Here is a 43,765-nt window from a genome sequence, read left to right as displayed (position 1 = left end):
CCCGCACACCACCCCCCCAGCGCGCGCGGCCGGGCGGCGAGGCCCGCCACCCGGGCCGGGGGGGGCTGGGGTGGGTGGCGATGTGGGCGTGGGTTCGGGTTGAGGATGGTCTTGAGGGTTCTCCCGAACCGGATCAGGATCATCTTCAAACACTGGCTCACCATCCCGCAGCAGCCAGTCCAGCAGTGGATCTGGGCCGGCCTCCCGCTCATCGGTGTCAGAGGGCAAAGGAACAGCAGGCGGTCTCTCAATGTCTGTACCCGGATTCAAAAGCAGACGCAGGCCCCAAAAAGTGCTCCCGGCAATGGCGGCAAAAAGAGCTATCCCTCCCCAGAGGGGGATCTGCCTGTCCCTGGAGTCCGGCTGGGCGCCTTCCCAATCATCGATGGCTGCCAGGGTGCGCTCGGAAAACGGCGAGGTTGTTGGAGGGGGCGTGAGGGAAGATCCGGCGCTGTTGTGGGATTGCAGGGATCTCTCCAATTGGTCGCTGAGGAGCCTCATGGTCTGGGGCCGCTGGCCGGGGTCTTTGGCCAGACAAGCAAGCACCACTTCCTCCAGCGCCGGCGGGATCTCATGAGGCAACTGGGAGCGGTCGAAGGGCCGAGGCTGTTGGTAATTGTGGGCCTCGTACCAACCGGGAAAAGAATCGGTCTTGGGCTGTAGGGGGTGTTGCCCGGTCAGCATGCGGTAGAGCACCACGCCGAATGAGTAGATGTCGGAGCGGGGATCCAATTCCTCGCCGCGCACCTGCTCGGGAGAGGCGTAGCGCACCGTCCCCAAAAAGCCGGTGGTTTGGGTGCCGAGGGCCAAAGAAACGTCGCTCAGCAACTTGGCGATGCCAAAATCCAGGATCTTGACCGTCTCTCCCAGGGTCTCATCTTTCAAAACAAAGAGATTGCTGGGCTTGATGTCGCGATGGATCACTCCTTTGATGAGGTGGCCATCTTGCTCGGTCTCCAAATTGTGGGCATAGTAGAGACCGGCACACACTTGGCGGGCGATCTTCACCACCTGCTGAGGGGGCAGCAGCGGGTGCTTGAGCATCAGTTCTCCCAAGCTGCGCCCCGTCAGGTATTCCATCACCAAATAAGGTTGGTTGTTCTCCAGACCGTAATCCAGCACCTTGACAATGGCCGGGTGCTCCCCCAGCAGGGTACTGATGCGAATTTCCTGCTGAAAGCGCTTGAGCAAGTGACGGCAGGTGTTTTCATCGCCTGCCAAGTTTTGGTGCAACAGCTTCACCGCCACCGGACGATTGAACAGGCGGGTATCCACAGCCTTGAACACCTGCCCCATGCCCCCTGCCGCAATGTTCTGAACCAGTTGATAGCGCTGACCGATCACTTTTCCAGGAGCAAGCTGGTTCATAAGCGGCCCAAGAGCATGTACCCTCCGATTTTAATGTGTGTTTCTCGAAAGTTTCTCTCGCCTCTTTGCGGGCGCCACCGCCAGGCTGTCTTCATTCCCAGCGTGTTCTTGATATATCTTGATATATTTTGAATGCTTGTTAAACGCCCTGGCGGAGATTGAAGACTGGACGAAGGCTGTGGGCCATGGAGAGCTATCTGGATCTGGATGAATCTGATAAACTCAGGCGGGCGCTTTGCCGAGTCTGCGGGTTGCTGTCTGTCGGGTATCTATGCTGGCTAACTGGCTGCCAATTTCAGGGATCCCTCTGGCCATGCTCGGCCCGGTGAAAAACCCGGTTCTGGTGTTCCTGATCATCCTGACGATCATGCTGGTGGCGCCGTTGCTGTTTGAGCGGCTGCGCCTGCCGGGGATCATCGGCCTGATCCTGGCCGGCTTGGTGGTGGGGCCCTACGGCTTGGGCATCTTGCAGCGGGATGAGACCATCGTCCTGCTGGGCACCGTGGGGCTGCTGTTTCTCATGTTCATGGCCGGGCTGGAGACCAGCCTGGAGGATCTGAAGCTGAATGCCTGGAAGGCCAGCGTCTTTGGGGTGCTCACCTTTCTATTGCCAATGGTGATCGGCACGACGGCCATGCTGGCTTTGGGGTATGGCTTTCTGGCGGCGGTGCTGGTGGCTTCGTGTTTTGCCTCCCATACCCTCATTGCCCTGCCGATCGTCTCCAAGTTGGGCCTGATGCGCCTGCAGACGGTGACAGCCACCCTGGGGGCGACGCTAATTACCAATGTCTTGGCGTTGTTGGTGCTGGCGGTGGTGGTGCGCGCCCACCAAGGCGGGCTGACGCTGCAATTTTGGCTGACGCTGATCCCCTCGATTGCCCTCTACACCTTTGCCACCCTCTGGGGGGTGCCCAAGCTGGGCGGTTGGTTTTTCCGGCGCTTCGGCCACGACGAGGGGGCAGAGTTTACTTTTGTGATCGCTACCCTGTTTGTGGTGGCCTACGGAGCGGGGTTGATCGGCATTGAGCCGGTGGTGGGCGCCTTTTTGGCCGGGACGGCCATCACCCCCCTCATTCCCCAGCTTAGCCCCCTCATGAACCGGATTCAGTTTATCGGCAACACGTTGTTTGTGCCGTTTTTCTTGATCTCGGTGGGAATGCTGATCAACCCCAGCATTCTCTTGGGCGAGCCGCGCACGCTGCTGGTGGGCGGGGTGATGATCGCAGCGGAGGTGGTGAGCAAGTTTTTGGCGGCTTGGATCCCGGCCCAACTGTTCGGCTGGCGCTTGGCCAGCGCCATGGTCATGTTCGGCCTGTCGGTGGCCCAGGCGGCGGCTACTTTGGCGGCGATCACGGTGGCCTTTAACGTGGAGTTGGTGGATGAGCTGACGGTAAACGGCACCATCGCCATGATCCTGATCACCTGCATTGCCTCGCCTTGGATCGTGGCCCGCTGGGGCGAGCGACTCCAGCCTGCAGAGGTGGCGGCAGAAGCCGGCGACTTGCCCAAACCAGCCTGGGGATCCCGCGTCTTGGTGCCGGTCGCCAACCCCGATACCGAAAGCAACCTGCTGCAGTTGGCTTTGATTTTGGTCAAAAAAGAAGGGGGGACGCTGCTGCCGCTGCACGTTTTGTCTGACCGGGCTGGGATCTCGCCCGCGGCCCTTTCTCGGCAGGAACAGTTGCTGTCCTTTGCCGAAGCTTTGGCCCACAGCGCCGTGGCCCGAGTGGAGCCGATTCGCCGGGTGGATGATTCGGTGGAAAAAGGGATCGTTCGCTCGGCAGCGGAACGGCAGGCTACCTTGGTAATCCTGGGCTGGAAGGGCTACTCCACCTATGCGGAGAATTTCTTCGGCAGTGTCATCGACGCAGTGGTGCGGCAGGTGGGGATCCCGGTGTTGATTACGCGGTTTCCTGTCCCGATTGAGACGACGCGGCGCATCCTTTTGGCAGCCCCAGAGTTGGAAGTGTCTTCTGGATCCCTGCAGCAAACCATCGGGCTGGCGCAGACGCTGGCCGAGGAGTTGAAGGCGGCGCTGCAGATTCTTTTGGTGCAAACCCGACCGCCGCGGGAGCGCTCCCCGGCCCTGGTGGCGGAAAGCTACGCCCATCTGCCGCTCCAACGGGTGCAAGGAGGGCTGGTGGCCGAGGTGCTCAAAGCGCTGCAGCCGGGAGATGTGTTGATGTTGATCCCCAGCGAAGCCCGCAGCCGCTCCCGTCTGAGCCGAGAGCCGGAGACCATTGCCCGCAACCGGCCTAGCCTTTCCATCCTTGTGGTGCATCTGCCTGCTGCCTCCCCGGCACGTCCGCAGGAGGGCGTTCTGGCAGCAGGGGATCCCACTTGGTACTGATGGCGGGTTAGAGCGCTTGTGTGAACGCCGCCCCGGCTCCCCTGATAAACTGGGATCCCCAGGGGGGATGTCGCTAAGAGCATAGGGGTATGGTTGCCTATTTGCTAGAAGTCGGCTGTGAGGAGCTGCCGGCCAGTTTTGTGGATTCAGCCCTAGAGCAATGGAAAACCGGGATCCCGGCCTCTTTGGCAGAAGCCCATCTGCAGGCCGAGGAGATGCAGCTTTTCGGCACGCCACGCCGCCTGGCGGTTCTGTTGCAGGGGTTGCCCACCCAGCAGCCGGATCGCGTCCTAGAGGTGAAGGGGCCGCCGGCTCAGGTGGCCTACCAAGACGGCCGGCTCACCCCGGCAGGGGAAAAGTTTGCCCAAAAACAAGGGGTGGATCCCGGTAGCCTGGAAATCCGGCAGGTGGGCAAGGGATCCTTTGTCTTTGCCGTGCAGCGGGTGCGGGGTCGACCGACAGCAGCGGTGCTCCAGGAATTGGCGCCCACTTGGATCACCAGCTTGAGCGGCGAACGGCTGATGCGCTGGGGCTATGGAGACTTGAAGTTTCCGCGCCCCATCCGCTGGCTGGTTTCCCTTTGGGATGATCAGGTGCTGCCTTTGCTGCTGCCGACCCATGAGGGCAATTCCATGTCGGGCTTGGTGGCCGGGCGGGTGAGTCGGGGGCACCGCATTTTGGGATCCCAGCGGCTTGTTTTGGAGCGGGCCGAGAGCTATGTCCGGCAAATGCAAGAGGTCGGGGTCAGTCCCGATCCGGCAACACGGGCGGCCCATATCCAGGCGGAGGTGACCAAGCTGGCCAAGCAGGTGAGCGGCCGCGCCCAGATCCCCCCTTCTCTGCTGCAAGAGGTGGTGCAGTTGGTGGAGTGGCCAACAGCAGTTCTGGGGCGCTTTGAGCCGGAGTTTTTGCGATTGCCCCCTGCGGTGATCGAGACGGTGATGATCACCCACCAGCGCTACTTCCCGGTACGGGATGGCCGGGATCCCCAGAAATTGCTGCCCTATTTCATCACCATTTCCAATGGTGATCCTGAGCAGTCGGAGCGGATCGCGGCGGGCAACAGCCGGGTGGTGCGGGCACGCTTGGCCGATGCCCGCTTTTTCTACGAAGAGGATCGGCGGATCCCCTTGGCGGAGCGGGTGGAGCGGCTGCAGGCAGTCGCCTTTGCCGAGGGGCTGGGATCGATGCGGGATAAGGTGGAGCGCATCCGCCACATCAGCCGTCTCATCGCCGCTGCCTTGAATTTGGATCCCCAGGAGCAGGCGCTGGTGGATCGCACGGCCCAACTGTGCAAGGCGGATCTGGTGACCCAGATGGTGTACGAGTTCCCGGAGCTGCAGGGGATCATGGGGGCCGACTACGCCCGGCAGGATGGGGAACCGGAGGCGGTGGCTGAGGGGATCGAGCAACACTACTGGCCTCTGGGGGCGGGGGAGGCTCTGCCCACCTCTTTAACCGGGCGGGTGGTGGGCTGGGCAGATCGCCTGGACACTCTGGTGGGCATGTTTCGCTTGGGGCGGATCCCCAGTGGTTCTTCGGATCGCTTTGCCCTGCGGCGGGCCGCCAACAGCCTGGTGCTGGTTGCCTGGGAGGCCGGCTGGAGCTTTGACTTCAACTCCCTGTTGCAAAGGGTGGTGCAGGACTACGCAGCGGGAGATGAAAAGACCTTAAAAGCGTTGCAGGAGTTTCTCGCCCAGCGGCTGCAAACCCTTTTGCAGGAAGAAAAGCGAATCGACTATGACTTGGTCAGAGCCGTGGTCGGGGATCCTGAATCCGTGCAGACAGAGGATCCGCAGAAATCGGAACTGACCTTGCGGGCCCTGAGCAACCTGCCTTTGACCTTGCTGCGGGCCGAGTATCTGCAACATTTGCGGGCTACCGGGGAATTGGCGGATCTCTATCCCACCCTCAATCGCTGTGCCCGCCTGGCAGCCCAAGGGGACTTAGACTACGCCGTGGTGGATCCGGCAGCCGCTGTGGATCCCGGCCAGTTGCAGGAGGCAGCAGAACGGGAGCTGTACGAAGCCTGCCAGAGGGTTTACCACCTAGGGGTGGAGCCGGCCTTGCGGGGAGACCTCGTCCCCTTGGTGGAAGCTCTGCAAGCGGCTGCTCCGCAGGTAGCGCGGTTTTTTGAGGCGGTCTTGGTGATGGATCCGGATCCCCTGCGGCGGGCCAACCGGCTTAACTTGCTGGGGCTATTGCGCAACCAGTCGCGCCTGCTGGGGGACATGGGAGCGGTGGTCGTGGTAGGGGAATCGGCGCCGGAGAAAACCCATTAGCAACTTCCTTTCTCTCTCCGTTTGGGAGAGGAGCCGGGGGATCGGTGGGATTCTGGTCAACGCTACAAGGGATCCCAAGTATCCTGCCGCCGCAGGGTCGCTTGCCGCAGCCGGGCCAAGTTGGCGGATCCGGTGCAGAAGGCTGCGATCCTCAGCTCCTCGATCACGGCGCGAAAGGTATCCACCACTGCCTGCGCTTGTCCTTGGGAGACGGCGTGTAAAGCGGGGGCGGCCATGCCCACCACATCGGCCCCCAGGCGGATGGCTTTGGCCACGTCGATGCCGTTGCGGATGCCGCCGCTGGCCACCAGGGGTAAATCCGGCAGCAAGCGACGAATTTCCAGCAGGGCCAACGCAGTTGGGATCCCCCAATCCCTGAAGCTGTGGGCAATGCGTTTCTTGAAGGCCTCTGTTTGGCGATGGGCCTCCACCTCGCTCCAACTGGTGCCGCCCGCCCCCGCCACATCCAGGGCTGCCACGCCGCAGTCGGCCAGCCGCTGGGCCACCTTGGCACTGAGGCCATTGCCCACTTCCTTGACCAGCACCGGCACCGGCAGTTGGGCCACCAAGCGTTCGATGCGGCCGTACAACCCGCGCCAGTCGGGATCCCCCTGGGGCTGAACCGCCTCTTGGAGAGGATTGAGGTGCAAAATCAGCGCATCCGCCTCGATCATCTCCACCGCCCGTCGCGCCTGCTCCAGCCCATAGCCATAGTTGAGCTGAACAGCACCCAGGTTGGCCAGCAGCAGAATATCCGGGGCCACTTGGCGCACCTGGTAAGTCCGGGCCAGCTCCGGGTGTTCCAAAGCGGCCCGCTGGGATCCCACCCCCATGGCAATGCCCAATTCTTGAGCGGCACTGGCCAGTTGCAGGTTGAGCTCGCGGGCTGTGTCCGTTCCCCCGGTCATGCTGCTGATGAGCAGGGGAGCCTGCAGGCGTTTTCCCAGAAACCGGCAACTGAGATCGATCTCCGGCAACAGCAGCTCCGGCAAAGCTACATGCTCGAAGAAAAAGCGCTCAAAGCCGGTGCGGATCCCTTTGGCGGCTACGTCCTGCTGCAGAACAATGTCCAGGTGATCCTGCTTACGTTCGGAGATGGGAGGTGGGGAAGCGACCATGGTCTGGGTGGAAGATTGTCCAATCTATATACCCTACATGCCAGAACAGCATTGCCCGAAGACGACCCGCGGTTGTCTATGATGTGGGCGGGATCCCAACCGGACAGCCATGCAACCCTTGCACATCTTGCTGGCAGAAGGCAACCCCCATCTGCGCAGCTTGCTGGGTTGGCACTTGCAACAGGCGGGGCACCCAGTTTGGCAAGCAGAGACCATCCGCCAGGCTAAAACCCTGCTGCAGCAGCAGCCCATCCACCTGCTGATTTTGGATGCAGAGCTGTCCAACCGCGGCGGCCTGCAATTGTGCCGCTGGGCCCATCGCCAGTGCGATCTGCTGATTTTGCTGCTCTCCCAGCGGGGATCCGAAGCCGACATCATCACCGGGCTGGAAGCCGGGGCCGACGCTTACCTCACCAAGCCCCTCAGCCTGCCCCTGTTAGACGCCCATATTCAGGCCCTGACCCGCCGGCTGCGTCGCCGTATCCCTCCCACTTTTCTGCAGTATGGGGATCTCAAAATCGACCTGGTGCAACGGCGCGTCACCTTGGCCGGGGAAGGGATCGACCTCACGCCTCAGGAGTTCAGCCTGCTGATGGTGCTGGTGCAGGCAGACGGGGATCCCGTCTCTCGGCTGGAACTGCTGGAGCGAGCGTGGCCGGATTCCACCGATAACCCCCGCACCGTTGATACCCACATCCTCTCGTTGCGCAAAAAGCTGGAACGGGATCCGCGCCAGCCCAGCTTGATCCAGACAGTGCGCAATGTCGGCTACTGCTTTGGCCTCAATCCCCCCCTGCTACAGGAGCAGAAAACCCGGCCAGCCGCTGTCGGGGGTTCCGGAGCTGGCCCCTACGTCCGAGGAGAGCCAGGATCCCCGTCTGGATCGCTCAGTCGCGGCAAAGACCGGCGCACCCGCTGCTCCAAAGCCAGATTGCGACGTTGACGGCTGAGCTGCAGGGCCGCCTGCAAATCAAAGAGAGCTGTCTCTCTATCCCCCATGTTCCAGTAGGCCAGCCCCCGTTCGTACAGGCCGTACTCGTCGGAGCGGTCGATGCAGTTTATGTCCGCTTCCCGGCGAAAAGCCCGCTCGTAGTCGTCCAAAGCCGCTTTGATCTCCCCCAGCGCATAGAGAAGGTTGCCCCTGCTGTAAAGGGCGTTGGGCTGCTGCGGTTCTATTTCTAGGCTGCGGCTGAGGTCGGCAACGGCCTCGCCATAGCGATCGGCCCAAGCATAGGCAACGCCCCGCCGATAGTAATGGGCCGGAGAGGGATCCCAGCGGATGGCCTGCGACCAATCGGACAAAGCCGCCTCCCATTCGCCCAGGTAGCCGTACACCGTAGCGCGGCAGGCATAGGCGGGCGCCGAGGTGGGATCCCGACGAATGGCCTCGTCCAGGTGAGTTAGAGCTGAAGACAGGGATCCCTGTTGCATAAGCAGGTTGGCCAAGCGGAGGTGGTGGGGGGCGTTGGGGTGTAGGCGCACCAGCTCGGTCAACTCCGCCGTTGCCCCCTGCAGATCCCCTTGCGACTGGCGAATCAGGCCGCGGTAAAGGTAAGGTTCTGGCCGGCGCGGGGCCAACCGGGTGGCCTGGTCGAAGTCCGCCAGCGCCTGGGGAAGCTGGCCGAGTTCGAGGTAAGCTTGGCCCCGCAGGAGGTGGGCGTTGGTCAAATGGGGATCCTGTTGCAGCGCCAGGTTGAGCTGCTCGACGGCCCCTATCAGATCCCGGTTCAGCCACCGCTCGCGACCGCGGTTGTAGGCCAAGATGGCGGGGCGGGTAAAGGCAGAAATGGCCGCTGCACCGGCTAGCCCCATCACCGCCAAGAGGCGATCCTGCCGCCAACTGGCCAAGCCCCCCAGCAGCAGGGCAGCCACGACCAACAGGCGCAAACCGGCAGAGTCGTGGGCTTTGAGCATGGCATCAACCCGGAGCCGTTTGAATCTGTTTTTCTGATTCTGACTGATTGGGCAGCGACAAACACCAATCCTCACGAATCTGGAGCATCTCTCTTCGTTCAAGCTGGATCGGGATAGGAAGGGGCTGTTCCCCTCCCGTCTCCCTTGTGGGTGGAATGGGAATTCTAGGCCCAGAGCATCAGCCGCAGCTCATAGGGATCGTGCATATCGGGGTGAAAGGGCAACAAGCGGATGGCCAGCCCCTGTAGGCCGCTGGCCTCGTAGCGAATCTGGCCGGAGAAGATGGCGCGATCCTCCATCGTCTCCACATGGGGCAAAGAGGTCGCCTGGCCGTTCTGGATCTGGCCGTTGTCGTCCACCGGCCCCTGGTAGGCCTGGACGATCACGTCCTGCGGCTGCAGGGATCCCAGCCGCACCTCGACAGTCACCGTAAGGGGATCCCGGGCCATCACCACTTGGTCATCTTGCGCCGAGGGGAGGCCGGCGGCGGAAGCTTTCTTCGGGGTTTCAATCTGGACATTGAGGACCCGAATGTTGTACCAGTTCTCCTGCAAATGATTGCGCCAGCGGGTGAACTGGCGAGCCGACTCGAAATTGTCGCGGCGCATGCGGTCAAAGTAGTTGCTGAGGGGGATGTAGGCCCGCTCGGCATACTCCAGCACCATGCGCTGCGTGCTGAAGCGGGGGCAGTTGAGCCGAATCGCCTGCTTCATGCGCTGAATCCAGGCGTGGGGCAGGCCATCGCTGCCGCGCTGGTAAAAGAGAGGGGCAACCTCTTGTTCCAGCAGGTCGTAGAGGGCATTCGACTCCACCTCATCTTGGTAGGTGCGATCCTCGTATTCCTCGCCGCGGCCAATGGGCCAGCCGGTCTGGTAGTAATCGGCCTCATCCCACCAGCCATCCAAAATGCTCAGGTTCTGTCCACCGTTGGCCGCCGCCTTCATGCCGCTGGTGCCGCTGGCCTCGCGAGGGCGCAAGGGGTTGTTCAGCCACACATCCACGCCGGCCACCATCAGGCTGGTGATGTACATGTCGTAGTCCTCGATGAAAACTAAGTGCTGGCGAAACTCCGGCTGGCGCGACACCTGCACGATCTGGCGGATCAACTCTTTGCCGGCTGTATCGCGGGGGTGGGCCTTGCCGGCAAAGATAAACTGCATCGGGTACTGGGGATGGTTGAGCAAGGCCTTGAGCCGTTCCAGGTTGTGGAGCAAGAGGGTGGCCCGCTTGTAGGTGGCAAAGCGGCGGGCAAAGCCAATGGTGAGCACCTCTGGGTTGAGGGCCTCGGAGGCTCGCTGAATCTCCACTGCCGAGGCGGCCCGCTTTTGCAGTTGTTCCACCAGGCGCTCGCGGGTGAAGGTGATCAAGCGGGAGCGGCTGCGCTCGTGGGCCCGCCACAGTTCCCCATCCGGGATCCGATCCACCTTTTGCCAAAGAGGATCGGTGGGGGGAGCCTCCGCCCAATCCGGCCCCAGGTAGCGATCGTAGAGGGCTTGGTTCTCTTCCCCCACCCAGGTGCGGACATGCACCCCGTTGGTGATGGAGGTAATCGGCACCTCCTCCAGCGGGATCCCGGGCCATAGCCGGCTGAACATCTTGCGCGAGACCGCCCCGTGCAGCTTGCTGACGCCGTTGACAAACGAGGCCATGTTGATGGCCAGCACCGCCATGCTGAAGGGGGACTGGAAGTCGCCGGTGTTTTCGCGGCCCAGGGCCAAAAAGCGCTCCCGGCTCAGGCCCATCTGGCTGTAGTAGAAGCCGAGGTAGTAGTCGATTTTGTCCGGCGGGAAGAGGTCGATCCCGGCGGGTACCGGCGTGTGGGTGGTAAACATCTGGCTGGACTTGGCCACCTGCCAAGCCTCTTCAAAGCTCAGCCCCTGCTCCAGCATCAACAGGCGGATGCGCTCCACGGCCAAAAAAGCCGAGTGCCCCTCGTTCATGTGGTAGACGGTGGGATGGATGCCAAGGGCGCGCAAAGCCCGCACGCCGCCGATGCCCAGCATGATCTCCTGGTGGATGCGCACGTCCTGGTCGCCGCCGTAAAGCTCATCGGTGATGTCTTGGTCGTACTGGCTGTTGGGCTCGATGTTGGTGTCCAAAAGATACAGAGGCACCCGCCCCACCATCGCCTTCCAGATGCGGGCAAACACCTTGCGCTTGGGGTAGTCCACCTCAATGCGAATCTCGCGGCCCTCCACATCCCTTTGCAGCTCCAGGGGCATGTTGAAGAAATCGTTCACAGGGTAGCGCTCCTGCTGCCAGCCGTCGGGGTTGAGGTACTGGCGAAAATATCCCTTTTGGTAGAGCAGGCCCACCCCCACCAGCGGCAGGCCCAGGTCGCTGGCCGCCTTGAGGTGATCCCCGGCCAAAACCCCCAGGCCCCCTGAGTAGATGGGCAGACAATCGGCCAGCCCAAACTCGGCTGAAAAATAGGCGTAGCACTCCCCTTCCACCGCTTGGGCCGAGCGATACTTGCGGTACCAGGTGTCTTCCTGCAGGTAGCTCTGGAGCTGTTGGCTGGCCCGTTCCAACTGGGCCAAAAAGCCGGGATCCTCCGCCAGCTCGTCCAGCCGCTCCTGCCGCATCTGCCCCAGCAAAGCCACCGGGTTGTGGCCACAGGCATCCCAGAGATCCGGATCCATGCGCTGGAACAGGCTGCGGGTTTCCACGTTCCAACTAAAATGCAGGTTATAGGCCAGCAAGCGCAGACTTTCCAGAGCAGCCGGCAGGTAGGGAGTAACCTTAAACGTGCGTAACGGCTTCATAGTTAGGACGCGTGCAGGTCGCCACTGCCAAGCTACCCTGACCTCGGCGGGAGAGCACAGTTTTTTACAGCTTCTTTCGAGTTGAAGGCCGGGATCCTGCCTAGGTACCACCTGCCGCTTCCAGGGAACCAAGGCATAGCGCATTCCTTGTTACACATGGATCTAACTGCACCCCTGGCCGACACCATTGCTGCCATTGCCACCGCTGTGGTGCCCGAGCAGGGCAGCATTGGCATTGTACGCCTTTCCGGCTCGCGGGCTTTGGCCATTGCCCAGGCCATCTTTACCCCCGCCCGCCGCAACGCCACCTGGGAGAGCCATCGCCTCCTCTACGGCTGGATCCACGATGAGAAGGGCCAGCGGTTGGACGAGGCCCTAGCCGTCTGGATGCAGGCCCCCCGCTCCTACACCCATGAGGACGTGGTGGAGCTGCACTGCCACGGCGGCATCATGGTGGTTCAGGCCACGCTGCAGCAGTGCCTGCGCCAGGGGGCACGGCTGGCGCAGCCGGGGGAGTTCAGCCTGCGGGCTTTCTTGAATGGACGCATCGACCTCACCCAGGCCGAAAGTGTGGTCGATCTGGTGGCGGCTCGCTCCCCGCAGGCAGCCCAGATGGCGCTGGCGGGGCTGCAGGGCAAATTGGGACAGTCCATCCGCGCCCTGCGCCAGGAGCTGCTGGGCTTATTGGCCGAGATCGAGGCGCGCATCGACTTTGAAGAGGATCTGCCCCCTCTGGATGTTCCCGCTTGGCAGGCCCGGCTGCAAGCCATCCAGGCCCAGATGCAGGCCCTGCTGGCCACCGCCGAGCGGGGGCAACTGCTGCGCACCGGGGTGAAAGTGGCCATCGTCGGACGGCCCAATGTCGGCAAGTCCAGCCTGCTCAACGCCTGGTCGGGCCAGGATCGCGCCATCGTCACCGACCTGCCCGGCACCACCCGCGACGTGGTGGAATCCCAGTTGGTGGTGAGAGGGATCCCCGTCCAGCTTTTGGATACTGCCGGCATTCGCGCCACCGACGATCCCGTGGAACGTCTGGGGGTGGAGCGCTCCCAACGGCTGGCCCAGGCTGCCGATGTGCTGCTGCTGGTCATCGACGCCCAGGCCGGCTGGACGGATGCCGACGCCGCCATCTACGAGTCCATTCGCCACCGCCCTCTCATCTTGGTCATCAACAAAACCGACCTCGCCCCCCCTGACGGGATCCCCCTCCCCGCCGAGATTACCCACCGCGTCCCCGCCGTCGCCGCCCAAGGCCAAGGGATCCCGGAGCTGGAAGAGGCCCTGGAGCAGCTTGTCACCCAGGGACGGCCCCAGCCCAACCTGGAGGTGAGCCTTAACCAGCGCCAGGCCGCCGCCCTCCGCCAGGCCCAAGCCAGCCTGGAACAGGTAGTTCAGGCTATGCAGGCGCAGCTCCCCCTCGATTTCTGGAGCATCGACCTGCGCGACGCCCTGCACGCCCTTGGCCAGATCACCGGCGAGGAGATCTCCGAAGCGGTGCTGGATCAGATCTTCAGCCGCTTCTGCATCGGCAAGTAAGTGCTCACTAACTCATACTCATTCTGAGTTTGTGTTAGTATGGGCTGAGTTGGGGATCCTCACAGCGGATCCCGGATAATGGAGACACAACTTAGGAGGTTGGCTATGGTTACCGCCGCAAAAACCCGTCTCTACCCCACCCAGATCGACTTGCCGGCCGAGGCCCGCGCGCAACTGGTGGAGTTGCTCAACCAGTCCTTGGCGGACACGCTGGATCTGAAAACCCAGGTGAAGCAGGCCCATTGGAACGTCAAAGGCATGAACTTCATCGCCCTGCACGAGATGTTTGACACCTTTGCCGGCACCCTGGAAAACTACGTAGACATGCTGGCGGAGCGGGTTACGGCTCTGGGGGGCATTGCCCGCGGTACCGCTCGCATCGTCGCCCAAACCTCGAACTTGCCCGAATACGACCTGACGGCTGAGGAGGGGCGGACTCACCTGCAGGCTTTGGCGGCCCGCTACGGCCAGTATGCGGCTGCTGTCCGCCGCAACATCGACCGCACCACCGAACTGGGGGATGCCGACACCGCCGACCTGTTTACCGAGATCTCCCGCCAGATCGACAAAGATCTTTGGTTCATCGAGGCTCACCTGCAGGCGTAACGTCGGCAAGCCAAATCTGGATAGGCAAGTGGAGTAGGCAAAAATGGGCGTCAACGCTCCCCTCCTGTACCTGGTGGCTTTGGCTGGTATCCTCAGCGTGGCAGGCTACTTCGTCCTGCGTGAGGTGCTGCGGGTGCGGGCCCAGGAAAAAGTCATCCGGCAGCTCCAGCCTCGCCTGAGCAAAGGCAAGGGATCCCCGCAGGAGCACTACGAGTTGGGCAGCGTCTATCTGCAAAAGCGTCTCTACGACCAGGCCATCGTCCAGCTTAAAAAAGCTCTAGAGGTGGCTGGGGAGAACATTCCCCCCGTCTGCAACGCCCTCGGTTTTGCCTACTTCAGCCAGGGGCAATACGACCTGGCCATCCGCTACTACAAAGATGCAGTGGCAGCGGATCCCGGCTATGTGACCGCTTGGAACAACCTGGCCCATGCCTATGAGAAGAAAAATCTCTATGGCCCAAGCCTGGAAGCTTACGAAACTGCCCTGAAGTTGGATCCCCAGAATGCCATTGCCAAGCGCCGCTCGGATTCTCTGCGCAAACGCTTGTAGCCCAGCTCCTGGGGATTCCCTCTGCAATTCCATGCGCAGAAATACTCTTGACTGAGGCACAGTTGTTCAGATGGGTTGGGATTAAAGGCTCATCATGCTTTTATAAGCCTCTCGTTATTCTCTCAAAAGGAGATTGAAATATAGAAATCTTGAGCACACATGTAAGATCCGGTATCGTGTTGCCGGGGCTGGTATTATGTCTTAAAAACGAGAGGCCATTTCATGGATTCGCAATCGGTAGCACCTGTGGTTCTGGTAATCCTGGACGGCTGGGGTTATCGGGACGCTCTCGATGGCAACGCGGTGCTGGCTGCCCAAACCCCTGTCCTGGATAGCCTTTGGGCTGCCTATCCCCATGCTCTGCTGCAAGCCTCAGGTCGAGCTGTGGGCCTGCCGGCAGGACAGATGGGCAACTCTGAAGTCGGGCATCTGACGTTGGGGGCAGGGCGGGTGGTACCGCAAGAATTGGTGCGTATCAGCGACGCCATCGAGACGGGATCCCTCTTCCAGGAGCCCCTCTTGCTGGAGGTGTGTTGCCAACTCAAAGAGCGAGGGGGCCGTTTTCATTTCATCGGCCTCTGCTCCGAAGGCGGGGTTCACTCCCACATCGACCATCTCTATGGCTTGCTTAAGTTGGCGGCCCAGGCTGGGATCCCGGCCTATGTCCACGCCATCACCGATGGCCGCGATACCTTGCCTCGCGACGGGGCCAGGGTTCTGGCCGCCCTGGAAAAAGAGCTGCAATGGCTGGGCAATGGCGTCATCGCCACCCTGAGTGGCCGCTACTACGCCATGGATCGGGACCGCCGTTGGGAGCGCACCCAGAAGGCCTACGAGATCCTGACGGAAGACGGCCCTGGCTGTGGCCGCAGCGCTGCTGAGGTCATGGAAGACTTTTACGCCCAGGATGTTACCGACGAGTTCATTCCCCCCACTCGCTTGGCTCCGGGGGCGGTGCAGCCGGGAGATGCAGTCATCTTCTTCAACTTCCGACCGGATCGCGCCCGCCAGCTCACCCAAGCCTTCGTCTGCCCCGACTTTTCCGGTTTCCAGCGCCGTCTGATTCCGGATCTCACCTTCATCACCATGACGCAGTACGATCCAACCTTGCCGGTGCAGGTGCTCTTTAAGCCCCAGAACCTGGATCACCTGCTGGGCCAAGTGGTGAGCGAGGCCGGCCTCAAGCAGTTGCGCATTGCCGAGACGGAAAAGTACGCCCACGTCACCTACTTCTTCAACGGCGGTATCGAGCAGCCCTTTCCCGGCGAAGATCGCATCTTGGTGCCAAGCCCGCTGGTGGCCACCTATGACCAAGCGCCGGAGATGTCGGCGGTGGAGGTGACCGACAAGGCTATCGAAGCTATCGCCCGCCGCGAATACAGCCTGGTGGTGCTCAACTATGCCAATCCCGACATGGTGGGCCACACCGGCAACTTCGAGGCCACAGTGCGGGCGCTGGAGACGGTGGATCGCTGCCTGGGCCGTCTGCTGGCGGCGGTGGTGGATGCGGGGGGTACCACCTTAATCTTGGCGGATCACGGCAACGCCGAGCTGATGTGGGACGAGCAGGGCAACCCTTGGACCGCCCACACCACCAACCCCGTCCCCTGCATCCTGGTGGAGGGGGAAAAGCGCAAAATCCCCAGTCGCGGCGGCAACGTCAAGCTGCGCTCCGACGGCACCCTGGCCGACGTGGCCCCCACCCTTCTGGAGATCTTAGGTCTGCCTCAACCTGCCGAGATGACAGGGCGCTCGCTCTTGCAGCCGGCAGAATACACCATCCTGCAGCGGCAACCCAGCCCAGTGGGGCGTTGAACCGGGAATTGCTCACTCGGCCACTGGGATCCCAGCCTGGGCCAGCCAAGCTCTCAGCTCTTCCCAGTTGCGGTAGAGGGCCAAAACCTGCGAGCGCTCAGGGTGATAGGGGGCGCTCAGGCGCTCCAACTGCAAAAAGCGAGCCTGGGGAGGGATCACCGCCACTTCCGGATCGGGGGGTGTGGGCCGGCGCAGGGAGCTGCTGTAGCCGCGGTAGATCAGCACCAAATCAACTTCCCCCTCGCTTTCTACCTCCACCCGCAGCACCTCCTGGGGGTGAGCCTGGCTGTAGCGCTCCAAGGCCAGCGGCCAGGGCAAAGCACTCATGCCAGCTCCCCCTTGTCTGCACCGGGCCGCAGCCGCCAGACAAAGTAAACGCTATAGAGCAGGTAGGCCACCAAGCCCCACGCCCCCACGCTCCCCAGCAGCTCCGGCGGCACATTGGGATGGAAAATCTCTCGAAACCCCAGCGGCGGCTCAAGCCAAGCTCGACACTCCGCCGATAGAGAAGCCCGGAAGGCGCAGGGCACGAAGGCCCCCGAAAAGAGGATCCCGGCCCCCATGTAACCGGTTACAGCCCACCGCCAGAGCAAAAAAGCTCGTGCCGCCCAGCTTCTCGACTGCCTGAGAGCAGTGCTCCAATCTCGCCAGAACCACAGGCAGACCGGGATCAAGAGCCGCGCCATCGCCCCGCTCAAGAAGCTGATGGGCAGGCCACCAATCATCAAATACACCGTCACCGCCAAGAGGCTGGACACCCGCCAGTAAACGATCAAGAGCTGAATCAGAGGACGTAACCCCACCGCAAAAGCCCAAATTAGGAGAGCCAACGGCAGCACCACCGTCAGCGCCACGGCCAAGCTGTAGTCCACCCAGATCGCCTTGACCAGCCAACTCACGGGGATCGTCCTCGCCCTTTCTTCTCACTGCCCCATAGTATATAGAGCGGCAGGGTCGGCGGGATCCACCTCAAAACAACAGGAGGTAACAGAATATTGCAGCTTCTCGGCCACCTTAGGCAAAACTTTACATCCGAGGGCTTTCAGAAAGTTTTCCATTTTTGCCGTTGCCGATCCGCGAAGGTGGTAGATTCTTAGAGGAACATCTCCGTCTGTCGAAGGGCTAGTCGTCTTTCGAGGCGATGATTGTAAGGTTCCATCCCGTCCTGGCCCGGCCCAACTCGTTAAGTATTGTTACTTAGTCGTGTTATTTTGGGTTAAGGCCAGATCCTCAGAGGTGGTGACCTCATTCCCATGGCACGTTCTTCCCGACTTCTCTCCCACAGTCCTGCCCGTTGGAAGGCGACCCCGTGGAAGCCCAAGCCTTTGCCTCCCCTAGAGGAGGCGCCGCCTCCGTCCCAGCAGGAGGAGGATTTAGGCTGCCAGAGTGCGTCGCAGCCGTCGCTTGCTCCGGGCGAAGCGGGTTCGGGGGAGAAGGCGACAATGGCTGGCAGGAGCTATGAAGCGCTGCAGCTATGGCTGGTGGTGGTTACCTTGGGCGTGAGTCTGGCCATCGCTGTGGGAGTGGCCCTGGTCTACTCCCCAGGGGTGGCGGCCAACTACTTGCTCGGAGCAATCGTTGGCGTAGTCTATCTGCGCATGCTGGGCCGTGGTGTTGCGGAGCTGGGCAAAAGTCGCAGCCGGCTGGGAGTGACGCGCTTGGCTCTGTTTGTCGGGCTGATCGTCCTGGCCACTCAGGTGAAGTCTTTACAGATTTTGCCTATTTTTTTGGGGTTCATGACCTACAAGGTCGCCCTGCTCATTCATCTTGTCCAGACGCTGACTCGTTTATCCTCTTCTGCGTGATGCCCATGAACCTGTTCTTCTCCTCTCCTCCTCTTCTAGCAGAACTTGAGGTCGGCCATCACCTCTATTGGCACCTGGGCAAATTCACCGTTCACGGGCAGGTTTTGATTGCCAGTTGGATCGCCATCGCCCTGATCTTGGCCGTGGTGCTGTTGGGGACTCGTCAACTGCAGCGGGAGCCGGCTGGCCTGCAAAACTTCGTTGAGTATGCCCTGGAATTTGTGCAAAGCATTGCCCGCGCCCAGATTGGCGAGCGCAACTTCCGGCCCTGGGTGCCCTATGTTGGCACCTTGTTCTTGTTCATCTTTGTCTCCAACTGGATGGGCAACCTCTTCCCTTGGAAGCTAATTCCCCTGCCGGAAGGAGAGCTGGCCTCTCCCACCAACGACATCAACACCACCGCCGGCTTGGCGCTGCTCACCAGCGTCATGTATTTTGTAGCCGGTATTAGCAAGCGAGGGCTGTCCTACTTTAAAAAGTACATCGAGCCCACGCCGGTTCTGTTGCCCATCAACGTCCTGGAAGATTTCACCAAACCTCTCTCGCTGAGCTTCCGTCTGTTCGGCAACATCTTGGCAGAGGAGCTGGTGATCGCGGTGTTGGTGTTGCTGGTGCCGTTGTTGATCCCGGTGCCGGTGATGATCCTGTTCCTGTTTACAGGGGCCATTCAGGCTTTGATCTTCGCGACGCTCTCGGCAGCTTACATTGGAGAGGCGCTGGAAGGTCATGGGGGTGGGGATCACCACGATTGACCCAGGAGTTGGGCCAACCGCCGAGTTCAGGGCCCAGCTCTCAAAACCTCTCCAATGGGTCGTCGCAAGGGATCCCTTCTCTGGTAAGGTTTGTTGGGGCCGAGAGGCCGCCGACAAAGAGGCGATCGGTTAAATATCAAGCCAGATCACCTCGACGCTCAAAGCGCTGTTGCGTTCGTGTCAACCCTCTGTTTTGTACTGACAAGGAGCATCTCACTATGGATCCGTTAACCTCTGCTGCTTCTGTGTTGTCTGCTGCTCTGGCAATTGGCCTGGGATCCCTGGGCCCGGGGCTGGGCCAGGGGAATGCTGCCGCCGCCGCTATGGAAGGGCTGGCCCGTCAGCCGGAAGCAGAAGATAAAATCCGCGGCAACCTGCTGGTCAGCCTGGCCTTCATGGAAGCGTTGACCATCTACGGCTTGGTGGTGGCACTGGTACTTTTGTTTGCCAACCCCTTCGCCTAATGCCTCTGGGGGCGGCCCAGGCCGAGAGCTGGGGTCTTGCCCCCCTTCCCTGCTCGATCTCAGATCCTGTTTCTGTTGGTGCGGCCTCATGATTTGTTCAACTTTGTTGGCCGTCGAAGCTGCCGAGAAAAATGGCCTCTTCGATCTGGATGCCACCTTGCCCATCATTGCCGTCCAATTTCTGCTGCTGGTGGCCGTGCTCAACTCCCTTTTCTACGAGCCGGTTACTCGGGTCATCGACAGCCGCAACGACTACATCCGCGCCACCCAGGCGGAGGCCCAGGAGCGGTTGGACAAGGCGATGGCTCTGACCCGCCAGTACGAGGCTGAGATCGGCAAGGCCCGCCTACAGGCGCAGCAGGTGATCGCCGAGGCGGAAGCGGCTGCAGCCCGCATCCGTGCGGAGAAGCTGGCGGCAGCCCAGACGGAGATCCAAGCCAAGCTGGAGGCGGCGCGGCGGCAAGTTGAGCAGGAAAAGCAGACGGCGCTCGAACAACTGCAGCAGCAAGTGGATGCCATTGCCGCCCAGATCACCGAGAAGCTGTTGGGCAGCGCCCGTTAAGTGGCCGGTTGAACATTCCTTGGGAGTAGCGCGTGATGCTGGTGTGGAGCCTGATGCCCGCTTGGCTTTTGGCCATGGCCGAGCCGGTGGCAGAAGCCGCGGAAGTATCCCCAGAAAAGGGGCTCTTGGATGCGATTCTGGAAAGCAACTTAATCAACATCGCCATCATCCTCACCTTGCTGTACATTTTGGGGCGCCGGGTGGTGGGGGAAGCTCTGGCCAAGCGGCGAGAAGGCATCCTCGAGGAGCTGCGCCAGGCGGAGCAGCGCAAGCAGGAGGCGATCGAGAGGCTGGCGGAAGAACAACAAAAGCTGGCGCAGGCCCAGCAGGCGGCGGAGCGCATTCGCAAACAGGCGGAGGCCAATGCGGAAGCCCGCCGGCAGGAGCTGTTGCAGCAGGCGGAGCGGGAGATCGAGCGGCTGCGCGCCAACGCCGAAAGGGATCTCTCTGCTGAACAAGAGCAAATTGTCCAGGAGCTGCGCCGCCAGATCGTGCGCCAAGCCCTGCGCAAGGTGGAGCAGGAGCTGCCGCAGCACCTCAGCGAGCAGGTTCACCAGCGCCTGATCGAACAAGGGATCCAGATGATTGCCCGCTAAGGAGGAGGAAGGGAAAAGCATGATCAGCCGCACCATGGCCGCCAAGGTGGTCGATCCCTACGCCGAAGCCCTGGTTTCTCTTGCCTCTGCTCAGGGGCTAATGGATACCTTTGAGGCCGACATCCGTTTTATGGCCGCGGTTCTGCAGGCCACGCCGGAGCTGGGCCAATTCCTCGCCAGCCCCCTGATCAAGGCGGAAGCCAAGAAAAACCTGCTGCAGCAGGTGTTTGCCGACCAGATCCACCCCCTGCTGCTGAATGCTCTTAAGCTGTTGTGCGACCGTCGCCGTATCATGTTCCTCGAGGCCGTCTGCCGGCGGTTCTTGGAGCTGCAGCGGAAGCTGCAAGATATCGTCCTGGCCGAGGTGACCACGGCGGTACCTCTGACGGAGGCGCAACAGCAGTCGATCCGCGAGCGGGTAAGAGACTTCACGCAGGCCAGGGGTGTGGAGCTCCAGATTGCCCAAGATCCCACGTTGCTGGGTGGGGTGATCATCAAGATCGGATCCCAGGTGATCGACCTCAGCTTGCGCGGCCAGTTGCGCCGGCTGGCGCTGCAGTTGGCCTAAATTGGCCCAGAGTTTTCCTTAATAATTTTGGATCCCTTCCTATTCCGTTGAGAGGACTGCTATGCCTACGATTCGCCCAGACGAGATCAGTACCATCATCAAGCAGCAGATCGAACAGTATAACCAGGAGATGCAGATCTCCAATGTCGGTACCGTCCTGCAGGTGGGAGACGGCATTGCCCGCATCTACGGCCTGGAGAAGGTGATGGCCAGCGAACTGTTGGAATTTGAGGATGGCACCACCGGTATTGCCCTTAACCTAGAAGAAGACAACGTCGGCGCAGTGTTGATCGGCTCCGGGCGGAACATCCAAGAAGGATCCACCGTCAAAGCCACGGGCAGAATTGCCAGCATCCCTGTAGGGGAAGCCCTGCTGGGCCGCGTAGTGGATCCCCTGTGCAATCCCATCGACGGCAAAGGGCCGATTCACTGCACCGAGACGCGCCTCATTGAGTCCCCGGCCCCCGGCATTATCGATCGCCGCTCCGTGTACGAGCCTCTGCAAACCGGCATCACCGCCATTGACGCTCTAATCCCCATCGGGCGGGGGCAGCGGGAGCTGATCATCGGCGACCGCCAAACCGGCAAGACCACCGTTGCCGTGGACACGATCCTGAACCAGAAAGGGCAGGATGTGATCTGCATCTACGTAGCCATTGGCCAGAAGCAGAGCACCATCGCCCAGGTGGTGGGCGTTCTAACCGAGCGAGGGGCAATGGACTACAGCATTGTGGTGGCTGCCGGCGCTGACAGCCCGGCCCCGCTGCAGTGGTTGGCCCCCTATTGTGGCGCCACCATTGCCGAGTACTTTATGTACCAGGGTAAGCACACTTTGGTGGTCTACGACGACCTCTCCAAGCAGGCGGTGGCCTACCGGCAGATGTCGCTGCTGTTGCGGCGTCCGCCCGGTCGGGAAGCCTACCCAGGGGATGTATTCTATCTGCACTCGCGGCTGCTGGAGCGGGCGGCCAAGCTGAACAGCCGGCTGGGCGAGGGATCTATGACGGCGCTGCCGATTGTGGAAACCCAGGCCAACGACGTGTCGGCCTATATTCCCACCAACGTTATCTCCATCACCGATGGGCAGATTTTCTTGGAGTCGGATCTGTTCAACGCCGGTATTCGCCCCGCCATCAACGTTGGCATCTCTGTCAGCCGCGTCGGCTCGGCGGCCCAGACCAAGGCGATGAAGAAAGTGGCCGGCTCGATCAAGGTGGAACTGGCGCAATTTCGCGATCTAGAAGCCTTTGCCCAATTTGCCTCTGATCTGGACGAGGCCACCCAGAAGCAATTGGCCCGTGGCCAACGGCTGCAGGAGATCCTCAAGCAGCCGCAATATTCGCCCCTGTCTTTGGATCAGCAGGTGGCGATTATCTACGCCGGGACGCGGGGGTATTTGGACGACATTCCGGTGGAGAAAGTCTCCAGCTTCAAGCAGGGCCTGCTGTCCTACTTGGGCACCACCCATCCCAAGTATGGGGAGATCGTCCTCTCCACCAAGCAACTCACTGAAGAGGCGGAAGAGATCTTGAAAACCGCCATCACGGAGTTCAAACAGAGCTTCCTGGCCAAGGCGGCTTAGTTGCCGGGGATCCCTGCTTTGGGGATCCCCATCCAGTAACCACAGCAGAGGGGATCGGTTATGGCAAACCTAAAGCGGATTCGCGATCGCATCAAGGCGGTGAAAAATACCCGCAAGATTACAGAGGCCATGCGCCTGGTGGCAGCAGCGCGGGTGCGACGGGCCCAGGAGCAGGTGATGGCCACCCGTCCCTTTGCCGACCGCCTAGCCCAGGTTTTCTATCGGCTGCAAACGCGGTTGCGGCTGGAAAATGTCGAGTTGCCTCTGCTGAAGCAGCGGCCCATTGAAACGGTGGGCCTGTTGGTGGTGGCTGGGGATCGGGGCCTGTGCGGTGCTTACAATGCCAACGTTATCAAGCGCACCGAGGAGCGGGTGCGCGAGCTGCAGGAGACGGGGCTGCAGGTGCAGCTTTACCTGGTGGGCCGCAAGGTGGTGCAGTATTTTCAGCGCCGCTCCGCTCCCATTGCCAAGACCTACGTGAACTTGTCGCAGATTCCTACGGCGGCGGAAGCTGCGCAAATAGGGGATCAGCTCCTCTCCGCTTTCCTGTCCGAGAAAGTAGACAAGGTGGAGCTGATCTACACCCGCTTTGTCTCGCTGATTAGCTCCCGTCCGGTGGTGCAATCGCTGCTACCTCTGGATCCCACGCGCCTGGCTGCCCGCGACGACGAGATTTTTAACCTGCTGGTGCGGGGGGGAGAGTTCACGGTCGAGCGCAGCAAGATCGTTGCTCCTGTCTCAGCCCCGCCGCCAGACATGATCTTCGAGCAGGATCCGGTGCAGATTTTGGACGCGCTGCTGCCGCTGTACTTGAACAACCAGTTGTTGCGGGCTTTGCAGGAAGCAGCGGCCAGCGAGTTGGCGGCCCGCATGACGGCCATGAACAATGCCAGCGACAACGCCAGCGAACTCATCCGCACACTGGGCCTTGCCTACAACAAAGCTCGGCAGGCGGCTATCACCCAGGAGATCCTGGAGGTCGTTGCCGGAGCTGAGGCCCTATGAACTTCTCTCCCACCCTCACCCCCAACCCCTCTCCCTCTGGGAGAGGGGAGTTAGGGAAGGACGTAGGGAGACGTTTTATTTGAGGAGCCTAGATTGCGTCGCTGGGCTATCTGGGCGTTGAGCAGGATCACCGGCAAAATCCCCACCAGGACAATCGCCAAGGCGGGGGCGCCGGCCTCGGCCAGGCGTTCGTCGGCAGCCATGCGGTAGGTGTGGACGGCCAAGGTATCGAAGTTAAAGGGCCGCAACACCATCGTGGCCGGCAGCTCCTTCATCACATCTACAAACACCAGCAGCATCGCTCCCAGGATCCCGCCCCCCATCAGGGGCAGGTGCACCCGCCACAGGGTGCCCAGGGATCCCTGCCCCAAGCTGCGGGCTGCCTCGTCCAGGCTGGGAGGAATGCGCGCTAGCGTCGCCTCGACGGTGGACAGAGCCACCGCCAAAAAGCGCACCAGATAGCCAAACACCAACGCCACAATAGTGCCGCTGATCACCAGACCGGGCGGCTGTTGAAAGAGCGCCTGCCGCAAGTAGCTCAGCAGTTGATCCAGTTGCCCCAGGGGAATCAGAACTCCTACTGCAATCACCACGCCCGGTAGCGCGTAGCCCAGGGAAGATAGCCGCACCGCCAGCCGCAGGCCCCAGGCCCGCTGCAGCCGCAAACCGTACAGCACCGCCACTGCCACCAAGACGGCGATCACCGCCGTGATCGTCGAGAGGAGAAAGCTGTTCTGGGCGTAGCTCCAAAAGCGGCGGCCCAACTCCCCCTGGCGCAGGGTCATATGGAGCAGGATCAGGGCAGGGATAACGAAGCCCAGCCCAATCGGGATCCCACAGGCCAGCCACGCCCCCACCCCCCGGATCCCGTGCAAGGGATAACGACTTGGGTTTGGCTTGAATCCTTGGCGATAGTAGCGCGCCCGCCGGCGGGAAAATTGCTCCAGGGCCATCAGTAGCAACACCAACAGCAACAGCAGCGCTGAAAGCTGAGCTGCTGCCACCGGATTGCCCAGAGCTGTCCAGGTGCGGTAGATGCCGGTAGTAAAGGTATCGACCCCAAAATAGCTGACGGTGCCGAAATCGTTCAGGGTCTCCATCAAAGCCAGCAGACAGCCGGCCACGATCCCCGGCCGGGCCAAGGGCAAGGCCACCCGGAAAAAGCTAGCCCACGGCCCGTAGCCCAAGGAGCGGCTCACCTCCAAACAGACCACCGACTGTTCCTGGAAGGCCAGCCGCGCCGAGAGATACACATAGGGGTAGAGGGTGAGGACGAGCAGCAGGATCGCCCCCCACAAGGAGCGAATGTTGGGGAACCAGTAGTCGCCGATCCCCCAGCCGGTAACCCGCCGCAGCCAGGTCTGGAAGCCGCCGGTTACTTGCAAAAAATCGGTGTAAGCGTAGGCCAACACATAAGTAGGAGCCGCCAGGGGCAACACCAGCATCCACTCCAGCCAGGCCCGCCCCCAGAATTCGCACATTGTCACCAGCCAGGCAGTGCCGCTGCCCACCAGGATGACTCCCAGCGCCACCCCCACCATCATCAGCAGGCTGTTGCGCACGTACAGCCCCAAGACCGTGTCGGCCAGGTGCTCCCAAACCTGCCGCTCGTCGGCAAAGAGGCTGAGGAGAACCGTCAGAGTGGGAATCAAAATTAAGCCCGTCAGGGCTAAGGTCAGCAACGTCCAACCGCTGAACCAGCGCGTCCAAGCTCTCTTGAGAGAATGGTCAAAGCGTTTACCCAGATTTAGCCAAGTTAACTTTTCCATCAATTGCAGCTGAAATCCCTGAGAGCTGGCAAAAACTTTTTCTTCACCGTACTGTTTCCCAATTGTCAGGCAAATCTTAGGAAAAAACAAAGAAGCTAAGTCTCAAGACTCAAACTTGGGACTTGATCCTGCTTTGGGGCTGCACTGCGACCCCTACCGGGGAGCCAAGAAGAAAGCTCTTGGCAGCCCCGGCGCTTTTCATCGCCAACCGGCCCGATCCATCACTTTCAGGGCATCGGGGGTAACGCGGCCAATGCTGGCGGCGTTGATCGTGTCTTCCTTGAAGGTGCCAAAGCTGGCCACCACCGAGTCGATCTCCGCCCCCGGCAGCACCGGGTATTCGTTGTTGCTCTGGGCGAAGATGGCCTGCGCCTCCGGGCCGGAGAGGAACTCCAGAAACTGGATGGCGGCCTCTTTGTTGGGAGCTGTTTTCAGAATGCCGGCGCCGCTGATGTTGACGTGGGTGCCACGATCCTCTTGGTTGGGGAAGAAGGCGCCGATTTTCTCCGCTACGGCGCGATCTTCGGGATTGTCGGATTTGATCAAACGCGCCAGGTAGTAGGTGTTGGCTAGGGCCACATCCCCCACGCCAGCGGCCACGGCTTTGATTTGATCAATGTCTCCCCCTTCCGGCGGGCGGGCAAAGTTGGCCACCAAGCCCCGCGCCCACTGTTCGGTTTCTGGGATCCCGTGCGCCAAGATGATCGAGGCCGTCAGAGATTGGCTATACACATTGCTGGAAGAGCGGGTGAGCACCTTGCCCCGCCACTTGGGGTTGGCCAGATCTTCGTAGGTGGAGAGCTCCTTGGGATCCACCTTGTCTTTGTTGTACATGATCACCCTGGCCCGCTTGGTTAGGCCAAACCAGTAGCCTTCCGGATCCCGCAGCGATTCCGGGATGTTCTTAGAGAGCGTCTCGGACTGGATGGGCTGAAACAGGCCTTCGTTCTGGGCGCGCCACAGCCGGGCAATATCTACGGTCATAAAGATATCGGCAGGGCTGTTGGATCCCTCGCTGCGGATGCGCTGGGCAATCTCGTCGGCGTTGCCCTGCACCCAGTTCACAGTAATGCCCGTTTTCTCCTTGAAGAGGTCGTACAATTTTTCATCGGTGCCGTAGTGCCGAGAGGTGTAGAGGTTCACCTCCCGGTTGGCGCCGCGGGCCGGACGCCCCAGCAAGCCTGCCGCCAAGGCTACAGAGCCCAGCGCGGCTCCGCTGACCAGTTGCCGTCGCGATAAGCGCATACCCAACTCCTAAACTCAAAAACATTTCAAGAAAGGCTGCTGCATTGACCCAGTCAGCAATGCCTTTACCCGAGAAAGCACTTGAAAACCCCCTCCCTGAATCAGGGCAGTTCCCTCAAATGCCGGCCTTTTGACCCTTCTCTAGGCCAAGCTTATTGAGATTTTTATTCAAGAACTTTGCTCTGGGGCAATGATAGAGGATCCTGAGTACCGAGTCAAGCTGTTGGGAGTCGTTCTCATCTTTGAACCGTTTGGCCCAAGATCCGCCAACTCTCGCTGGAAACAAGAGCCAAGGTCGCTTCTCATCGCGGCTGGCCGGGCAAGGGAATCCCTTACCGGAATATTTTGGGTAGGGCGGGGTTCTAGACCTGCCTTGGGTATAAAGGGAGCAGGGTAGGTGGTGGAGTATGGTGGGATCCCTTTCTCATCAATGGCTGGATGAGCAACTGCAGGACAATGGCCGGGATCCGGGTGTTTTCATCCTGGTCTGTGGCTACAACGACTTGGCAGCGTTGACGCTGCAGATTCTGGAAGACTTTGGACAGCGCGCGGTGGTGGTGGCTCCCGGCCCGCGGCCTTCTTTATTAAAAGAGCAGTGGCAATACCTAGAGGGGGATCCCCATCAGCCGGAGGTGTTGCGCCGGGCTGGGATCGAGCGGATCAAGGTGGCATTGCTTGTGGAGGACAACGACCAAGCCAACTTCGAGCTGGCTCTCTTGATTCGGGATCTCAACCCGCAGGTGCGCATTGTCTCTCGTCTGTTTAACACCGGCCTTGCCCGCTACCTGGACTCGATTTTGCCGCAGCATTTTTCCCTGTCGGTGGCTGCCTTGGCTGCGCCGGCCTTTGCTCTGAAAGCTGTCTCGGACGAATTTGTCGGCTACTTCGAGTTGCCCCAGTTAGAGGCTCAGCCGGCCACGCTGCCGCCGGAGCTGGCGAATCCGCTTTATTTTGGCGCTCCCCAAGAGACCACCCTCTGGAACGTGGTGGAGCTGACCATCGGCTACAACTCCCGTCTGCTGCACATGCCCCTCTCGGAACTGGAGGAAACCTTTCGGGCGCGGGTGCTGTTTCACTACCCGGTGGACGGGCTGTCCGACTTTTCCGAGTCTCGGGTTTTCGACGATTTCGACCACGAGGCAGAGCTGCTGGAGGGGGATCGCATTTTGGTGATCTGCGACCCCAGATCCTATCTGCACCTGTTGGAGCGCAACGGGCGGCGCGGCTCTTCGCGGGCACAACGCTGGGCCAGCGGACAGGTGCAAGACAAACGACAACAACAGCGAGGCAACTCGTTCAGGCAGCTCCTATCTTGGCTGCGCAGAAGCCTGCAGGGACTGCTGCAGGTCAAGCCCATCGTGCGCACCCTCACCTTCACCTTGGGAGCCATGCTGGTGCTGGGGATCCTTAACTTTAGAGCTATCGGCAAATCCGTGGTTGACGGGCTGTTGCTGACCATCGTGGTGTTGACGGGGGGGTATGGGGACATCGAGGCTTTTCAGCAGGCGGAGACCCCTCTAGGGGTGAAGGTGGTGGCGGTGGTTATGACCTTGGTGGGGGCTGCCCTGGTGGGGTTGATCTACGGATTGGTGACTGACAAGTTGGTGAGCAGCCGCTTTGGCTTGGGCCGGGCCGCCCGTATGCCCAAAGCGGATCACGTGGTGATCGCGGGGTTGGGACGGCTGAGCTACTTGGTGCTGCAGTTGTTGCAGCAAATGGGCTATGAGGTGGTGGTTGTGGAGCCCGACAGCGACAATCCCCTGCTGGCGGCGACGGAACGGGAGGGGGCGGTGGTGATCCGGGGCAACTACGCCTTGGCCAGCACGCTGCAACAGGCTCGCATCCAAAGCAGCCGCTCTTTGATCTGCACGACGCCTGACGATCTCACCAACCTCGAGACCGCCCTGACCGCCCACAGCCTGCAACCTGGGATCCGCACCATTTTGCGGGTCACGGATCCTGAGCTGGCGGCGCGGATGCAGCGGCATCTGCAGACGCTGGGAACCAGCTACAGCACCACGGCCCTGGGGGCGCGGGCTTTTGCTACGGCAGCGTTGGTGGGATCCGTTTACGGCACCTTGACTTGGGACGGGGAAACGCTGCTGGTGACGCTGCTGGAGGTCTCGGCCCATGACCCTTACCTGGGGCTATCCCTACGGCAACTGGCCCAGGATTACGACCTGGCGATCTTGCTGCATCACTCCCGACCGGGCCGGCCCTGTGTTTTTCCCAAGATCTGGCAGAAAGAGGGCGAGACCCTGTTGAAGCGGGGGGATCGTCTATACGTGATGGGGACGGTGGGATCCCTGATTCGCCTGGCCCAGGGACGCCCCCTGCCGCCGGAACTCTATCAAGTGCGGCTTTTGGAATACCGCAACCCCTACTTTGAAGACGAGATCCTCTCCACCTTGGCGTTTTATGCGCGGCTGCCCAAGACGGCCCTGAAGCCGCTGTTGCGCTGCCTGCCGGCGGTGGTGAGCCCCCCTCTCCCCCGCGACAAGGCCATTAAGTTGGCCCGCCAACTGCGCAAAATGAGCACCGAGGTGCAGGTGTTTGCCCAGGTGCAGGCCGAGCGGCGGATCCCTGAAGTCCTCTAGGGCTTTTCCGCCACAAGGCGCACAAAGCGATTTTGCCCGTAGAGCTCTTGCGCCACCACTCTCAAGCCAACCTTCTCCAACAGCCAGGCCAAGTCCTCAGCGCTGAAGCGGTTGTGCTCGTAGAAGTGGGTAAACTGATCCACCAAGGTGTCTAGGGATGTTTCCATCTGAAACAGTTGGGCTTCTGTGGCCGCATCGAAGTAGAGGCTAAGTGGGGCGCGCACCCAGTCCACCAGCAAAAACCGCCCCCCTGGCTTGAGCAGACGCCGCACCGCTTGCAACAGGCGCACCGGCTGCACCATCTCGTGGATCACCACCACCGCCTGAGCCGCGTCAACGCTGCAATCTGGCAGGGGCAAATGGGGATCGTGGAGATCGGCCTGCAGCAGTTGAAGGCCAGGGACGCCTTTCAAGTCTGCCGCTGCCCGCTCCAACATGTAGGGCATTAGATCTACGCCAATGAAATGTCCGCCGGGGTAGCGCTGGGCCCACTGCCGGAGGACATACCCCGGCCCCGTTCCCAGATCCAGCAGGCAGGGCGCAGCGGGCAAGCAGGGCTCAACATGCTGCTGCCAAAACTGCCAAAAGGTCTCATTGAAGCGGCCAGGAGCAGTAGCCAGCATGCGCTCGCAAAAGCTGGGGCCACGGTGGTGCTGGTAAAGGAGCTGAAAGGTATCGAGGCCAGCTTGGGTCATGGCTGAGCATCCTCAACGGATCCTGGGAACAAAGTCAGAGGCGTAGGCAGGGCATCGCAGCAACTCAAAATGTCGGCCTAGCGAGCAGAGGAAGCGGTGGAGAAGTTGGCGATGGCCGTCTCCAGGTCGTCAAAACAGGTCAAGACCTTCTCCATCGAGGTGAGGCTGAGGACGAGGGCGACGCTTTCCGGAACGCAACAGAGGCTGAGGTTGCCGCCGGCAGTCCGGCACTTGCGCAGGGACGAGATCAGAACCCCCAGGCCGGAGCTGTCCATAAAAGTAACCGCCGACATGTCGATCAACAGGTTGTGGTAACCAAAATCCAAAACCTGCTGCAGCAACTGCCGCACTTCGGAAGCGACCTTGGCGTCAAAGCGACCTTCCAACGGCACAATCGCCAGTTGTTGCCCTTGCGGAGTTTCGGCGGTACGGATGCGCAGCTTAAAATCCATTGCTTCCAGTCAAGACCTCATGCCCCACCTTAGCACCATCGGTTGCTGCTATGACCCCCTCGGCAGAAAATCCCTCTTCTGCAGACAGAGAGGGTATCCTTCTTTGCCATGGCAACTTCCCACTGGTTGAGATTGTCTGCCGGATCTAGGCGCGCTGTGCCGTTGAGGCAGCTACCCTCCCTTCCTCTTCAGCCAGGGAGCAGTCCCTCACCCCCGGCCCCTCTCCCAAAAGGAGAGGGGAGCTAACTGCTCCGCCTGCAGACAGAGGGATCCAACCTTTACTTCCCGTCTCAGATCCTGGCGGGATCGAGGGCGTAAGTCGAATCGAGCGCGGCAAGGGACATGTGCAAGCGGGGTCGGTGCATGGCCAGCAACTGGGCCAAGCGCTTGCGCAGCTCGGTTCGCGGCACAATTGCGTCGATAAGCCCCTGGGCCAGCAGGTACTCGGCAGTCTGGAAGCCTTCGGGAAGCTTGCCCTTGCCGATGGTTTGCTCAATAACATTGGGCCCGGCAAACCCCACCTGGGCGCCTGGCTCGGCCAGGATCAAGTCTCCCAGCATGGCAAAGCTGGCGGTCACCCCCCCATAGGTGGGATGGGTAAGCACGGAGATAAACAACTGGCCGGCTTCGCGGTGCCTTTGCAGAGCGGCTGCCGTTTTGGCCATCTGCATCAGGCTGAGGATCCCTTCCTGCATGCGGGCTCCCCCAGAGGCCGAAAAAAGGATCAGGGGTAGGTGATCGCAGGTGGCGCGTTCGGTGAGACGGGTAATCTTCTCGCCTACGACCGAGCCCATGCTGCCGCCCATAAAGCGAAAATCCATCACGCCCATCGCCACCGGGATCCCTTCCAGAGTGCCCAACCCGGTCAGGACGGCATCCTTGAGCTGGGTGCGCTCCTGGTAGGCGGCCAGGCGCTCGGCGTAGGGCTTTTGGTCGAAAAAGTGCAGCGGATCGGTGGGGGCCAGGTGCTCGTCGAGGGGCTGCCAGGAGCCGGGATCCAAAAGCTGCTCCAGCCGCTGCGGGGCTGTGATGCGATGGTGGTAGCCACAGCTTGGACAAACCTGCCAGTTCTGCTGCAGATCTTTGCTGTAGGTGAGAGCGTCGCAAGCTGGACACTTCTGCCAGAGGCCGTCGGCAATCTCTCGCACTTGCCGCTCTTTGTCAAAGGGGCTGCTGCCTGTCAAGTTGAGAGAAGTCTGTTTGCGCCGCTCGGCAAACCAATCCAGTAAAGACATAGCCGCTGAGGTACCCCCCTAGCTAGGGATGGCCAGAGCTGAATCTACAAGCCCTGCCGGTGAGCTGCGAAACTCATCTTAACGTTCTCAAGCTATCAAAGAATCGCCAAGCTGGAAATAGAAACTTGCAGTAGCCATGACCGCAGAAACCCAGTGGCAGGTGTTGACCACAGGGGATGGATCCCTGACCTTTTTCTCCCAGGAGTTTGGGCAGGCTTTTCACAACCTCAGCGGCGCCGCTCAGGAAGCGCTGGAGAAGTTCGTCCGCCCTTGCCGGCTGGATCGGCTGCCGTTGGAGCGGGATCCGGAGGATCCCATTTGTCTTTTGGATATTTGCTTTGGCCTTGGCTACAACTCTGGCCTGGCCTTGGAGACAATCTGGCAGGTGCGGCCCGACTGCCCTGTAGAAGTCATTGGCCTAGAGCGCTCCCCGCAGGTGCCCCGCCAGGCCTGGCAGGTGGGGGTGGGATCCACTTGGAGCTTTAGCCAGGAGTGGCAACACTTTATCAACGAGGGATCCTGGCAATCGCCGCGCTGGCGCGGAACGCTGCTGTGGGGAGATGCCCGCCAAACCCTGCTCCAGGTGCCGCTGGGATGGGCGGATGCGGTGTTTTTGGATCCCTTCTCCCCTTCCGTCTGCCCGGAGCTGTGGACGGTGGACTTTTTGCGGGCAGTGGCGGCGCGAATGCGCCCCGGCGGGATCCTGGCCACCTATTCCTGTGCGGCGGCGGTGCGAGCAGCCTTGCTGGAGGCGGGGCTTTTCATTGGCTCGACGCCGCCGGTGGGTCGCCCTTGGCCGGGCACGGTGGCCTCACCCCAACCGGATCACCTGCCGCCCCTCTCCCCCATGGAGCGGGAGCACCTGAAAACCCGCGCCGCTGTGCCCTACCGGGATCCCACCTTGCAGGGAGACAGAGCCCAGATTCGGCTGCAGCGCCAGCAGGAACAGCAAACTTCACCCCTTGAGCCCACTTCCGCCTGGAAACGCCGCTGGCTTGTGCAAGCCTAGCAACTGGAGGGCAGCTTTTGCCGGGGTTGCTGTCGGGGTGTAGCCAAGACACCTGCACCAGTCCCGTACCCTTACGCACGCTGCTGTCTCTTGACAAAGTTAAGCTAAGATAAAGCTTTTTCTCCAGGGAACTGCTATGTCTACACTGGTTGCCCTTTGTGCCGAACAGCACCGGGTTATCCTGCAGTTCTTGGCTCGTCTCTCTCGGGCCTCGGAGTTGGATCTGGAGCAGCGGCGTCTCTGGGTGCAAAGGTTGCGGCAGCGCCTCTCCCGCCACATTCAATTGGAGCGCCATGTCCTCTACCCGCTGCTCAGGACGGCTCTGGCAGCGGATCCCCAGCTCAGCAGCCAGGTCAATGGGCTGGAGCAACAGTTGCGGGATCAGATCCCGGAGCTGACCCGCTTTTTGCACCAGGCGGAGCGTGAGCCGCAGCAGTTGGATCCCTCTGCTGCCCTTCACTTTTATCGGCAGTTGCGGGCCCAGTTTGCGCAGGAAGAGCAGCTCTTGCCCTCCCTCTTTGCCCAGCGTGTTTCTCCCGCCGCCGAGCAGCAGCAGTTGCGCCTGTTCCGCAAGCGCCTGCAGGCCAGTGCCCCCAGTTCTGCCGGTCGTCGCCTCAATTTAGAGGAATGGGAGCGGCAGGCCGTGACTCGCCCTGTCTTGCCCCGCGAACGCCTTTGGCCCCCGCCAGGTAGCACGGCGTCGATGGCCACGCCTTAACCGAGGACGGTCTTGTCTTTGGATTCTGCCTTGGGTAACTTTCTGCTGGTTTTGGCAAGCTGGCCTGTGGTACCTTTTCCCCAGCCGACCCCTTGAATCGATGCAACCCTGGGATCCCGAAACCTACGTCGACTCGATGGCCCAACTGCTGCAACTGCCCCTGCATCCCGACCATCGAGCGGGGGTGATCGCAAACTTCGCCCGCTTTTTGCCCCTTGCTCAACAGGTGCTGGAGTTTCCGCTGCCACCGACGGTTGAGCCAGATCCTACCTTCAACCCCCAGCCATGACCCCGGATTCCCCTCTTCTCGGCAGCGCCGACGGGTTCGCGATTGCCAGGGCCGTCCGCCGGGGATCCGTGAGCGCCCAGGCAGTGGTGGCCGCCTGTCTGGAACGGATTCGCCAGCGGGATCCCCAGCTCAATGCCTTTACAGCCGTGCTGGAAGCATCGGCCCTGCAGGCGGCGGAGCGGCTGGATCGACAGGTGGCCAAAGGGATCCCGGTGGGCCCCCTGGCGGGGGTGCCTTTTGCCGTCAAGAACCTCTTCGACGTGGCTGGCCTCACCACCCTGGCCGGTTCGGCGATCAACCGCGAGAACCCCCCGGCCACCCAAGATGCCACGGTGGTGGCCCGCCTCAAGCAGGCAGGGGCAATCCTGGTGGGCACCCTCAACATGGACGAGTACGCCTACGGTTTTGTAACCGAAAATAGCCACTACGGCCCCACCCGCAACCCCCACGATCTCAGCCGCAGTGCCGGCGGCTCTTCGGGTGGCTCGGCAGCAGCCGTGGCCGGGGGCTTGGTACCCCTCAGCCTGGGCAGCGACACCAACGGCTCGATTCGGGTGCCCGCCGCCTTGTGCGGCATCTACGGCCTCAAGCCCACCTATGGCCGTCTGTCGCGGGCAGGGGTGGCCCTGTTGGCTCCCAGTTTCGACCACGTGGGCCCCTTGGCCCGTTCGGTGGCCGATCTCGCCCTCAGCTTCGATGCCATGCAAGGGCCGGATCCCCAGGATCCCGTCTGCGCCCGCCGCCCTGCGGATCCCACCTTTGGGCAATTGGGGCAAGGGATCCAAGGCTTGCGCATTGCCGTGGCCGACGACTACTTCCTGCGGGGAGCAGAGCCCCACATCCTGGCCGGCGTGGAAAAAGTGGCCCAGGCCCTGGGAGCCCAGCAAACGGTGCGGATCCCGGAGGCCGAGCGCGCCCGCGCCGCTGCCTTCCTGATCACGGCTGCCGAGGGAGCCAACCTGCACCTGCATCACCTGCGAACTCGTCCCCACGACTTCGACCCGGCGACCCGGGATCGCCTTTTGGCTGGCGCTCTGCTGCCCGCCAGTTGGATCGTGCAGGCGCAGCGCTTTCGCCGCTGGTATCGCCAGCAGCTTCAGGCCCTCTTTCAAGAGATCGACCTGTTCATCGCCCCCACCACCCCCTGCTCTGCCCCCTTGCTTGGCCAAGAGAAGATGGTGATCGCTGGGGTGGAAGTCCTCACCCGGCCCAACCTGGGTCTCTACACCCAGCCCCTCTCGTTTGTCGGCCTGCCGGTGCTGTCGGTGCCGCTGCGCGAGAGCGGATCCCTGCCCTTTGGCGTCCAACTGGTGGCTGCCCCCTACCAAGAGGCCAACCTGTTGCGGGCCGCCGCCCATCTGGAAGCGCTGGGGATCCCGGAGGCGCGGCCTGCCTGAGCCAGCAGAAGCCCCCTTTCAGGCGCGTTTGAACCATATCTGGTGTTTTTTAATTTTAAATGCTCCGCTCCAGACGCTAAATGTGTGATCCCCTCGATGGGAGTAAAAATGTGCTACTCTTAAGGGCCGTTTTTGCCAGAGAGTTTGAATCTGGTTGGGGCAGGACGTGAGCTGCTTGCCTAGAGAGAGGAAAATCTTAAAGTAAAATTAATCCCCCAGTTGTTGTAGCGAATAACCTCTTTTCCGGGTTGGGTCGATAGAATGAACGGCATAAAATAGACACGGCACCCCCACCTGGATCTTAGTCGCTATGAAGCACCTTGATTCTGTGGCCCAGCGCTACATGAAACTGTGCGAGGCTTATCTTTCTCTCAACGAAGCCTTCGACAAATTGGATCAATCCCACAGCCGTCTGCAGCGCCACTTCAAACAACTGTTCGGCTATTTCAGCGCCGCTCAGCAGGCTTTGGTTCAACTGCCGCTCTTGCAGCAGCGCATTGAGCAGAGCGACCGCCGGCTTCATTCCCTGCGGGAAGAGCTACAGGCCAAAGAGGCTCGGCTGAGCGAGCTGATCGCCAACTATGACCAAGTTTGTGGTGAGCTGGACTCTACCAAAGCAGAGCTGTTGGGCGCTCAAGCGTTGATCGAAAAACTCGAGGCGGAAAACACTCAGGTTTTGGAACGCTTGAGTCGGCTGACCCGCATGGAAGAGGAAATGGCAAACTTGGCAGAACAGCTAGCCCAAGCGAACGCAGCTCGTCAGCAGATGGAAGTTCAAAACCGCGAGCTGGAACGAGCTTTGGGAGATCGGGATCAGCACATTTACAGCCTGCAAAAGCAACTGGCCCAACTGGAGCAAGAGATGGCCTTGTTGAAAGCTCAACGGGATGAGGCCATCGCTCGCGCTGAGCAGGCGGAAGCCGGGCTGAAAGCGCAAACCGACCAAGTTCAGACTTTACGAAACAAGCTCCATCAAGCCGAACAGCAACTGGCAGTGGTGGCCCTAAACGAGCTAGAGCTCTTGCTCGACCATAATTCGATCAATCTTTTGCAAGAAGCAGAGCAGGCTGCACAAGCGGATGCCCAGGTGCTGGCAACCCTGCCGGAGGCTTTGGCCGAGGCGGAAGGCATTCTGCTGGAGATCGACCAGTTCATTTTGGCTTGTTCAGGGCCCCTGCAGTCGCAGGCTGCCTGAGCGGGCAAGCGGATTAGCTAAAAACCCATCAGACGGGCAACAGCGGCCAGCTCGGGGGCAACCCCCGTGTGGACGGGAGCGGCTCCCTGTTGGGTGGCCGTGTCGGGATCCTTGAGGCCGTTGCCGGTGAGAACGCATACCACCTGGGCGCCGGCGGGCACCTGCTCCCGCCATTTCAGCAACCCGGCCACCGAGGCGGCACTGGCCGGCTCGCAGAAGATCCCTTCCTCTGCCGCCAGCAGACGATAGGCCGCCAAGATCTCTTCGTCGGTCACGCTGTCCACCCGGCCACCGCTGACCTGGACTGCCGCCTTGGCCTTCGCCCAACTGGCAGGGTTGCCGATGCGAATGGCCGTGGCCACCGTTTCCGGATGTTCCACCACGCGATCGAGGACGATGGGGGCGGCGCCGGCCGCCTCAAAGCCGTAGAGGCGCGGGCGGCGGCTGGCCTTGCCCTGTTGGCGGTACTGGCAAAAGCCCATCCAGTAGGCGGTGATGTTGCCGGCATTGCCCACGGGGATGCAGAGCCAGTCGGGGGCATCCCCCAACGCATCCACCACCTCGAAGGCAGCGGTTTTTTGCCCCTCCAGCCGGAAGCGGTTGACAGAATTGACCAGCGCCACCGGGTAGGTTTCCGCCAGTTGCCGCACCATGGCCAGTGCTCGGTCGAAGTTGCCCTGGATGGCGATGATCTCGGCCCCGTACATCAGGGTTTGGGCCAACTTGCCCTTGGCCACATAGCCATCTGGGATCAGCACGTAGGCCCGCAGGCCCCCTTTGGCCGCATAGGCGGCGGCTGCCGCCGAGGTGTTGCCGGTGCTGGCGCAGATGACGGCTTCCGCCCCCGCCTCTTTGGCCTTGGATACAGCCATGGTCATGCCGCGATCCTTGAAGCTGCCGGTGGGGTTGAGGCCCTCCAGCTTCAGGTAAACCTGGCAGCCCCGCCCCAGCCGTCGGCTCAGCGCGGGAGAGGGGACTAGAGGGGTGTTGCCCTCGTGCAGCGTAATTACAGGGGTGCCGGGGCCGACGGGGAGCCACTCCCGGTAGTACTCGATGAGGCCGGGCCAGAGCCCCACTTGGGCGCGGGATCCGGCCATACGGGAGGGATGGTTAGAATTGAGGGTGACCATGCTGCCGAGAAGTCGAGGCCATCGAAGAACTGGCTTTTTAACTGTAACTGTTTGGGGAGCGCTTGTATCGGCTCTGCCCCATGCCGGCAGGGGGGAGCCTATCCGGGCAAGGGCTGCAGGGCCAGGGCTTGGGCCAGGGCGTGCAGCTTGAGGCGGATCTCGGCCAACTCCTGGACGGGGTTGGAATCGGCCACGATGCCGGCACCAGCATACAGGCGGGCCCGCTCCCCCTCGATCAGGGCCGAGCGGATCCCGACCACCAGCTCGCCATTGCCCTGCAAGTCCACCCAGCCTAGCGGGGCGGCATAGCTGGCGCGATCGAAGGGCTCCACCTGCTCCAGCCACTGCAGCGCCGCCTGTTGGGGATAGCCTCCCACGGCTGCCGTCGGGTGCAGTTGGGCCAACAGGTCGAACAGATGCACGTCGGCGGGGAGCTCCACCTCGATGACCGTTTGCAGATGCTGGATGTTGGCCAGGCGGAGCAGCCGCGGTTGCGGGGAGATCTGAGGATCCATCCCCAGCCGGCCCAAAGCCTCTTGAATCGAGCGCACCACCCACTGGTGTTCGCGGCGGTCTTTGGCGCTGCGGAGCAATTGCTCGGCCAACATCCGATCCTGGTGGCCGTTGGCGCCGCGGGCGATGGAGCCGGCCAGCGCATCGATCTGCACCCGGCCTTGCCACACCGAAAGCAGCCGCTCCGGGCTGGCCCCCACGAAAACCTGAGCGGGAAGCGGGGACTCCTCTGGGATCCCTTGGCTCTCCATCTCTGAGGCAAAGGCGAAGACGCTGCAATCGGGGTGATGGGCCTCCAGATAGGCCAACAGGGAGGGGAGCGGGGGAGGGGAGGGCAACGCCAGATCCACGGCTTCCGCCAGCACCACTTTTTGCAGGGATCCCGCCTCAATGGCCTGCAGGGCTTTTTGAATCCGCGCCAAGAGGGCTGCTTCCGCCACCGCCACCTCCAGAGGGGGCTGCAGCTCCCAGCGGGGCAAGGGCGCTTGGGAAAGGCGCTGCATGTGGGCAAAAAAAGCGGCGATCTGGCCGGCCAAGGCTGCCGGGTCACTGTCGGGACCGATTTCCAGATTGAGCCGCGCCACCGTCAGCTCCCCCCCCACCTGCAACAGTTGCCAGCGGGGCAGAACCAACGCCGCTGCGCCACCGCTCCCGGGGCCGAAGCCAAAGCGGCAGAAGCACAAGGGGCGTTCTTGTCGGCTGCCACCCCTTGGCGGAGACTCGCTGCCGCTGACGGGAGCGACATGGACATGAGGCTGCAACGCTTGTACAAAAGCCCGTGCCGTCTGAAATCGCTCCTCCCCCGAAAGATCCACCTGCCGCAGGGATCCCCACCCCAGCACCCGCACCCTTTCTCCCTGGGTCTGGTGGGAGAGATAGCAATGGTGGGAGAAGCGGTTTGGGGGAAGCCAGCTCAACTGCCGGGCCAGCGCCGCCAGCGGATCTAGCCCTGGGACAGGCCGCGACAGGCTGAGGATTTGAGGGATCCCCTGCGCCCGCGCCCTCTCTTGGCAGGCGGCCAGAAGGGAATGCCAGCAGAGCCGCTCCCCCTCCTGGTCTGTCCCAACAGAGGCGGAAGTGATCGACGGCCAGGCTCTCGGCCGCTCCGCACTGGGGGCATTCCAAGAAAAAAGAGAGGAGGTCATGCAAAAAAGAGTACAGAAGCCGATCCCACCTTGGCCGAAAACAGGACGAGCGTCGACCCGGAGGGGAACCGCCAGCAGGGTACTTCAGGATACAAAATTATACGAGATCAGGAGACAGGCCGGTTGCTTGGGCCTTCAGGGGCAAAACCTGAGGAACTTCTTCACGGATTGCAAAGTTTCTTAGCATCCCTGGGGATGGGAACGGAAGCATCCTAACCTAACAAATACAGAGCATACACAGAACCAGAGAGAGCCAGGGCCAACATGCTCGCACAGCCGGAACCGTCCAAGAGAACGCGCAGGAGTCCAGAGGCCAGCCCAGTACAGCTTGCCGAAAAGAGCACTTGGGATCGTCCCTCGCGGCGGCAATTGTGGATGGCCGCCCTTAAGCCCCCCATGTACAGCGTGGCGATCATGCCCATCTGGGTGGGATCCGCCATCGCCTATGCCCAGGCAGGGGCGATGGATGTAGGAGTTTTGGCCGTATTTCTGGGAGCAGCCATCTGTCTTTTGGCTTGGGTCAACCTCAGCAACGACGTGTTCGATGCCCAGACAGGGGTGGACAAAAACAAGCTCCACTCGCTGGTCAACCTGACGGGCAAGCCGGGGCAGGTATTTTGGGTGGGGAATGCCTTTTTGGCCTTGGGGCTGGCAGGGATCCTGTGGCTGAGCTGGCGGCAATCGGATCCGACGGTGCTGCTATTGGTGCTGCTGGCCTGCGGGCTGGGCTACGCCTACCAGGGGCCGCCCCTGCGCCTGGGCTACCAGGGCCTGGGGGAGCTCCTCTGTTTTTTGAGCTTCGGGCCGCTGGCGGTTTTGGCCGCCCACTACAGCCAAAGCCGAAGCTGGTCGCTGCCGGGGCTGGCGGCCTCACTGGTGGTGGGGATGGTAACCAGTTTGATTTTGTTTTGCTCCCATTTCCATCAGGTGGAGGACGATCTGGCTGCCGGCAAGCGCTCGCCGGTGGCCCGCCTGGGCACCTTGCGCTCCGCCCGCCTCATCCCTTGGATCTGCGGCAGTCTGTTCGGCCTGATGCTGCTGTTTGTGGGGCTGGGGGCTTTTCCGGCCTGGACGCTGCTGAGCTTGGCCGGGATCCCGTTTGCGGTGCAGCTTTCCCGCCTGCTGTGGGCTTACCACGACCAGCCGCAGCGGATCAGCCACTCCAAGTTCATCGCCGTCAACCTCCATTTTTGGCTGGGGCTGTTTCTGGGGTTGGGCTTTATCCTCAGCCGTCTGGGATAAACCAGAACCTTAGAAATGCTCCAGATCCCGCCGCGGCGGCCTGTAAATTGCGGTAAGCTACAGCCTAGGTTGCCGGGCCCCGCTACCGGTCGTGGGCTAAGGATCGACGTGGAGAAGCAGCGAGAACAGGATGCGGCGATTTTTCAATTCCAATCTGGGGGTGACGCTCTTGGGGAGCAGCCTCTTAGCTGCTTTGGTCGGTTGGGCCTTGTCCATCGATATCGAAGAAGTGAAGGTGGAGTCTCCCCCCCCGGATCAGCCCCTTTCGGTCAGCCGCAGGGTGGATATTGTGGGGCGGCGGGGGGGCTATCGGCGTTGGCGGCTGATCGCCGAGCAGGTGGAGCTGGCCACTGGACAACAGGTGTTTGAGCAGGGGGCGCACGGCTACTTCTACGGAGAAAGTGCCGATCAGCTGGAAGGAGTGCCGGATCCGTTTTTTGCCAGCAGCGAGCAGATGACTTGGCAGGCCAAGCGTGCCCGCTACGATGCCAGCGCCGACGCGCTGTATCTGGATGAGGGGGTGGAGGTGAGGAGCGAGGATGGCAGCCTGCTCCTGACCCGCGCTCTGCGAATCACCCCCGAAGAGCGCATCGAGGTGCCGGAGGCCTTCACCCTCAAAGGGCAAGAAATGATCCTAGAGGGCCGCTCCGGCTCGTTTAACTTCCAATTTGCCCTCCTCAGCGCCCAGCAGGGCAAGCTAACTGTGCTGCCCTTGGATTCGGCGGCGGCGGATCCCGCTTCCACCACCATCACCGCCGACCAGATCACCTACGACCGCACCCAACAGGTGGCCGAAGGGAAAGGGAACCTGCGCATCCGCGAAGGCGGCCTCGAGATCCGCGCCCCTCAGGGCACCTACCTGCGCCGACAGGCCCAGAGCATTCTCTCCGGCGGCGTCGTGTTGCAGGAGGTGGCCGACCCTGGCAGCCGGGATCCCCTCTTGGCGGATCTGCGCTTGGCCCAGGCTGGCCCACAGGCTACTTCCAACCAACCGGATCAGGAGGTCACCATCATCGCCGACCGCCTCACCTACGACCGCAACACGCAAGTTGCCCGCGGGGAAGGCAACCTGGAAATCCGCCAGGGGGAAACCGTCATCCAGTCGGCCCAGGGCACCTACCGCCGTCGCGAATCCCAAAGCCTGCTGACGGGGGGAGTTACCCTGCGCGAGCCGGGGCGGGTGCTCACCTCCGCCCGCCTGGAGGGCAACCACCGCGACAAGATCTTCTTCTTCGAGGAAAACGTTCTCTACCGGCAGATGGCCGCCTCTACCCCAGCCGCCGGCGGCGGATCCCTGACGGAGGAGCTGCGCCAAGCCGAAACGGAAGTGCGGGCCGCCCGCCTGGTTTACAACTCCCGCACCGGCACCTCGGAGTTCAGCGAGGCCGTCGAGTTCATCCAGCGGGGGCGCAAGGCCAAGGCCAACCAGGCCACCATCACCCCTGAAAAGGTGGAGCTGCGGGGGGAGGTGGTGATTGAGCAGATCGAGGGGGACTGGCTGGCGCGGCGTCTGCAAAACCCGCAGACCCAGGCCGATGTGGACCAGCCGACCGTGATCTACGCCGACCGGGTGGAGATCGACCAGGCCAGCAGCGATGCCCGCTTCTTCGGCAATGTGGTCATCGTGCAGGCCAACCGCGCCATCGAAGGGGATCGCGCCGACTACTCTGACCAAGGGCAGATTTTCAGGATCACCGCCGACCAGGCTCCCGTCCTCCTCTGCGATCGCGGCGAGATCAATCCGATTCCCCGCGAGAGCGGCGCACCGCTGCCCGGTCGCGATGCTCTGGATCAGATGTGCCGGGGCGCCAACCGCCTCAGCGGCAGGCTGGTCACCCTGAACTTGGAACAGGATGAGTACACCGTCGAGGGGGACGAGCAGCAGCAGGGGATGTTTCAATTTCGCATCACCGATGCTCTCTGACGGGATCCCATCCTGGCTGGGGGTCGTCTAGATCTCGAAAGCTGGCTGAGGTTGTGCACCTGAGGTAACAGAGCCAAATGACCACCCCACTGGCCAAGGGTCAACGGCGCCGAACTTCTGCCCAGACGGGAAGCTTTTGGGGATCCCTGAAGTTGGGGGGCTTTTTTTTGGAGTTTTATCTCTGCAAAGAGATGATCCGCCCCTTCTTTTTGGGCGTGGCGGGGGGCACGGTGATGATGCTGGGCAACCAGCTTTTTATCTACGCCGATTTGCTGGTGAAAAAAGGCGCCCCTCCCCTCACGATTTTGCACATTCTCCTCCTCAACTTGCCCGCCATTTTGGTGGTCACCTTCCCCATCGCCGGCCTCTTTGCCACCCTGCTCACCCTGGGCAGGATGGGGGCCGATAGCGAGATCACGGCTCTGCGGGCCGCCGGGATCCCCTATCGCAAGGTGCTGATTCCGGTGCTCTGCATCGGTCTACTGATCAGCGGCCTGGCGCTGTTGACCAATGAAGTGATCGTGCCCCAGACCAACCAAAAAGTGAAAACCCTGAACACCAACCTCATCCTGGCTCAGGATGCCCTTCCGTTTGACTCCGAAGAAATTGTGCGGGTGGACGACGACCTTTGGTTTCATGTGGGATCCATTGACCCGAAGACCGGCTTGATGCACGATCTGCTGATTTTGGATCGCAAGGCCGAGACCGGCCACCTACGCTACCCGCAGGTGATCTCGGCCCAAACTGCGCAGCAGGTGGGCCAAGCGTGGCACCTGCAAGACGTGGTGATCCGTCGCTACGACGAGCGGGGGCGCACCTACTACGAGGGCCAGGTGGCGGAGATGGAGCTGAACATCGTCAACAAGTTGGTGGGCCTGGTGTACGCCGAAAAGGTGCCCCAGGAGCAACGGGCGGCAGAGCTGTGGGAGCAATGCCAGCGATATCGAGCGGAGCAACGTCCTTCTGCCGATGTGGCCCGCTGCCTGACGGAATACCACCTCAAGTTCGCCATTCCTTTGGCCAGCTTTTTCGCCATCTTGGTGGCTGCGCCCTTGGGCCTGCAAACGGTGCGGCAGACCGGCCGCTATGGTAGTGTGGCGCTGGCGATTGTCCTGGTGTTTATTTACTATGTACTGATGAGCTTAGGACGCGCGATGGGTCGAGTTGAGCATATCGATCCCTGGCTGGCCGCCTGGTTGCCGAATATGATTTTCGGCGGGGTGGGCTTCTCTCTACTGTGGCGGTTTTTACGGTGAGATCTGGCAACTTCCCACATGGCTTCAGCCCTTGGGCAAGGTGGCTAGCCCTTTGCTGGGGCAGCTCCCTGTGGTTGGGGATGGGGGAGGCGGTCTTTGCCCAGTTGGATCCCCTGCCCACCGATCTGGAGGGCTACCAGCGCTTTTGGGCGGCCCAGCAAAGGCGGGATCCCGGTGCCAGCCGATTGGGGAATCCCATCACCTTGGCCGAGGCCCAATCCTCCCCGCCTGCTGTGCCCTTGACGACGGCAACTGGATCTCCTGCGGCCTCTGGTTCTGATCCTGGAGCTTCTGGATCCCTGCCACCCAGCACCCC

At 61.6% G+C, this 43,765-nt stretch carries 38 protein-coding genes; 25 read left to right on the top strand and 13 right to left on the bottom strand.

The genetic code is table 11. The features are described 5' to 3' along the window. A partial coding sequence (locus NW853_RS03955) for a serine/threonine-protein kinase (protein WP_414347888.1) occupies nt 1-1,368 on the bottom strand: 1,368 nt, incomplete at its 3' end. A 271-nt stretch (nt 1,369-1,639) separates the two neighbouring features. Here NW853_RS03955 and NW853_RS03950 point away from each other — a divergent pair. Beyond that, a complete protein-coding gene (locus NW853_RS03950) occupies nt 1,640-3,718 on the top strand; it encodes a cation:proton antiporter (protein WP_414347885.1) in 2,079 nt (692 codons plus the stop codon). An 89-nt stretch (nt 3,719-3,807) separates the two neighbouring features. Continuing rightward, on the top strand, nt 3,808-6,000 hold the full coding sequence (gene glyS / locus NW853_RS03945; RefSeq protein WP_414347883.1) for a glycine--tRNA ligase subunit beta: 2,193 nt from the start codon (nt 3,808-3,810) through the stop codon (nt 5,998-6,000). Between the two features lie 62 nt (nt 6,001-6,062). Here the strand turns inward: glyS and fni are convergent, their stop codons facing one another. Then, nucleotides 6,063-7,118: a type 2 isopentenyl-diphosphate Delta-isomerase gene (gene fni, locus NW853_RS03940; RefSeq protein ID WP_414333042.1), complete on the bottom strand. Its 1,056-nt coding sequence runs from the start codon at nt 7,116-7,118 to the stop codon at nt 6,063-6,065. A gap of 109 nt (nt 7,119-7,227) precedes the next feature. Between fni and NW853_RS03935 the strand changes: the two genes are divergently transcribed. Continuing rightward, nucleotides 7,228-8,061, top strand: a complete 834-nt coding sequence (locus tag NW853_RS03935; RefSeq protein WP_414347880.1) for a response regulator transcription factor — start codon at nt 7,228-7,230, stop codon at nt 8,059-8,061. On the opposite strand, the gene NW853_RS03930 is transcribed toward NW853_RS03935, so the two are convergent. Then, on the bottom strand, nt 7,968-9,032 hold the full coding sequence (locus NW853_RS03930) for a tetratricopeptide repeat protein (protein ID WP_414347877.1): 1,065 nt from the start codon (nt 9,030-9,032) through the stop codon (nt 7,968-7,970). The two genes, NW853_RS03935 and NW853_RS03930, sit on opposite strands and share 94 nt — an antisense overlap. Nucleotides 9,033-9,196: 164 nt before the next feature. Further along, complete coding sequence (glgP, locus tag NW853_RS03925; protein WP_414347875.1) at nt 9,197-11,797, bottom strand: alpha-glucan family phosphorylase; 2,601 nt, start codon at nt 11,795-11,797, stop codon at nt 9,197-9,199. Between the two features lie 156 nt (nt 11,798-11,953). On the opposite strand from glgP, the gene mnmE reads away from it, so the two are divergent. The 4 genes from mnmE (at nt 11,954) to gpmI (ending at nt 16,304) form a co-directional block, all read left to right on the top strand. Further along, entirely contained in the window at nt 11,954-13,333 is a 1,380-nt protein-coding gene (gene mnmE, locus NW853_RS03920) for a tRNA uridine-5-carboxymethylaminomethyl(34) synthesis GTPase MnmE (RefSeq protein WP_414347872.1), read from the top strand. 105 nt (nt 13,334-13,438) lie between these two features. Then, the gene (gene dps / locus NW853_RS03915) at nt 13,439-13,939 is read left to right on the top strand and encodes a DNA starvation/stationary phase protection protein Dps (RefSeq protein ID WP_414337237.1); all 501 of its coding nucleotides are present in this window, start codon (nt 13,439-13,441) and stop codon (nt 13,937-13,939) included. Between the two features lie 43 nt (nt 13,940-13,982). Continuing rightward, complete coding sequence (locus tag NW853_RS03910; protein WP_414333052.1) at nt 13,983-14,489, top strand: tetratricopeptide repeat protein; 507 nt, start codon at nt 13,983-13,985, stop codon at nt 14,487-14,489. A 222-nt stretch (nt 14,490-14,711) separates the two neighbouring features. Beyond that, nucleotides 14,712-16,304, top strand: coding sequence for a 2,3-bisphosphoglycerate-independent phosphoglycerate mutase (gpmI, locus tag NW853_RS03905; protein ID WP_414347871.1), 1,593 nt, complete (start codon nt 14,712-14,714; stop codon nt 16,302-16,304). Between the two features lie 12 nt (nt 16,305-16,316). Here gpmI and NW853_RS03900 read toward each other — a convergent pair whose 3' ends face one another. Continuing rightward, nucleotides 16,317-16,631, bottom strand: a complete 315-nt coding sequence (locus NW853_RS03900) for a hypothetical protein (protein ID WP_414333055.1) — start codon at nt 16,629-16,631, stop codon at nt 16,317-16,319. Further along, entirely contained in the window at nt 16,628-17,203 is a 576-nt protein-coding gene (locus NW853_RS03895) for a DUF3177 family protein (protein WP_414347868.1), read from the bottom strand. Before NW853_RS03895 ends, NW853_RS03900 begins: the two co-directional genes overlap by 4 nt. A gap of 543 nt (nt 17,204-17,746) precedes the next feature. Between NW853_RS03895 and NW853_RS03890 the strand changes: the two genes are divergently transcribed. The 8 genes from NW853_RS03890 (at nt 17,747) to NW853_RS03855 (ending at nt 23,638) form a co-directional block, all read left to right on the top strand. Beyond that, on the top strand, nt 17,747-18,109 hold the full coding sequence (locus tag NW853_RS03890) for a hypothetical protein (protein WP_414333058.1): 363 nt from the start codon (nt 17,747-17,749) through the stop codon (nt 18,107-18,109). 5 nt (nt 18,110-18,114) lie between these two features. After that, on the top strand, nt 18,115-18,861 hold the full coding sequence (gene atpB / locus NW853_RS03885; RefSeq protein WP_414347865.1) for a F0F1 ATP synthase subunit A: 747 nt from the start codon (nt 18,115-18,117) through the stop codon (nt 18,859-18,861). A gap of 218 nt (nt 18,862-19,079) precedes the next feature. Beyond that, a complete protein-coding gene (atpE, locus tag NW853_RS03880; RefSeq protein WP_011430931.1) occupies nt 19,080-19,325 on the top strand; it encodes an ATP synthase F0 subunit C in 246 nt (81 codons plus the stop codon). 88 nt (nt 19,326-19,413) lie between these two features. Continuing rightward, nucleotides 19,414-19,887 carry a F0F1 ATP synthase subunit B' gene (locus NW853_RS03875; protein WP_414347863.1) on the top strand — a complete coding sequence of 158 codons (474 nt, stop codon included), beginning with the start codon at nt 19,414-19,416 and terminating at the stop codon, nt 19,885-19,887. A gap of 35 nt (nt 19,888-19,922) precedes the next feature. Further along, the gene (locus tag NW853_RS03870; protein WP_414347861.1) at nt 19,923-20,483 is read left to right on the top strand and encodes a F0F1 ATP synthase subunit B; all 561 of its coding nucleotides are present in this window, start codon (nt 19,923-19,925) and stop codon (nt 20,481-20,483) included. Nucleotides 20,484-20,502: 19 nt separating this feature from the next. Beyond that, the gene (gene atpH / locus NW853_RS03865; RefSeq protein ID WP_414333066.1) at nt 20,503-21,051 is read left to right on the top strand and encodes an ATP synthase F1 subunit delta; all 549 of its coding nucleotides are present in this window, start codon (nt 20,503-20,505) and stop codon (nt 21,049-21,051) included. A 61-nt stretch (nt 21,052-21,112) separates the two neighbouring features. Further along, nucleotides 21,113-22,633: a F0F1 ATP synthase subunit alpha gene (gene atpA / locus NW853_RS03860; RefSeq protein ID WP_414347859.1), complete on the top strand. Its 1,521-nt coding sequence runs from the start codon at nt 21,113-21,115 to the stop codon at nt 22,631-22,633. A gap of 60 nt (nt 22,634-22,693) precedes the next feature. Beyond that, entirely contained in the window at nt 22,694-23,638 is a 945-nt protein-coding gene (locus tag NW853_RS03855; RefSeq protein WP_414333069.1) for a F0F1 ATP synthase subunit gamma, read from the top strand. Nucleotides 23,639-23,688: 50 nt separating this feature from the next. Here NW853_RS03855 and NW853_RS03850 read toward each other — a convergent pair whose 3' ends face one another. Together NW853_RS03850 and NW853_RS03845 are read right to left on the bottom strand one after the other, a co-directional pair. Beyond that, complete coding sequence (locus NW853_RS03850; RefSeq protein ID WP_414347857.1) at nt 23,689-25,407, bottom strand: ABC transporter permease; 1,719 nt, start codon at nt 25,405-25,407, stop codon at nt 23,689-23,691. A gap of 198 nt (nt 25,408-25,605) precedes the next feature. Continuing rightward, a complete protein-coding gene (locus NW853_RS03845; protein WP_414347854.1) occupies nt 25,606-26,658 on the bottom strand; it encodes a Fe(3+) ABC transporter substrate-binding protein in 1,053 nt (350 codons plus the stop codon). A 401-nt stretch (nt 26,659-27,059) separates the two neighbouring features. On the opposite strand from NW853_RS03845, the gene NW853_RS03840 reads away from it, so the two are divergent. Then, nucleotides 27,060-29,249, top strand: coding sequence for an NAD-binding protein (locus NW853_RS03840; RefSeq protein ID WP_414347851.1), 2,190 nt, complete (start codon nt 27,060-27,062; stop codon nt 29,247-29,249). On the opposite strand, the gene NW853_RS03835 is transcribed toward NW853_RS03840, so the two are convergent. From NW853_RS03835 to accD, 3 genes are all read right to left on the bottom strand, one after another. Continuing rightward, complete coding sequence (locus NW853_RS03835; RefSeq protein WP_414333075.1) at nt 29,246-29,944, bottom strand: class I SAM-dependent methyltransferase; 699 nt, start codon at nt 29,942-29,944, stop codon at nt 29,246-29,248. The two genes, NW853_RS03840 and NW853_RS03835, sit on opposite strands and share 4 nt — an antisense overlap. A gap of 77 nt (nt 29,945-30,021) precedes the next feature. Next, entirely contained in the window at nt 30,022-30,396 is a 375-nt protein-coding gene (locus tag NW853_RS03830; RefSeq protein ID WP_414347848.1) for an STAS domain-containing protein, read from the bottom strand. Nucleotides 30,397-30,686: 290 nt separating this feature from the next. Continuing rightward, entirely contained in the window at nt 30,687-31,631 is a 945-nt protein-coding gene (accD, locus tag NW853_RS03825; RefSeq protein ID WP_414347845.1) for an acetyl-CoA carboxylase, carboxyltransferase subunit beta, read from the bottom strand. Between the two features lie 136 nt (nt 31,632-31,767). Here accD and NW853_RS03820 point away from each other — a divergent pair, with 136 nt between their 5' ends. The 5 genes from NW853_RS03820 to NW853_RS03800 all read left to right on the top strand — a co-directional run bounded on the left by NW853_RS03820 (nt 31,768) and on the right by NW853_RS03800 (nt 36,239). Then, on the top strand, nt 31,768-32,640 hold the full coding sequence (locus tag NW853_RS03820) for a tRNA (5-methylaminomethyl-2-thiouridine)(34)-methyltransferase MnmD (protein WP_414347842.1): 873 nt from the start codon (nt 31,768-31,770) through the stop codon (nt 32,638-32,640). A 136-nt stretch (nt 32,641-32,776) separates the two neighbouring features. Continuing rightward, a complete protein-coding gene (locus tag NW853_RS03815; RefSeq protein WP_414333081.1) occupies nt 32,777-33,358 on the top strand; it encodes a hemerythrin domain-containing protein in 582 nt (193 codons plus the stop codon). 100 nt (nt 33,359-33,458) lie between these two features. Then, a complete protein-coding gene (locus tag NW853_RS03810) occupies nt 33,459-33,647 on the top strand; it encodes a DUF4089 domain-containing protein (RefSeq protein WP_414333082.1) in 189 nt (62 codons plus the stop codon). Then, complete coding sequence (locus tag NW853_RS03805; RefSeq protein WP_414333084.1) at nt 33,644-35,044, top strand: AtzE family amidohydrolase; 1,401 nt, start codon at nt 33,644-33,646, stop codon at nt 35,042-35,044. The genes NW853_RS03810 and NW853_RS03805 overlap by 4 nt, the downstream gene beginning before the upstream one ends. 310 nt (nt 35,045-35,354) lie before the next feature. Then, nucleotides 35,355-36,239: a hypothetical protein gene (locus NW853_RS03800; protein WP_414333086.1), complete on the top strand. Its 885-nt coding sequence runs from the start codon at nt 35,355-35,357 to the stop codon at nt 36,237-36,239. A gap of 17 nt (nt 36,240-36,256) precedes the next feature. On the opposite strand, the gene thrC is transcribed toward NW853_RS03800, so the two are convergent. After that, complete coding sequence (gene thrC / locus NW853_RS03795) at nt 36,257-37,336, bottom strand: threonine synthase (protein WP_414333101.1); 1,080 nt, start codon at nt 37,334-37,336, stop codon at nt 36,257-36,259. A gap of 131 nt (nt 37,337-37,467) precedes the next feature. Next, nucleotides 37,468-39,027, bottom strand: a complete 1,560-nt coding sequence (locus NW853_RS03790) for an isochorismate synthase (protein ID WP_414333087.1) — start codon at nt 39,025-39,027, stop codon at nt 37,468-37,470. A 375-nt stretch (nt 39,028-39,402) separates the two neighbouring features. On the opposite strand from NW853_RS03790, the gene menA reads away from it, so the two are divergent. From menA to NW853_RS03770, 4 genes are all read left to right on the top strand, one after another. Continuing rightward, a complete protein-coding gene (menA, locus tag NW853_RS03785; protein WP_414333088.1) occupies nt 39,403-40,269 on the top strand; it encodes a 2-carboxy-1,4-naphthoquinone phytyltransferase in 867 nt (288 codons plus the stop codon). 130 nt (nt 40,270-40,399) lie between these two features. Beyond that, nucleotides 40,400-42,193, top strand: a complete 1,794-nt coding sequence (locus NW853_RS03780; protein ID WP_414333089.1) for an LptA/OstA family protein — start codon at nt 40,400-40,402, stop codon at nt 42,191-42,193. A gap of 77 nt (nt 42,194-42,270) precedes the next feature. Next, on the top strand, nt 42,271-43,449 hold the full coding sequence (locus tag NW853_RS03775; protein WP_414347839.1) for an LptF/LptG family permease: 1,179 nt from the start codon (nt 42,271-42,273) through the stop codon (nt 43,447-43,449). A gap of 80 nt (nt 43,450-43,529) precedes the next feature. Continuing rightward, a partial coding sequence (locus NW853_RS03770) for a hypothetical protein (RefSeq protein WP_414347836.1) occupies nt 43,530-43,765 on the top strand: 236 nt, incomplete at its 3' end.

Source organism: Synechococcus sp. H55.11 (assembly GCF_047462475.1).
Classification (GTDB): Bacteria; Cyanobacteriota; Cyanobacteriia; order Thermostichales; family Thermostichaceae; genus Thermostichus.
The sequence above is the reverse complement of the archived record's forward strand: the minus strand, read 5'-3'. Positions and strand labels throughout refer to the sequence as shown.

What these genes read in the sequence shown, in the direction of transcription:
- atpH (WP_414333066.1), top strand. Translation starts at nt 20,503, where the DNA reads ATGATCAGCCGCACCATGGCCGCCAAGGTGGTCGATCCCTACGCCGAA.
- atpE (WP_011430931.1), top strand. Translation starts at nt 19,080, where the DNA reads ATGGATCCGTTAACCTCTGCTGCTTCTGTGTTGTCTGCTGCTCTGGCA.
- NW853_RS03815 (WP_414333081.1), top strand. Translation starts at nt 32,777, where the DNA reads ATGTCTACACTGGTTGCCCTTTGTGCCGAACAGCACCGGGTTATCCTG.
- NW853_RS03805 (WP_414333084.1), top strand. Translation starts at nt 33,644, where the DNA reads ATGACCCCGGATTCCCCTCTTCTCGGCAGCGCCGACGGGTTCGCGATT.
- NW853_RS03875 (WP_414347863.1), top strand. Translation starts at nt 19,414, where the DNA reads ATGATTTGTTCAACTTTGTTGGCCGTCGAAGCTGCCGAGAAAAATGGC.
- NW853_RS03835 (WP_414333075.1), bottom strand. Translation starts at nt 29,944, where the DNA reads ATGACCCAAGCTGGCCTCGATACCTTTCAGCTCCTTTACCAGCACCAC.
- NW853_RS03890 (WP_414333058.1), top strand. Translation starts at nt 17,747, where the DNA reads ATGGCTGGCAGGAGCTATGAAGCGCTGCAGCTATGGCTGGTGGTGGTT.
- accD (WP_414347845.1), bottom strand. Translation starts at nt 31,631, where the DNA reads ATGTCTTTACTGGATTGGTTTGCCGAGCGGCGCAAACAGACTTCTCTC.
- mnmE (WP_414347872.1), top strand. Translation starts at nt 11,954, where the DNA reads ATGGATCTAACTGCACCCCTGGCCGACACCATTGCTGCCATTGCCACC.
- atpA (WP_414347859.1), top strand. Translation starts at nt 21,113, where the DNA reads ATGCCTACGATTCGCCCAGACGAGATCAGTACCATCATCAAGCAGCAG.
- NW853_RS03935 (WP_414347880.1), top strand. Translation starts at nt 7,228, where the DNA reads ATGCAACCCTTGCACATCTTGCTGGCAGAAGGCAACCCCCATCTGCGC.
- thrC (WP_414333101.1), bottom strand. Translation starts at nt 37,336, where the DNA reads ATGGCCGGATCCCGCGCCCAAGTGGGGCTCTGGCCCGGCCTCATCGAG.
- NW853_RS03775 (WP_414347839.1), top strand. Translation starts at nt 42,271, where the DNA reads ATGACCACCCCACTGGCCAAGGGTCAACGGCGCCGAACTTCTGCCCAG.
- fni (WP_414333042.1), bottom strand. Translation starts at nt 7,118, where the DNA reads ATGGTCGCTTCCCCACCTCCCATCTCCGAACGTAAGCAGGATCACCTG.
- NW853_RS03800 (WP_414333086.1), top strand. Translation starts at nt 35,355, where the DNA reads ATGAAGCACCTTGATTCTGTGGCCCAGCGCTACATGAAACTGTGCGAG.
- NW853_RS03790 (WP_414333087.1), bottom strand. Translation starts at nt 39,027, where the DNA reads ATGACCTCCTCTCTTTTTTCTTGGAATGCCCCCAGTGCGGAGCGGCCG.
- NW853_RS03950 (WP_414347885.1), top strand. Translation starts at nt 1,640, where the DNA reads ATGCTGGCTAACTGGCTGCCAATTTCAGGGATCCCTCTGGCCATGCTC.
- NW853_RS03820 (WP_414347842.1), top strand. Translation starts at nt 31,768, where the DNA reads ATGACCGCAGAAACCCAGTGGCAGGTGTTGACCACAGGGGATGGATCC.
- NW853_RS03840 (WP_414347851.1), top strand. Translation starts at nt 27,060, where the DNA reads ATGGTGGGATCCCTTTCTCATCAATGGCTGGATGAGCAACTGCAGGAC.
- dps (WP_414337237.1), top strand. Translation starts at nt 13,439, where the DNA reads ATGGTTACCGCCGCAAAAACCCGTCTCTACCCCACCCAGATCGACTTG.
- NW853_RS03870 (WP_414347861.1), top strand. Translation starts at nt 19,923, where the DNA reads ATGCTGGTGTGGAGCCTGATGCCCGCTTGGCTTTTGGCCATGGCCGAG.
- glgP (WP_414347875.1), bottom strand. Translation starts at nt 11,797, where the DNA reads ATGAAGCCGTTACGCACGTTTAAGGTTACTCCCTACCTGCCGGCTGCT.
- glyS (WP_414347883.1), top strand. Translation starts at nt 3,808, where the DNA reads ATGGTTGCCTATTTGCTAGAAGTCGGCTGTGAGGAGCTGCCGGCCAGT.
- menA (WP_414333088.1), top strand. Translation starts at nt 39,403, where the DNA reads ATGGCCGCCCTTAAGCCCCCCATGTACAGCGTGGCGATCATGCCCATC.
- NW853_RS03780 (WP_414333089.1), top strand. Translation starts at nt 40,400, where the DNA reads ATGCGGCGATTTTTCAATTCCAATCTGGGGGTGACGCTCTTGGGGAGC.
- atpB (WP_414347865.1), top strand. Translation starts at nt 18,115, where the DNA reads ATGAACCTGTTCTTCTCCTCTCCTCCTCTTCTAGCAGAACTTGAGGTC.
- gpmI (WP_414347871.1), top strand. Translation starts at nt 14,712, where the DNA reads ATGGATTCGCAATCGGTAGCACCTGTGGTTCTGGTAATCCTGGACGGC.
- NW853_RS03930 (WP_414347877.1), bottom strand. Translation starts at nt 9,032, where the DNA reads ATGCTCAAAGCCCACGACTCTGCCGGTTTGCGCCTGTTGGTCGTGGCT.
- NW853_RS03830 (WP_414347848.1), bottom strand. Translation starts at nt 30,396, where the DNA reads ATGGATTTTAAGCTGCGCATCCGTACCGCCGAAACTCCGCAAGGGCAA.
- NW853_RS03810 (WP_414333082.1), top strand. Translation starts at nt 33,459, where the DNA reads ATGCAACCCTGGGATCCCGAAACCTACGTCGACTCGATGGCCCAACTG.
- NW853_RS03900 (WP_414333055.1), bottom strand. Translation starts at nt 16,631, where the DNA reads ATGAGTGCTTTGCCCTGGCCGCTGGCCTTGGAGCGCTACAGCCAGGCT.
- NW853_RS03855 (WP_414333069.1), top strand. Translation starts at nt 22,694, where the DNA reads ATGGCAAACCTAAAGCGGATTCGCGATCGCATCAAGGCGGTGAAAAAT.
- NW853_RS03910 (WP_414333052.1), top strand. Translation starts at nt 13,983, where the DNA reads ATGGGCGTCAACGCTCCCCTCCTGTACCTGGTGGCTTTGGCTGGTATC.
- NW853_RS03850 (WP_414347857.1), bottom strand. Translation starts at nt 25,407, where the DNA reads ATGGAAAAGTTAACTTGGCTAAATCTGGGTAAACGCTTTGACCATTCT.